Source organism: Flavobacterium alvei, assembly GCF_002920895.1.
GTDB lineage: Bacteria > Bacteroidota > Bacteroidia > Flavobacteriales > Flavobacteriaceae > Flavobacterium > Flavobacterium alvei.
In genome coordinates, this window is record NZ_PQVG01000005.1 from 57,672 (window position 1) to 115,342 (window position 57,671).

Here is a 57,671-nt window from a genome sequence, read left to right on the forward strand (position 1 = left end):
GCTCGTTCCTTGATCAATAGCCAGAATTAGAGAATTTTCCATAGTCGTTATTCTGCTTTTGAATTTGCTTTGTCAATCATCACCGCCAATAGAATCACCATTCCTTTTACGACCTGCTGCCAAAAAGGGGAAACGTCCAATAACACCAATCCGTTATTTAAAACGCCAATAATTATCGCTCCCAAAACAGTTCCAATAATAGTTCCTCTTCCGCCCGAAAGCGAAGTTCCACCAATTACAACCGCTGCAATAGCATCCAATTCATAACTCATTCCCGCATTAGGCTGTGCCGAATCCAGTCTGGAAGTGACCATAATTCCACCAATGGCAGCCAAAGCTCCCGCAAGCGTATAAACGATAATTTTTACTTTGTCAATGTTGATTCCAGATAATTTGGCTGCATTTTCGTTGCCTCCAATGGCATAAATGTAGCGTCCCAAAGCGGTTTTATTCGAGATAATCATCGCTGCAATGACAACGACAACCGCAATCCAAACCAAAATGGGAATGCCCAAAAACCAACCCGTTCCGATGTAAGCGAAGTTGGTTCCCAAACTTGAAATCGGATAGCCTTTCGTCCAAAGCATCGTGAATCCTCTTGCCACGGTAAGCATTGCAAGGGTTGCCACGAAAGGCGGCACCTTGAATTTGGTGATAACCCAGCCGTTAAAAAATCCCAGAAAAGAGCCTGTTGCAATTCCCGCTAAAACAGTTCCCAACAAGGTAAATCCAATAAATAAATCATTCCCGGGAAAAGAGATTCCCGATTTTAAAAGTCCTGCAGCAACTGCACCGCTAAAAGCTAAAATAGAACCTACCGATAAATCAATTCCTGCGGTCAAAACCACTAATGTCATCCCAACGGAAATGCAAATATTAACAGAGATTTGTCTCAATACATTCCAGCCGTTATCGACAGTCAGGAATTTATCTGAAAGTATCGTTAATCCAATGCACAAAATTAATAAGGCAATTGTGGATTGAAATTTTGCAAGTTTTGAACGATCTAAAGCTATGTTCATATCTATTTAAATTAAATTGTTTGTGGAATTGCCGCTTTCAAAATGGCATCTTCATTGGCATCAGCCGAATTAAACTCGGCGGTTATTTTGCCTTCTGCCATTACCAAAACGCGGTCTGAAACGGTTAGAATTTCGGGCAGTTCAGAAGAAACCACTATAATGCCAAGTCCCGCTTCGGAAAGTTCCATAATAAGTTTGTAAATCTCGTTTTTTGCTCCGGCATCGACTCCTCTTGTGGGTTCGTCGAGCATCAAAACTTTGGGTTGGGTTGCCAAGCATCTTGCCAAAACGACTTTTTGCTGGTTTCCTCCGCTTAAATTTTTCACTGCCAAATGAGGTGACGAAGTTTTTATTTTTAGTGAATCTATGTATTTCTGGGTGAGTTCGAGTTCTTTTTTGGCAGATAAAAATCCTGTTTGCTGAATGTCTTTCAAAGTACTCAAAGTAATGTTGGTCTTTACATCCAAACCTAAAACCAATCCGTCTCTTTTGCGGTCTTCGGGAACCAAAACGATTCCGGATTGTATGGCTTCACGAGGCGACTTCAGTTTTACTTTCTGGTTTTCGATGCTAATAGAATCCGAAGTATCGGAAGGGTGAATTCCTAGAATACATTCCAATAATTCAGTCCGACCGGCTCCCATCAATCCAAAAATTCCGAGAATTTCTCCACTTTTTAAATTGAAATTCAAATTGTCGAGCAGTATTCGTTTCGAACTATCTTTTTTTAATAAAGTCAGGTTTTCTACTTTAAGAAGGTCTTCATTTTTAGTGATGCGATGTCCTTTTTCGATGATTTTAATATCACGACCCACCATTTTTTTGATGATTGAATCGTGGTTCACGCCATCCATTGTGCCCGTTTCGGTCACTTTTCCGTCACGCAAAACGATGTAACTGTCGGCAATTTTGAATAATTCGTCCAGTTTATGCGAAATGTAAACAATGGCTTTGTTCTCTTTTCGCAAGTTTTCGATGATGCCAAAAAGAATCTCCACTTCGTGATCGCTAATCGCCGAAGTGGGTTCGTCCATAATAATCACTTCGGAATCAGTCAACAACGCTTTGGCGATTTCTACCACTTGTTGTTGTCCTAATTTCAAGTCTCGAATAAGCGTTTTTGGATTGACGTCCAACTTTAGTCGTGCCAAAAGTTCCTGCGTTTTTTGGTGCATTCCGTTTTTGTCCAAAAAGCCCCAAGCATTGACCAATTCTCTTCCTAAAAAGATGTTTTCAGCGATGCTTAAATCGGGAATCAAGTTCAGTTCCTGATGAATAATGGCGATGCCGCAAGCTTGTGCTTCTCTTGGATTTTCGAAACGGACTTCTTCGCCTTTGTAGATGATTTTCCCTTCGTATTCCGGATAAACGCCGGACAAAATTTTCATCAAAGTGGATTTTCCAGCTCCATTTTCGCCAATGATGGCCGTGACTTTTCCCGGCAATAATTCCATCGAAACATCGCACAATGCCGTGATACCCGAAAATTTCTTTCCTATTTTTTCTGCTGTTAACATTCGCTATTTGGAATTAATTTCGAGTTGCAACGGAACGATTTCCATCTTGTCCGTCTTTGGATTAGACTGGCTCAATTCTATTCCACCCAAAAAAGTAATGCTGTCTCCTTTTTGAACTTTCGCAGTAAATGGAGCCACGATTTCGGCTTTTATCAGTTTGTTGATTTCCTCAGAAACGTTGTTCAAATCCATCGTGTTGCTGAAATCATCAATGGAAATCAAGCCCGAACAATCTCTCGACGTGTTGCCAAAAATGTATTGGATAGCCAGTTTTATTTCTTCTCCCGAAGCTGTTTTAAGAGTAACAAATTCCTCGTCGATGGCCGTTACTTTGCCTTCTCCTTTGACGAAGAAATATTTCATATCTCCCTCATTTTGAAAATGGCTGAAAGCTGTAAATGCCTTTTTGGAGTCTTTTTTCATCGCCGAAAGCAAATCCGAAACAGCAACCGCTTCTTTTTTGGCAGCCGGGATTTTCTCCAAAAGATAGGTTTTGGCGTAGGCTTTCGCATCAAAAACAGTTGCTATTTTTGACACCTGCATTTCGCTTATCTTTTTGAAGTAAACCGCATTGTACAACAGCAACCCAAAAAAGAGCAGTATTAAAAAATACTTTATGATTTTTTGTAACATACCTCGTTATTTTTTACCGTAAGCAATGTACTTGTCAATGTTTTCTTTGGTCACCACCTCAACGGCAATAGGCAATTTTTTAGGAAAATCTTTTTGGCCCTTGAAATAGTCGTCGGCATAAGTGGCGGCAGTTTCGGCGATAATTTTAGGAAATTGCATCGCTGTGGCCGTCAATTTTCCTTCCTTGATGGAGTTAATGGCATCTTCGGCACCGTCAAAACCAAAAACTTTTACTTTGTCGGCTTTGTTGGCGGCAACCAAGGCTTGGTAAGCACCCATCGCCATAGCATCGTTTCCGCAAAAAACACCGTCAATATCGGGATGCGCCTGCAAAATAGACTCCATTACTTCCATTGCTTTGTTGCGGTCGAAATCGGCACTTTGTTGGGCCACCATTTTTAAACCTGGGTAATTGTCCACTGAACTATGAAAACCTTTCGAGCGATTCCAAGTGTTGTTGTCGGAAACAATTCCCAATAATTCCACATAATTCCCTTTTTTCCCTAGTTTGTCCACGAACAATTTTCCCAATTGCACGCAAGCGGAATAGCTGTCGGAAAGGATTTGCGAAGTCGCCGCATCGGTGGAATTGATTTCCCTGTCCATACAAAAAACAGGGATTCCGGCTTCTTTGGCTTTCGTCGCATTGGCAACAGAACCCGCTGCATCTGTCGGATTGAATAAAATAGCGTCATAGCCCGAAGAAATGGCGTTTTCGAAATGATCGCTTTCCAATGCCGTGTTGTTTTGGGAATCAAAAATCTTGGATTCGTATCCGAGTTCTTTTGCTTTTTTGGCCGCAGTTTCGGCTAAAAATACAAACCAAGGATTGTTTAAAGTAGAAACCACAATGGCTATTTTCTTTGGTTCTTCGGCCTTCTCGGATTTTTTACAGCTGGTCAAACTGGCAAAAAGCACTAAGGCTAAAATTAATTTTTTCATAAAAATGGGTTGTTTTTTGGTTTATTAATAGCTGTTTTTTATTTCAAATAATGATTATAATTTTTTGATTAATTGAAGTGCAGTTTCGGTCAAACCGTCTTCGGAAATTCCGTAATGATTTAATATTTCGGTTTGCGAACCCGTAACGGTATATTCGTCGGGAATGCCCACAATTTTGAAAGGTTTATGAAATTGGTTTTCCAATAAAAAAGAGGCACAAGCTTCGCCTAAACCGCCGTAAACGCTGTGTTCTTCGACCGTTATAATAGCACCAACTTCATTCGAAAGTGACTTCAACAAATTATAATCCAATGGTTTTATGGTGTGCATACTAACCACCGTGGCTTCAATATTATGCTCTTCTTTTAACTTTTTGGCGGCTTGCAAAGCAGGATATACCGTTTCGCCAGTCGCAATTATGGCCAAATCTTTTCCTTTGGCAATGACCCTGCCTTTTCCAAATTCGAAGGTGTTTTCTTTGTCTTCGGTCAAAAGCGGCATTGGTTTTTTTCCAAAACGAAGGTAAAAAGGCTTGTTGATTTGGCTCGCTTGTCGAATGGCTTGTTCGGTTTCGAAATTGTCCGCAGGTGCCACAATTATCAAATTGTTGATGGCTCGCAAAGCGGCATAATCGTGCAAACTGTGATGCGTTGAACCCAAGGCACCATAACTTACTCCAGCACTAATACCAATCAATTTCACGGGATTATCGGAATAGGCCACGTCATTCTTGATTTGCTCGAACGATCGGGCAGCCAAAAAACAGGCTGGCGAAACGGCAAAAGTTTTTTTGCCTGTCGAAGCCAATCCTGCGGCAACTCCAACCAATACTTGCTCTGCGATTCCTACTTCAATGATTTGTTTTGGATATTTTTTTGCAAAAGGAACCAATTTTCCCGATCCTCTGGAATCGCTGGTAACGGCCAAAATATCTCGGTCATTTTCCGCCAATTCTTGCAAGGTCGAAGAAAAAACTTCGAGATTCGCTTTGGCATTATCTGCCGTAATTTCTATATGATTTCCCATTATTCTACTTGTTTGCTGCTGCCGTTAATTCTTCAATAGCTTGTGCATATTGTTCCTTGTTGGGAACGCCGTGATGCCAGTTCAATTGATTTTCCATAAAACTCACGCCTTTGCCTTTGACCGTGTGGGCAATAATCAAATTGGGTTTCCCTTTTTCGAATGGAAGACTGGCGAAGGCTTCTTGCAGTGCTTTTACATCATTCCCGTTTACGTGTTTCACTGCCCAACCAAAACTTTCGAACTTGGTATCAACAGGATCCGTATTGCACACATCAGCCGTTGGACCTGAAATTTGCAAGGTGTTTTTGTCGATGATGGCGCATAAATTGTCGAGTTTGTAATGCGCTCCCGTCAAAGCGGCTTCCCAATTCGAACCTTCGGGCAATTCGCCATCACCCAACAAGGTAAAAACGCGATAGTCTTTGTCGTCCAATTTTGCGGCAATCGCTGTTCCCACGGCAAGTGGCAAACCGTGTCCCAAAGCTCCCGTGTTTTGTTCGACACCTTTTATTTTGCGGGTTGGATGCCCGATATAATGGGATTTGTATTTACATAAAGAATTCAAATCGTCCTCCGGAAAAAATCCAACATCTGCCAAAACCACAAAAAGGGCTTCCACGCAATGACCTTTACTTTGAATGTAACGGTCTCTGTCTGGAGAAGCAAAAGTTTCCGGACTCACATTGAGAACTTCATTGTACAAAACATTGATGATGTCAATACTGGAAAGGCTTCCGCCGGTATGTCCGGCATTTGCCCCGACAATATATTTCAATATTTTTTGGCGGTATTGGTTCGATTTTTCTATCAATAAATTTTGATTCATAATCGTTTATTTTGATTTTGAATGGTTGTAAACTTCCCAACCCATATAATTTCCAAGCGCTTCCTCAAGGATGGCTGCCGTTTTGGAAGCATTCATCACCACGTGATGCTCGAAACCGTTTTTGCACACATATTGCATCAAGTCTTGCAAGCCATCGATTTGAGCAACGGCCCTGTTTCCAAAAGTATTCAATGGATCATCGGTCAATTCGCCTTCACCCAAATATACTTTGATGACCCCTTTCGGATCGTCGGTGCTGATTCTTCCATAAGTCAATGGCGAAGCTGGCGTGCGACCGTCCAATGCGCCATACGTATTTTCCACTCCAACCGTTGTTCCTAAAATAGGTGCGTTGCTGATTTGAATGTCCGGCAAGAATGATTTTGCCCAGTTACCGCAGTGGAAAAGCACGCATTTTTCATCATCATCGGCGTAGTTGTTGTTCCAATCCACCAAAGCACTCGGCGAACCCGAAGCTAATTGCATTGCATACATTGTCAAAGTTCCCGTAACGTCAACCTCACAAGCACTTGGCAGCATATTTTCGCTCATCATACTCATACTGGTACACACGTTGCAACCGTAATTTTGTTGCAAGGAAGTCCAACATTGAATGGCCGTGGCATCCAAGAAATTGTCGTCCATAAAGTGTTTCAAGACCACGTCCAATTTGGCAATTTGAATCATTGCTTCGTCTGGCGTTTTTCCTTTTGGAGCATACGCCAAAATTTTGTCTAAATGTTCTTTTACTTCGGGATGGTCTTTGGTTAATTTGTTGGCGTTGCCCAAGATTTCGGATAAATCCACGGTGGTTACCGAAATCCCGTTGCGTTGCAATATTTTCTCGCTATATCTTACGGTATTGAATCCGCCCGGTCTGGCGCCAACGGCTCCGATTCTTACTTTTCGCAAACCTCTCACCACGCGACAAACCGCCACGAAATCGGTTAGTTCTTTGGCAAAAGCCGGGTCTTTTGGATGCAAAACGTGATTATCGGTAAGCGTATATTTTATTCCAAATTGGTACAAATTGTTGCAAACCGAAATTTTGCCACACCAAGAATCTCTTCTTCGGGCAACGTCCAATTTGGTCAATTCATCTGGATAAGCTTGAATCAAAACCGGTACATTCAAATCGGCTAGTTTCAAGGTTTCGGCTACACCGCGTTCGTCACCGAAATTCGGAAGAATTACCAATACTCCGTTAATTTCGTCGGCGTGTTTCTTGAATAAATTGGCACATTTTTGGGCATCTTTGAAGGTTTCCACTCCGCCTAATTTGGTATCTTCTTCTCCAAGAATTACGTAGTTCAGTTTCAGTTTTTCGAATTGTTCGATAACGTCCAACCGGGCTTCTGCCACTAATTTATCCGGAAAAAAATCCCTGTTCCCTATAATGATTCCTATGCTTGCTTTCTGTTTCATTTTTGTAAATTTTTATTTGTAGGTAATTGTGTGTTGTCGTTTTATTTTGCTACTATTATTTCTATTTCGTTGTCTTTGAACACTTGTTTGTCTCGTTCTTTGATTCCAGAATCGGTAATCACGTAATCAATGAGTGACAAGGCACCAAGACTGGCCAAGGAACTTTTGCCAATTTTGGTAGAATCGGCGACTAAAAAAGTGGTTTCTGCCGCATCAATCATCGCTTTTTTCACCACGATGTCGCTGATGCTTGGATAAGTCAAACCAGCTTTAAGGGACAATCCTGCCGTGGCCAAAAAAAGTTTGTTGACATTCAATCCCTTGAAAAAATCGGCTGCTTTTTGACCTGTCAAGGATAAAGTGGGTGGTTTGAATTCACCGCCTGTTACAATCAATTCAATGCCGGGTTCAGTACCTAGCATCAAGGCGATGTTCAACGCATTGGTAATTACCGTCAGGTTTTTGAATCCTTTTAGTTTCTTGGCAATTTCCGTCGTGGTCGAACCGGAATCCAGTATAATACTGTCGCCACTTTCGATATATTCGAGACATTTATCGGCGATAGTTTCTTTTTTATCCAAATTCTCTTGATTCGAAAGCGAAAAACTGCGCACTTGATCTTCGATATTTTTCAGATAAGCGCCACCGTGTTCTCGCAAGAGCAAACCTTCTTTTTCCAATTTTTCCAAATCCTGCCTGATGGTCACTTCGGTCACCTTGAACAGCTTGGCCAGGTTGATTACTTTGGCAGAACCATCTTCGGCCAAAAGTTCCAGTATTTTGTCTTTTCTCTGTTGAGGAAGCATATTAATTTTCTATAAAGAGTTTGTTTAAACCAAAAACAACCTTTCGTTTGTTTTCGATTTTCAAATATAACAACAAAAATGTAAAGCAAACGAAAATTATAGTTAATTTTTTTATTAAAAAAGAAAAAAAAACTGATTGTAACTAAAACATCTATTGTGATAAAGCAAAAAAGAGCTGCAACAAAATACTACAACTGAAATAGTATCCTTATCATTTCCTTCTTTAGGAAGAAAAGATATAATTGACAACCTCAGGATAACCATCGGGACAAACATAACTCCACAAAAAAACTCCACTATCACTAGCAGAGTTCTCAATACAATTATTTTCTAAAACACTTATTCCACTTTTACATCAATCGTTGATGGCGCAATTCTATTCCCAGTACTTGCTTTTAACTGAATGTTTTGTTTCTTTCCGTTCGACTGGATGATGGCGATGCATTTTCCGTTATAGACTTTGCAGGAATTCGCTTTAAACGAATCCAAACCTGCCTGATAACCGTTGTCAACACCCACTAATTTTCCACCTCCTGTGACTTCAAATTGGATTAGGTCATTGGCGTTTGGAGAAAGGTTCCCGTCTTTATCTACAACAGAAACTGTTACGTAAACTAAATCGTAAGTATCATTTTTGATGGTATTTTTATCGGCTTTCAAATCGATTTTAGAAGCAGTTCCAGCAGTGTGAATTTCTTTTTCCAAAACCACTTTTCCATCTTTTCTAGAAATGGCTTTCAGTGTTCCTGGTTCGAATTTCACTCTCCAAGAAATATGCAAATCGTCGTTTTGTTTGGCTTTTTTGCCCAACGATTCTCCGTTGAGAAACAATTCTACCTCATCGGCATTGTTGTAATACGCCCAAACATCAACTTCTTGTCCTGCGGTCCAGTTCCAATGCGGGAAAATATGCAAAACCGGTTTGGTCGTCCATTCGCTTTGGTACATATAATAGACATCTTTTGGAAGTCCCGCCAAATCGATAATCCCGAAATAAGAACTTCTTGCCGGATACGGATATGGATCGGGTTCGCCAATGTAATCAAAGCCTGTCCAGATAAAAGTCCCCGCCATAAAATCCTGCTTTTTGATGGTTTTCCAGTTTTCTTCGTGCGTTGCACCCCAATAAGACTTCACCTGATCGTAAGCCGAAACTGTCCAATCTTTGTTTCCGTCAAATGAAGCGCCATACTTGGTCGGCCACGCTTTAATGCCATCCGGAAAATCATAGTGTCCACGTGTTTCCAAAGCCGAAACACTTTCGGATGCCAGTATTTTTTGTCCTTTGAAACGTTCCGGAAAATCTTTGTAGTCTTCGTGTTTGTAATTGAATCCCAACAAATCCAAAGCACCCGACTGGTAAATGAAATTTTTCTCGATTACATTCTCTGTCAAAGCCGAAGTTACCGGGCGGGTCGTGTCCAGCGATTTTACGATTTTGGCCAATTCTCTCGTAATCGCGATTCCGGTACTGTCGAATTGCTCACGGATTTCGTTACCGATACTCCACATTATTACCGATGGATGGTTGCGGTCACGTTTAATAAAATCTTCCAAATCCTGTTTGTGCCACGCATCCCAATCTTTGTGGTAATCGTTGGTTACTTTTTTCTTTTTCCAAACATCAAAAGCTTCGTCCTGAACAATAAAACCCATTTCGTCGCACAGTTGCATCATTTCCAGCGAATGCGGATTATGCGACATTCGAATGGCGTTGCAACCCATTTCTTTCAGCAACTTCAGTTTTCTTCGAACGGCGTGAATATTTTCTACCGCTCCCAAAGCACCGTTGTCGTGATGCAGGCAAACCCCTAATATTTTGGTTGGTTTTCCGTTTAATGAAAATCCTTTTTCGCTATCAAAATTAAAATATCTAAAACCAAGCGGAGTTTCGTAATTGTCGATTAATTTCGAGTTTTCATAAATTTTGGTCACCACTTTGTACAGATTCGGGTTTTCGGTATCCCACAATTTTGGTTGGTTTACCGTTAAGTTGTGAATCTTTTTTGCTGAAGTTTTGGCTCCTATTTTTTCTGTTGAAGTGGTATTCGCAACCTCAACATTGTCTGCATTGAGGATAGAAGTCACGAGTTTGAATTCTTTTGCGGAAGCGTTTTCATTGTCAATGCTAACCTCTAAACGAACAGTTGCTTTTGCTGCCGAAACTTCGGGCGCGGTTACATAAGTTCCCCATTTTGCCACGTGCAATTTCTCCGAAGCAACCAATCGCACGTTTCTGTAAATTCCCGAACCGGTGTACCATCTAGAATTGGGTTGCGCATCGTTATCGACTTTTACCGCGATGATATTCTGTTTTCCAAAATGCAAATATTGTGACAATTCGTAACTAAATGAAATATATCCGTTCGGGCGGATTCCCAACGAATGTCCATTAATAAAAACTTCGCTGTTCTTGAAAACACCGTCAAATTCAACCGAAACGGCTTTGTTTTTCCAATTCGCGGGAACGGTAAAAATTTTGCGATACCAGCCTTTTCCTGCCGGCAAAAATCCCTGAGCCTGTTTGGTTGGATTGTCTTTATTGAATGCCCCTTCGATACTCCAATCGTGAGGCAATTGCAATGCTCTCCAATCGGCAGTGCTGAAATTCGCATTGATAGCCTTTGGATAATCTCCTAGTTTGAAGTTCCAGTTTTTATTGAAATCTTCAACAATTCTGGCTTTTTTGGCTTGGGCGAAACAGGCCGTCGAAAGCAGTAATACCAATACAATTCCTATTTTTTGTAAAATGTTTTTATATGACTTCATAATTTTTGAATCTAATAAGACAATCTTTGCTGATTTTTTATTTCCCATTAACTAAAACAGTAGGTTTTTTTATAAATTTTTCATTCCCTCCATTTACATATTTTAAGAGTTCAATTAATTTAAAATTATCATTTTTAGAATAAACTTCATCATTTGCAAATAAATATTGATAGCAATTATACTCATTCTTTGATTTACTATTTATTATATTAAATTTATTATCCTGAAAAATTTTGTCTTCAAAATGCTTCTTATCCCAAAGAGTTAATAAAACGGAGCTACTTATTGGAAAAATTATCTCAACACCCTCATCGTAAAAAGAAGATTGTTCTCCTATATGCGGTTTTAAGATAATAGGATTATCAGAAGTATAAAAATCATCTTCATTACTTACATAAAAAATCCAAATTTTATCTAGAATACAATCTTGTAATTTGTATATTAAATTTTCGTTCGCAAAAGTTTTAGCGTGAAGAACTAATTTATATTCTTCATCAATTTCTAAATTAATAGTTTCCATAAAACTTTTATTCTCAGGGAATTCAGCACTCAAAATTGACTTTACTATATCCAATCGCTCATTATTACTTTTTGTATAAAAAGACCAGTTCAGATCTCTAATATTCGGAAGTCTTAAATATTGAACAGCAATCAATCCTGCAAACACTTCTTTATCAGACTTTTGAAGCACTTCGTTTTCTATCTTATTAGTTTTCCAATTTTCTACGGCACAATCTATAGTTTTTAATATTGGCCCAAGTAATTTCTCAATGTTATCGTCAAAAAATTCTTTTTCAAAGAAATTTGGATGAAAAATTTGGTTATCTAGGTTTGCTATAAACTTTTCAGGTATTCTGTAAAAATAGTCTTCACAAGCTGTTTTTGAAATTGCTTGAATGGGACTACTTCTATTCCTTTTCTTGCTATAAATATTGATAGATTTACGATTATTAGAAAAATATCTCAAGTAACATTGAGGTATAAAATGATGTTTTTTATTTTTTTCTCCTTTCATTTTGACTTAATTTTTAAATTAATCTAACCAATCCTTTTTTGTAGTATTTTATATTTTTAACATTTCATTTTTGAAAAATTGAATACAACTAACATATATACAAATCTATTTTCAAATCATTAAATTGCCTCCAGCTTTAGCTGGGGGATTACTAGCATAATCGGAAATGGGGCTTTAGCCAAAACAAAATTCTTTTTGGCTAAAGCCTATTTGAAACTCATTCATTTCCCCTCCAGCTAAAGCTGGAGGCAATTTAAAACAATCTATGCTTTTCGGCTTCATACCCTGTTGCAACTGGAATGAAAACTTCTACTGAAACTCAAAAGAATCCAACAACAATCCTTTTATATCGTCTGATTCTATCGTGATTTTGTACGTTCCTGCGTTGATGTAACCGCCGGAAGTCGTATTCAACACTTTCCATTTTTCTGTTGCCGAAGGAAATTCGATGTTGTCATTTCGCATCAGGATTCCGTAGGCATCTTCCATTTTGAATTTGACTTTTACAGGCGTTTCGTTTTTGTTCATAAAACGGAAGCGCATCAGATAGATTCCTGCAACGCCCGGTTTCACCTCAAACTGGATGCTGTTTTTTGTTTTTTCCTTGAATTCGATGTAATCGGCTTTTTTGAAATTGCCTTTTTCGATTCCGGTTCCGGTGGTTTTGGCAGTTTCTGCTTCCAAAAGCACAACCGGTCGTGAATCGTCTTTTTCGCCCATATCGTAGGTTGGAACAACAGCGATGGTATTGTTTTCAAAAGGCACTTTTTCTCCTTTTTTTACTTTTTTATGGAAAACCGAAAATTCTACTCTATCTGAGTTTTTCGCTGTTTCATCCATTTTTTTGTAACCCGAAATAGAATCTTTGGATGTGCTAAATTGATAAATTTCAGAATCCTCTTTGGTTGTGAATGAACCAGAAACTTTAGAACGATTGGATAATTTCAAATAATCAGCTCCAAAAACTTCAGAAGGCAATTGGGTAAAAACAACCTCCGAATCTGAATATTGTTTAGAATTGATATCCAGCCAAGAGCTTACTCCATTAGCTGTTTTATCATAAGAATCTCTGACAAAATTTTGAATATTTCTCGCCGATTCTTTTGCTGGTTGAACGTTTTTATTTTTAGTCGCAATGGCAATTGCCGAAATTATGGCTTCGCCTGCTTTTACATTTGGAAATGAAATAACGATTTTTCCGTTTACGCTTTTAACTATGAAGGTTTTCTTTAAAGCAGCATCGTGTCCGACTTCACTCCAAATATCCAAATCTTTCAACACCACATTGCCATTGATGGCTACGTCAAACAAACGCCAGCCTTTGCAATCCAGTCCTCCACCGGTTCCGTACCAAGGTTCCGTGAAATACAATTCGACCAAATATTCGCCGTCCGGTGCAGAGAATTCGTAACGCAATTTATCAACTCCGTATCTAAAACTTTGAAATAATTCTTGTTCGTTTGTGCCAGCAATTAGGTCGAATGTTCTTCTTTGACTCGCATAAAAATCAGGCAATTGTTTGAAATTATCCGTCCACGACAAAGAACCCCAAGTATTTTTTCCACTTTTATGAACATCTGCATCCCAAGTATTCCATAACGAATCTGTAATAGCTGCACCACCACAATTTACTCTATAAATATAATTATAGCCTTTTTGAGGTTGCAGCAACGTTTCTTTTTGGGTTTCCAATGCTTTAAAATTAGGTGCTTTTGGCAAACTGTTCAATACGATATAATCTTTGGCAACCGCTTTACCGTTAACATAACCCACCGCATACAAAACATTGTATTGGATATTGACATTATTCCATTGAAAATGTTGTCCCAAACCCGGATTTTTTAATTTCCCGAGCGATGATTTATTCACGTCATTGAACAGTTCCACTTCATCACAATTGGAATACACATCGATGCCGTTTTTGATTCCCGGTGCATCCCAGCGATTCGGCCAAGTGTGCGAAACGATATACACCATCGGGTTGGTTTTGTTCGAAACATAATTGGCGCGGTACATATAATAGGCGTCCAAAGGTTCGCCCCAAATGCTGAAAAGTCCTTTGTAATTCACGGGTCCAACCTTGTCGATATCTCGGAAACCTTCACCGTTTTGGGTACGTCCCGGATTTTCGTGAGAGGCAAAAATCCAATTGAATTGCCCTGCGATTTTATCTTTTACCGATTCAGCTTCGCGGACTTTGATTTCCATTAATTGCGAAAAACGATTCTCGCTCAAAGCTCCTTTTTGGTCAAATTCCCCTTCTGTGTGAAGGTCGTGTGAACGCCAGGCGCCGTATTCCCCGTTTAGCAATTGCTTGCTCATTTCGACATCGTAATTGAACGGATCACCACCGTAGGTTCCCGACCAGTTTTGCACGACATTCCAGTCGGTTCCTTCTCCTCCGTTGCAGGTCGTAACGATGCGTTGCGAAGCGGACATTGGATCCATTTCGCGAATGATTTGGGTACATTCTTCTGCAAATTCCTTCGGAATGGTGCTTTCGTTTTGCAATCCCCACATCACGACTGAGGCATTGTTTCGGCGTTCCTTAATCCATTCTCTCAACAAGGTTTTGAAGTTCTCCTTGAATTCGGGTGTGTCGTACCAAATGTGCGCCGAAAACTGACTCCAAAACAGGATTCCGTTTTCATCCAATTCTTTTTGGTATTCCAAATTATGGGGTTGGTGCGCTTCGCGAAAAGCATTGAAACCGCCTGCTTTTATTTGCTCGATTCTCGAATGAATTTGTTCTTTTGAAAACGAATGGCTGTTCCCAATTAAATGTTCGTATTCGCAGGTTCCGTTGATGAACAAAGGCTCGTCATTGATAAAAAAACGATTGTCTTTTCCGTCACGACTAACTGGCCAAGAAACCCAACGAATCCCGTAAGGCGTTTTTAATTCGTCAATTTTTTTCCCGTTTTCAGAAATCGTGGTGACCAATTGATACAAATACGGATGGGCAGGCGACCATAATTTTGGATTTGCAATTTCGGGAAGTGTCTGTGCAATTTCTTTAGTTTCTCCTGAAGTGTTTTTGACATCCTTTTTTACGCTAACAACTTTTTTTCCGTTTTCATCTAAAAGGGTATTTTCGATTGTTAGGTTTCTGATAGCATTTCCGTAATTTTTGATTTCGGTGGTAACATTCAGAATCGCTTTCTCTATGGAAGTGGTTTTGTCATTCCAAATGTGAACGCCGAAAGGTTGTATTCTAACTTCATCGGTAACGACTAAAGTCACGGGTCTGAAAATCCCCATTGGCTGAGAGCCTTCGGAAAATCCCCATTCGCCGGAACAACCGCCACAAACCCAAGGCAAGTCAGCAATGAATGCTGGATGCGATGCTTTAACGATTATATCATTTGCTTTTTCGAAAGAAACGGCATTTGTAATATCGGCTGTAAAAGTTGTTCTTCCGCCTTTGTGTTCGCCTACTTTTTTGCCGTTAACCCAAACCGTGGCATAGGAACTAACACCCTCAAAATAAAGGAAAAGCCTTTTCCCCGAATCTGATTTATCCAGTTGCAAAGTTTTGTGATACCAAGCAGTACCGTGTAAATTGCCGTGTTTGGTTCTTCGGAAACCATAATATTGATCCCAATTGTGCGGTACGTTAACTTTTTGCCATTGAGCATCCACTTTTGGATTTTGCACAAAGACTTCTTCTTGTTGCGAATTATTCTCCAAAACAATGGTTTCCCAAGAGGAGTTCAACGAGACTTCTTTACGAAAGGATGCTGCTTTTCCTTGGGTTTGTGACCAAGAAAAAGCAGTTATAAAAAATAATATGTAAATTAATTTCTTCATTTTAATAAAATAACCAATCGATAGCCCCTTTTTCGCCAGCATCAATATAACCGACATCGCGAGTTGTAATGGTTTGGTTCGCATCAATAAATCCTAAAATCAATACTTTCCCTTTGCCTAAATCCAGTTTATTTTCGCCGGGTTGAAAGGTGTACGTGTGAATATTTACCCTTGGTAATTCTTTCAAATTCATCGCGCTTGCCAAAATCACTTCGGCTTGACCGTAGGCATTTCCGGCCGCGTCTGTCTCCAAACTTGGTGGCAACAAGAATCTTTTTTGGTCGGAATTGAAATAACCCACAACCAATTTTACGGCTTTGGTATTTTTGAATTTCAGGTGAGTTCCATTTTCATTTTGAGCGGTTTCATCGAAAGTAATTCCTTTTAGATTTTGCAATTCAGGAGCTATTTTTACCAGTTCCGAGATTGGAGTTCCATAAACTTGAGTTCCGTTTTTTACAGCATAAGTTCCTTTACTCTCGCTCAATAAAGTGACTTCGGCGGTTTGCCAAGGTTTGCCTTCCTTGGTTGCAATTTTCCCATCTTTCGACAATTTCAATAAAGCCAAATTTCGTTTGAAATTGGCCATTTCTCTTTCGTAATGCGGTAACAATTCTGCCCAGGTCTTGTTGTTTCCATCGTCTCCGCCAATCGGGATTCTACGTTGTGCAGTTTGCATACTGTTGGCATACCAATAACTATCTTTGGTCAAATTGACCAATAATTGGTAATGCTCCAGACTTTTTTCAAGATGTGGCAAGGCTTGATCCAAATCGGAAATGTCGTTGGAATAGCTGTAACGCAAGACCAACATCGCGGCTTTTACTTTCTCCGAAAAGAAATCGGCGAAGGCTTTGTAAGCGTGCATATCGTTTTTAAGGCGCAAAAATTCTTCTTTGTCCTTGGTTACGCTTGCTTCGGCTTTGTCAATGGCTTCAACGGCTAATTTTCCGTGTTGGGTAATTTCGCTTATGATTTGAGGCGGTGTTTCTCCAGCGTGTGCTTTGTGATTCCATTCTTTTTTGGCATAATCCAAAAGCAATTCAGTAATTGGTCCACAAGATTCGTGGAATCCAGGATAGACACGCCATTTTGCCGGGTTTACCAATTGACTTTCGAACATTCCCAACAGTAATGTTTGGCGATTTCCTTCGGTAATTCCAAATTGTCTTAATGTTTTTGGGGCTATTTCTCCGGCTTCTTCATAAGCTTTCAAAATATTGTTTCCGGCTTCATCATCGGTTCCGTATTTTGCAGCCAAATCTTTGTCCCAGAATTTAACCTCTTCCTTTCGGTCTCTTTTACTGTCCCAAGCATATCTCGACCAGGCTTTGTACCAAATCCAATCGCGATCCATTTCTAACAATCGCTCACCCGTTTTCGTTTTATCAGCCGAATAGGGCCAATCCCAATACGATGCCTGCGGATACAAATGCAGCGCATTGGCACCGTGAATATTGTGCATTGCCTGAACGGTTTTTTGGATAAAATCTGGCGAACCATATCGGAAAGGCTCCAAGTTTGCCAAAATATGCACGTTTTCGATGTGAATGGATTTTAAAGCACTTAGTTGTCTGTGCGTTTCTCCCCAAGGGCCACCAGGTGCATAAGTTGTCAAAGATTCTCCCGTGTATTTGCTCTCCGTGTACAAGTTTTTATACAACGGAAGCGATTTTTCCATTACCAAAGGCGCATCGGTATCGTGGGAACGCAAAATAATTGGCGGTTCGTCTGTTCTTCCCAATGCTTTCAATCCGTCCTGCACTCCCGGAATAATGGTTTTTGTAAACCATTCCACGTCATCATCAACTGTGTTGATGGCTTCTCCCAAACAAACCAACAATCCCACATTGGGGTATTTTTCGATAAAAGCCGCGATTGATTTTCGAGTATAATCGGAAAGCAAAGGCGTAATTGGACGCGAACGATCTTGGGTTTTGATGTTGTAATGCTCCGCAAAAGGCTTGGAAACGATGATATTGTAAAACATTTGAATTACCCAAATTCCTCGTTTGTTGGCTTCTACGGTAAGGTATTTATAGATTTCTTCATTTTTCTTGAAATCCTCTTCGCTGACTTCCATTGCAAACGGATAGTCTTTTAATTTCACCAAGGAGGCAAAAGGATGTCCGTTCCACAAATACAAGGAATTCATTCTATTATCCACCATCATATCCAAGTACTTTGTCCACAATTTTTTGTCGTAAAACCAAGGAAAAGTTTCGGGAGTGTATGGATATTCGTAAACGTCTCTTCCGGGAAGATAAACCGGTTTTTGCATTCCGATACAGGCACCTCTCAACACCATTTCCGGACTGTCGTCGATATTGATTTCTGAGGGAATTTCGCCAGAGGTCTTGATGCGATCAACTAATTCCATTGTGCCATACAAAGCTCCCGTTGCATCGGTTCCTTCAATGTAAATGATGTTTTTCTGCGTACAAATTTGAAAACCTTCCTTTTTGGTTAATTGGCTGTCATCGATTTTAGCGTTTTTTGAATTTTGTTTCCAAAAGTCGGTTCCTTTTTCACCAATGACGATTACTTTGTCTTTTGATTTTTTAGGAACTTTATCCGTAAAAACTACCTTGAATCCTTTGGTAGTTGCTATTTCTGATAATTTTTCAGCTCCGAAGGTTGCTCTAGGTGCATTGGCATCACGAACAATGGTGATGTTTTGCGCTGATGAAACAGACACGTAAAAACATAAAAAAAGTAAACTTAAATATTTCATTTGTATTGTTATTTTTTGACCACAAATTGCACAAATTAGCACAAATTATAATCTTGATTTTTTCGCCACAGATTACACAGATTTCCACAGATTTCCACAGATTTCCACAGATTTAAAAAATGCTTTTAACCTTTAAATCTGTGGTTAAATATTTTTAATTCTTGAAAATGCTTTTTAAATATTCCACATTGGCACCATAATTCGCTTTCACATCGTGAACTTGATTTACATCTCTGGAACGTTCGATAATCAACCAGCCACCCCATTGCATTTTGTCTAAAGTTTTTTTGATTTCCGGCAAATTCACTGCTTTGTTGTTTTGCAACCAAACACCATCTGTAGTCGAAGCGTGAATTTGGGCAATATTGTCCCTTCCCAATGTTTTTAACTCTTTTGAAATATCTCTTCCGTTATCAACAGCATTGGCAAAATTGAATGAAATTTTGATGTTTCTATTGCCAATTTCTTCCAATAATTTTTTGTCTCCTGCAGCATCCAATGACGTTTCTACAGCAATAACACCTCCTATTTTGTTGACTTGTTCGCCAGCCCATCTTAATCTTTCGATAACCTTGGGACGCAATTCAGGATGTTTGGCTAAATCGCATTGTGTTCCTAATGGCAAATAAGCAATTTGAACATTCGTATTTTTCATCGTTTCGATACAATCGTTCACCATTTTCTCTACCGTTTCTCGCTCTGCGAAAGATTGGGCATAAAAACCAGACATTGCAATAGAACTAATTTCAACTCCAGTTTCTTTCGATTTGTCCAAAAACTTTTGCCTTTCAACAGGATCGCCTAATTTACTATCGAAAGTTTCTCTATTTCCCAACCCGCCCATATCCAATTCGATTCCGTCAGAATTAATGGTTTTGGCCAATTCGAAAGCACCTAATTTTTGTCTTTTTAGAATCATCCAATCACAAACTGCAACTTGGTATATTTTTTTTGTTGGCCCCGGCCAAACTCCATTCACTATAGGAAATGAAACTAATTTTGACGGATCGATTTTCACATATTTAATGCGTTGTCTTCTCCAAGTATAAACACAATGCAACATCCCGTCAGAGCCTTGAATTATGGCTGGATAAGAATACTGACCAATTCTTGAATCTTCCAAAACCAAGGAAGCATTCCAATTAATACCGTCTTTTGAAACGGCAATATTTAGTGGCGTTCTAACCCCTTTTGGGTCATCTCCATAAGGCAAAACGTGGTTGTAAATCAAAGCGTGTTCCCCGTTTTTCATTGTTACCGCATCGGTTCCTGAATTGTTGTTTGGCAGATTCAAAAGTTCTAAAGCCGACCAAGTTTTCCCATTATCATTCGAAAAAGTGCTAAACAAATGTCGGTTTCGTGTTCGTCCAATGGCTTGTATTTTGCCTTTTTTATGAAAAAGAATACTCGGTTGGATGGCACTAATAGCGTTAATTGTATCTTGTTTTTTACCGATAGTATCGCCCATAATCCAAGTTTTTCCAAAATCGGGAGTCGATTCCATACGCAAATGCCAACCTCCTTTTCCTTCGATGCTTGAAGGACTCAACAAAGTACCATTGGCCAACAAAACAGGCTTGTTTTTGATAGGACCCAAAAAGTCATTCGGCAATTTTTCGGGTTTCGACCAAGTTTCACCTCCATCAGAAGAGCGCAATAACATTCCCCACCAAGTTGATGGACTTGGACCAATTTTATAAAAAAGCAACAAATCTCCTTTTGGAATTTGGTACAAAACAGGATTCCAAGTAGGTAATCTTGGTCCTTCTTTCATAATTCCATTGGCAACTTCAATTCCTTCTGTCCATTTTCCGTTTTTGCGTTTGCTTACCCAAATCCCAACATCAGGATCTCTTTCGTTGGTACCACCAAACCAAGAAGCTATTAAATCGCCATTGGTCGTTTCGGCAATAGTTGCTGCGTGACAAGATGGATAAGGAGCGGTCTCAAATATAAATTCTTCGGACACAATTCCTTCTTTCCAAGTTTTGTCTTTTAAAGCTATTTTGTTTTCAACTGCCGATTTGCAACTTCCTAAAAGTAGTATGGTTAAAAGGACAACCGAGATTTGTAACGTTTTCATTATTTTATATTATTTGCATTAATTTCATAAGTCCCCGAAGGCAATTCAAGAACCACTTTGTTGTTTTCGATTTGATACGATTTGGATACTTTTACATTATTCACTTTCACGTCCGAAGCATTTGTTGTTGGCAAATAAACGAGTGCTGTGGTGTTTGCTGGAATGGTAATTTTCCAAACTAAATTACTTTTACCTTTCTTCCAATCGCTTTTTATCAAACCGTGAATGGACTCGTAGGAAGCATTTACAAAAGTCAATCCGGCATTGAAATCTGGTTTCATAATGATTTGTTCAAAGCCCGGTTTTTCTGGATTGCTCTTGATTCCCGCCATATTTTCGTAGTACCAAATCATCAAATCACCCAAAAGCATTACGTGATTTTGCGAATTCATCGTAGGATCGGCGGTATTTCCATTCCACAATTCCCAAATAGTGGTAGCCCCATTTTCGACCATATAACCCCAACTTGGATAGGTTTTGTTGGAAGCCAATTTAAAAGCCAAATCACCTCTACCAAAATTGGTCAAAGTACGCATCAAAAATTGCGTTCCAATAACTCCCGTGCTGATATGCCCTTGTTTGGTCACTTCAATTTCGTGAACCATATTTTGGAATACTTTCTCTTTTACATTTTCAGGAACCATCCCGAAAGCCAAAGGCAAGACGTTTGCGGTTACCGTATTATTGGCGTAGCTATTGGTCGAAGTATTCAAATATTTGGCATTGAATGCTTTTTTAATTCTTACCGCCAAATCATCATAATGCGCAATATCATTTTCCTCATTTGCAATAGTTGCAAACTTTTTCATTATCCCCAACAATTGATAATAAAAAGCACTTGACAAAACTTCACCATCTGTCATTCGAGCAGGATCTTTGGAACGAATCAATTCCAGCGATTCTGGCGGAACACACCAATCACCGTATTTGTCCTTGTCCATCAAATCATTTCGCAGGTAATTTTCTTCCATATACACCATCCATTTTTTCATAGTTGGATACTGCTTTTTAATTACTTCTTTGTCGGAAAATTGCGTGTACAACATATCGGCAACGGTAATATACGTTCCCGGCCAAGTCACATTATCGCCATAATAACGCCAAAAAGCCGGTGCTACATCGGGTAATCCTCCATCTTGTGTTTGGGAATATTTAATATCATCGAGCCATTTGGCATACAAGGTTTGGTTATCGAATAAAAAACTTTCGCCATAAGCACCCGTTGTTCTATCGCCTAACCAAGGCTGACGCTCGTTACGTTGCGGACAATCAATTGGCATTCCTTTGTAATTTCCGCTGATTCCCCACCACGCATTTTTAAAAATCTGGTTCATCGTGGCATCCGAAGATTCGAAAGTTCCGGTGGTTTTGATATCGTCATACACCACTTTTCCAACGAAATTGTCCAAGGTTGGCTTGGTCAGAAAACCTGAAATTTCTACAAATCGGAAACCGTGAAATATAAAACGGGGTTCCCAGATTTCTTCGCCTTCGCCTTTCAATGTATAAACATCAGTCGTTTTGGCATCACGCAAATTGGCAATGTATAACGAACCATCTTTTTGCAAAGACTCGGCAAATTTCATCGTTATTTGGTCGCCGCTTTTCCCTTTAACTTTCAATTGCAACCAGCCCACCATATTCTGGCCCATATCCAAAATGTAAGTTTCTTTGGCAGTTGCTTTAATCGAAATTGGTTTTACTTCGCCCATAATTTTCATATTCGGCGACATTTGGGCTTCAAAAAAACCGCCCGGTTCTTGCACATAACGAGCATTTACCCAAGATTTATCATCAAAATTGGTGGTGTTCCAACCTTTCATTTCCTTGCGGGCATCGTATTCTTCACCGTCGTATTCGTTGTTGGACAAAATCGGTCCATCGGTGGTTAGTTTCCAACTATCATCGGTTCGAATAACTTCATTGCTTCCATCGGTATATTCCACGAATAACTGCAAAGCCATTTTTGGCATTCCAAACGACTTAATTTTATACGGTTTATAATCCTGACGCATTGCAAAAAATCGTCCGTTTCCTAAAATCGTTCCCAACATATTTTTGCCTTCTTTCAATTGGGCAGTCACATCAAAAACATTGTATTTTACGTTTTTGGTATAATCTGTTGGAACAGGTGCCAAAACCTGGTCTCCAATTTTATTTCCGTTGATGTACAACTCATACAAGCCCATACCCATAATATAGACCTTGGCACTTTTAACTTGTTTTTTCAAATCAATTTCTTTTCGCAAATAACGGGCTGACAATCTCGAATACTGGGAAACGCTATCATCTTTCGACAATTTTTCATAGCCAATCCAGCGTGTCGATTTCCAGTCGGCATAAGTTAAAATTCCTATGCTAAAATGGGCAGTTGTAGCCGATTTTATTTCGCCTTTATTGGTAAAAACGGTTACTTTCCAAAACGCATTTTGTCGGTCTCCCAATTTTTTTCCATTGTAAATAATATTGACCGATTCGTTACTAGTTACTTTTCCACTATCCCATAAATCCGCTTTGTTGGCATTCAGGTTTTCCAATGTTGAAGCCACCATAATTTGATAGGCTGTTTGTTTTACATCGTTTCCTTCTGCATTAATTTGCCAACTTAATCTTGGTTGCAAAACATCAATTCCTTCTGGATTGTCCAGCATTTCGGTTTGCAAATTGCTTACACCATTTTTTTGGGCTTGCGCCAAAGAAAAACTTAGCGATGCAATGAGGATGAAGGTGTATAAAAATGTTTTTTTCATAAGTTTTATTATTTGACAATCAATTTTTTAACAATTTCAGTATCTTTCAATTGTATTTTTAAAAAATAAATTCCTTTATTTATTTTAGAGACATCATATGTATTGTCTTTTATTGAAAAAGAGACTAATTTTCCATCCGTCGAAAATAATTCTACCTTTTTTATTTCAAAATTTGTCTCAATAGTAAAAGTATTTTCAGTTGGATTTGGATAAACAACCAAATTGACTTCCTTTTCAAATTTTTTAGTATTCAAAGTAATATTTTGACTGTTTGAAGGATTTGACACATTATAAGATCTGTCGTCAGCAACCACATAATAAGAATAGTTATTCCCTGTTGTGGTCGTTGCATCTAAATAATTACTAACATTAACATTTGTTGCAATTACAGAATAAGCCCCTCCGTTTGTTGCTCTAAAAATTTTATACGAATTAAAATCGGAATCTAGATTATCATTCCAATCTAAACTAACTTGATTTGATAACGTTGTGACTACTAAATTTGCTGGACTAGCAGGCGGATTTGAGTCTAAAACGGTATAAAAATAATCATTGGCAATGGTAAAAGTTCCTGTATAAACCTCGTATCCTGCATTGATGTTTTTGATATACAAATTTGAATTACCTACTTTTTCTTGAGCCAAAGCACGTTCAGAATTGGTTAAATTTACATTTTGCAAATAGTCAACTGAAGTATCAATAAATTTCTTTAATGAATGATCTAAAAATGGTGCAACATTTGAATTGAACAAAGGTGTAAACTTTACGTGAACCTTATTATTGTCGGCATAATTGGAATGTCCAACAGGATAGTTGACAAATTTATATCGAACTACCCAGCTATAAATTATTCCGTTGTAATTGAAATCCAAAGTCTTCAAAGTTTTATCTGTATTTCTAGCATAATACCAATAAACTTGATTTGTAGCACTAGGAACATCTACAAAATCTTCTTGCTCGTATCTATTGAGTTCAATAACTAAATCATAATCTCTATCGTCGCCAATGGGTTCCAAATTTGGGGCAGTCGAATCGAATATTACATTGATACTCGCCCACCACTTATCGTCTGGATCAGTTGCATTGAGTTGCGAAACCTTCCACTTCATTCTTAAATCATAATTCAAATCTTTAATTTGAATTGGCAATCCGCAAGCAGCTTTAATTCCTTGACTATAATTACCTCCTCCTTTGAAAGCACCAATCGAACCGTTTGGATATCCTTTATAACCTGGTGCTCCACTTTGATTGATAAAATTTAGCGAAAAAGCTCCTCCATTAGCATTTACCTGACCAGCATCATAAGTCATTAAACACCCTTCATTCCATACCGGATTGATTAAAGATATGTTATGATTTGATTTTATCAAGGTGCTAAATTGATTGATATTAACAGTCTGTGCGTAACAAAACACACAACTGAAAATAAAAAATACTGATATAATTTTATAGCTAATCTTCATCTTTTTTAGTTTTATTCCCCCACTAATTTCTCCAATTTTTCTGAAACTGCAATTTGTTTTCCATTTTTAAAGATTCTGAAACCTTTTCCTTTATGGTATTTCTCTCCTGTTTTATCCCAAAGAATCGTGATGATATTGCCGTGATACAAAACATTATCCAGACAAAACCAATCCCATTTTTCCTGTGGAATCAACGGATTCACCTCAATCTTTTCATCTGCTCTCGGGCGTAAACCAACCAATCCCGTAATTATTAAATCGTTAAAAGTCGAGTGATTGTAATAACGGCTTCTTTCCTTGTCGCCCATCAGCCAATACCCTGTTGTTTCATCCAGATATTCTCCAATGTATGGCTTTCCTCGGTAATATTGTGATTGCACATACAAATCCATTTGCTTGAAATAATCGGTTTTGGCAACGAAAGTCTGATTGTAATTATTCAGAACATTGGCCAAAGCCGTCAATGTCTGTGAACTCGCAAAAGGCCAAATCGCTCCGTCCCATTCGCAGGTTCCGGTTCCGTGGGTTCTAAAACGCGGACTTCTGCGCTCGGCTGTTGTCAAACCAAAAGGTGCCGAAAACCCTTTATCATCCTTAATCTGTTCCCAGGCTTTTTCAAAACCTTTGCCTTTTTGTGGCAGATTAAAATACCACGGAATAAATCCAATTGCTTCTCTAACCTGTGCCAAAGTATCTTTTTCAGTGAACGTTTCAAAGAATTCACTTTTAGGATTCCATAATTTGGTTTCCACCAATTGTTGCAAAACTTCGGCTTTGGCTTTAAATTTAGCCTCCACTTCTTTGTCGCCTTTCATCGATGCCATTTTCGAAATCGCCACAGCATTTCCATACATATAACTGTTAATCGTCGGTCTTGCATTTTGTACTTTTCGCCCGCCACTCAACGATTCTTCCATTCCGTCTTTTACATCGTGTTGCCAAAACAAACCATCTTTGCGCTGGCGGTCTTTTTCCCAAACCGCATAATCCGTCACCATATCCGGGTACATATCCAACAAGAATTTTTCATCCTTATTCACCAAATACCGATTGTACAACGCATCAGCCGTCCAACTGCTGAATTTATACAACTTGTTCATCGGTTTTCCTTCATTGCCACGGTACCAAATTTTGACATCCTGCTCAATATACTGCGGATCGTGCACCCAACGAAATTCATTGATATGATGTCCCACCGCACAAGCAATCAAATTGTATTTATCGGCATACGAACGATCCACTAAAAACTCTGTAATTCCGAAACCAAGAGGCGTTTTCTTGATGTGTTTTCGAGCCGTCCACCAACGATAATAATAAATCTCCTCAAAATTCTGCTGTGGACATTCAAACAACGGAACATTCTTTTCCATCCACCTCCACGCACTGTCATTCGGAATCGCAAATTTCAGATTCTCGTCTTCCATCGTGTTGAAATAATCCACATAATGTTTGAAATTATTGGCTTTCAAAATAACGGCCGTTCCTTTTTTGGATGACGACGATGTTGACTTGCAATTAATGCTCAAAGCAGAAACGACAATTGCCAATGCTATAATCTTGTATTTGATGTATGGAAACATACTACTAAGTTAAGTTTTATTTTTCGTTAATTTACTGAAAAAGAATAGGTTTGCCCTGCTTTCATTTCCACATCGTATTCGTTGTATTTTGGTAATTTTACTGTTTTGATAACCGCTTTTTCCGAAATGATTGGTTTCTTGATAGTCACGTCATAAAACAATGGATTTGGGTTTTTGCCTTTTGCTTTTTTAAGTTGGATTCCTTTCTCGGCTGTCAAAGTATTCTCCAATCGCAATCGGCAGTTTCCTCCAATTTTTGAATAAATTTTTAAAGTTGAAACTTTATTGTTTTTCCAAGTCATATCAATTACAAAACCACCTCTTGTTACTAACCCTTTGATGCTTCCAGCTGCCCAAACGCTTGGCAAAGCTGGCAATAATTGAATCGCATCGTCATAACTTTGCATCAACATTTCGGCGATTCCGGCGGTGCAACCAAAGTTCCCGTCAATCTGAAACGGTTGGTGTGCATCGAGCATATTTGGATAGGTTCCACCACCCTTTTTTTGTTCGGCAGTAACCAAATGCATTTGGTCTTGCAACAATTTGTAAGCGTGATTTCCGTCCAACAATCTTGCCCAATAATTCACTTTCCAACCCATCGACCATCCCGTCGATTCATCGCCTCTTTGCTTCAAAGTGGTTTTGGCGGCTTCTATCAATTCCGGAGTTTTGAAAGGCGAAATTTGGTTGCTTGGAAACAATCCGTACAAATGCGAAATGTGTCGGTGAATATCTTCAGGGTTGTCCCAATCTTCTTGCCATTCCTGCAATTGGCTGTGTTTTCCGATTTTCATTGGAGCCATTTTGGCCAAAGCTGCATTTACTTTTTTGGCATAATCTGCATCAGGAGCAACCAATTTTGAGGCTTCGATAACGTGGGTAAACAAATCAAAAACCAATTGATTATCCATCGTGGTTCCCGAAGCAATGGTTGATTTTCCTTTGCTGCCAGCGTGTACATTTTCAGGAGAAACGGATGGAACCACCACCAAATAACCTGTGTTTGGATCCATAATCATAAAATCCAGAAAGAAATCGGCAGCGCCTTTCATAATTGGATAAATTTCTTTTAGGTAATTTTTATCTCCAGTGTACAAATATCTTTCCCATAAATCCTGGCTAATCCAAGCGCCACCCGTAGGCCACATTCCCGAAGCAGCAGAATCGACTGGGGCAGTTGTACGCCAAATATCGGTGTTGTGGTGCAAGACCCAACCATTGGCATTGTACATCATCTTGGCAGTTGCTGCTCCCGTAACGCTCAATTCTTTTGCCATTTGGATAAAAGGCTCGTGCATTTCCGAAAGATTGGTCACCTCAGCCGGCCAATAATTCATCTCGGCATTGATGTTTGTCGTGTATTTACTGTCCCAAGGAGGCGTTATCATATCATTCCAAATTCCTTGCAGATTGGCTGGTTGACCTCCAGGCTGTGAACACGAAATCAGCAAATAACGTCCAAATTGGAAGTACAAACTCGCCAGTTGCGGATCAAATTGTTTGGAGAAATCCCGAATTCTTTCGTTCGTTGGTTTTGAAACCAAATCATTTTTTCCTAAATCGAATGAAACCCTGTTGAAGAATTTTTGGTAATAAGCTACGTGCGCTTTTTTTATGGTTTCGAAATCCTTTGTAATGGCTTGTTCCAAATACAATTTGCTTTTCGCTACTTCGTCTTCGGTAATATCTTGATAATTTTTAAAATTAGTGGCTATCGAAATGTAAAGCGTTACCTCATCGGCTTTGTTGATGCTAAGAATTCCGTTGCTTGCCGAAACTTCGCCTCCTTTATTTTTGGCTTCAATTCTTCCCTGAAATTCCACTTTCCCTTTTACGCCTTCGAAATTAGTCCCAATTCCCGAAAGAATAATTTGATTGCCTTCAGTCGAAGGAACCGTTTTGTCAATCGGACTGTTCATAAAAACATTGCAGGTAATTTGCCCTGGCTGACTCGCAGAAAGTTTTACCACAATCACCTGATCTGAAAACGAGCTCAATATTTCTCTGGTAAATTCTACTCCATTTACGGTGTATTTTACTTTTGCCGTAGCATTGCCAATATTCAAATCACGGTAATAATTGGTATATTTTTGATGTCCCGGAAACGAAATATAGGCACTCCCAAAAGTTTGGTACGGCATTCCGTCATTGGTTTGCGACATAATATCCTGTGTTGCCAAAGCCTGTGCTTCGTCAAATTTACCTTCGAAAACCAGCTGTCGTACTTTTGGCAAAGCTTCGATTGACTTTGTGTGAGCATTCGTGTTTGGCGAACCCGCCCAAATCGTTTCCTCGTTTAATTGCAAACGTTCCACGGATGGATCTCCAAAAACCATAACACCCAAACGGCCATTTCCCAAAGGCAAAGCTTCGTTCCAAATGGCAGCCGGTTTGTCATACCAAAGTTTTAACTCAGTTGTGGTTTGCGCAGTTGTGGCGAATGAAACAAGTCCGAAACAGATTGCCGTAATTTTACTTTTTAACTTCATATTTTATTTTTTTTTGGTAAAGACCCGAGTTATTTTTTTAACCACAAATTGCACAAATTAGCACAAATTCATTTTTTACCTCAATAATCTACTAAATCTGCGAGAGTATTTTTTTTTCACGCAGATTTTTAAGATTTTTTAATCTGTGAGAATCATTTTAATCTGTGGCAGAAAAAAATAATTCGTGAATTCGTGGCTATTTTTTAACCTCGTAAACTTTCAGATTTTTTTCTCCAAACATTTCATATAATTTATTGATATCTTTCAATGCATTTTTCGGCAGATTTTCAACTTTATTGCCAAAAACGTATAACTTATCGTAAGGTTCAATCACACAAGTTGATTCGTCAATTTCGCCTTTATCATTTTGCACTTTCTTCAAATCCAAACCTAAATATTTCGCCATAAACGGATACAACGCCATACGTTTTGAAACCCCGAAATCGTGTCCTTCATTCGCAAAATGGGCATTTTCGACCAAATCCTTTTTGCCGTACATTTCATAAGTGCGTTGGATAAAAGGGAATTCCAATTCGGGAACCGCCAGTGTCCAGTCTTTTCCGTCAGAAACTATTAGTTGTGGTTTTGGTGCCATCATTGCCGAGATTTCAGCATTATTGGTTCCGTTTCCGCAAAGGTGAATTCCGCGACCACTCTCGCACGGACATCCTCCCGAAAAATGCGAAGACACCATAACAACAGGAGCAGAAACCTTAATCCTGTCGTCCAAAGCTGCCAAAAACATCGTGTGCGAACCGCCACCAGAACCTCCGGTAACGCCAACTCTTGTAACATCGGCATTTTTGATGGTGGCCAGATAATCCAACAATCGGATTCCGCTCAACACCTGAACGGTTGATGCGATGCTGTTTCTATGTGTTTCTTCCGGGAATTGCAATAAGGATTCTCCCCAGGCAAATAAATCGTAACTCACTACGATTGCTCCCATTTTGGCCATTATGGCACAACGGTATTGCTCATCTTTTCTATATCTTCCGTCGCCAAAATGTCCGTCTGGCGTCAAGATAATTGGGGCTTTTTTATTTAAAGGATACGGTTTATAAATCGAACCCGTTGCATAAACTCCGGGAAGAATTTCCAATCCAATATTTTCAACGCTGTAATCTTTATAAATTCTTTTCGGAGTTAAAATTGGTTTTGATTTGGGCATTAGCGGAGCTTTGTCCAAACCAAAAGACGTGATCATACAGGCTTTGATTTCCTTTTTTCTGGCTTCCCATTCTGTTGTATTGGAATACAAAGTGGTTAAATAATTTAAACGTTCTTTGCCTTTATCGACCGAAACTTTATGGTTTTCATATTTTCTGATGATGTAGGTTCCGTCGGGCTGTTTAAAATACATCAATTCGAACGGCGCCAGAATATTGGTCAATGAAACAGCGAGATTTCCGGGTTCGATTCTCCAATCGGCATAATCGAGTTCTTTTCCTTTCAGTAAACCACGGTCGTCATTTATGGCAACATTAAAAATGGTTCCTATTTTTTGAATCGTTTCCGAAACGGGTTTTCTGAAATTCGTATCCGATGTGCATTGTGCGTTTGCAAGTGTCAATGTGAAGATTGAGACTAGTAAAGTAAATGTTATGTTTTTTAAATTTTTCATTTTAGTTTTATTGAGATTGGTTCGCGGATGACACGGATTTACTTCGTAAAAACGCGGATAAAAACGGATTTTTTTTAATTTTAAATATTAAAAATCCGTGACAACCTGCGTCTTCGCTTTAGCGAATCTGTTTCATCCGCGTTCCATTTTTATCGTTCTATATTTTGCATTCAATTGTATATTTCCCTGATCCTAATTTCAAATTTTTAGTCAATTTTCCATTCACTTTTATTTCAGAATTTTTCGTCGAAACCGGCAATTTTACTGTTGCTGATGTATTCGCAGGAATCTCCACTTTCAGGATTAACTTTCCATCTTTCTTTTCCCAAGCCGAAGCAATAGTTCCGTAAATGGATTGGTACGTGGCTTTTACAAAAGTCATATCGCCCACGATTTCAGGCTGAATAAAGAAATGCTTGAATCCCGGATTTTCTGCATCAGGCACAATTCCGGCTAAACTTTGATAGAACCATTCTTCGATTTGTCCCATCATAAAGTGATTCCACGAATTTCCTTTACGCGGATCCCATTGCTCGGTTAAGGTGGTCAAACCAAATTTAATCTGGAAACCATATCCCGGTGCATCATAATGATTGTTCATTTTGTACATCGTTTCGTTTTCGCCGTTTCGTGCCAATGCCTGAAACAAATAACGGTTTCCAACATCGCCAGTCGTCAATCGATCGCCTTTTGCTTTGATGTCGTTTAACAGATTTTGCATCACCGCCGCTTTGTACTGCGGTTCCACGATGTCCATAAAAATCGGAACGGCGTTGCTAAACTGGCTGCTGGTTCCGTATTGTTTGGTTTCGGTATTGAAAAATTCCTTGTTGAAAGCCGTTTTTATATCCGAAGTCAAGGTTTCGTATTTCGCAATGTCTTCGGTTTTGTTCAATAATTTAGCGGCTTTTGCCACCAAACTGGCTCCATAAAAATAATGGGAAGTTGCCGAAAGTGCAATCGGACTGTTTTTCGAATATCCCGCTGCGTGTGTTCCGTAATCGTACCAATCGCCCAATCCGTGCGAAACGATATGATTGGTGGCTTTTGTACCTAAATAATCCACATACCTTTTCATTACGGGGTAATACTTTTCGATTAACGAAGCGTCGCCGTAATATTCGTAATACATCCAAGGCAGAATTACGCCTGTCACGCCCCATTCCGGAGAGTCGGTAAAGTCTCCTCCGAAAACTACATATTCGGGAACAATCGTTGGAATCAAACCATTGTCACGTTGCGAATCCGAAATGTTTTGCATTGTGGCAGGAATGTAACTCTCCAGATTGTAATTGAACATCAAGCCTGGGCCGTTCAGATGGATTTCTTCTATCCAACCCAATTTTTCGCGCTGCGGACAATCGGTAAAAACACTCTGAAAATTACTTTTGATGGCGTTGTTTATCAACCAATGCGTTTTGTTGAAAATATCATTCGAACATTCAAAAGTTCCTGCTTCTCCAGCCGAATTGTAAATAAAATTCGATTTCAAATCAACCAATGTCGGGAGATTTTTATTCTTGACCTCTTTATAATTGATGTTCTCTATCTGAACATATTGAAAACCATAATAACTGAATTTCGGTTGCCATTCTTCAACTCCGTCACCTTTCAAAGTATAGTCGTAATAATAGGGTTTCCCTGTTTTTCCTTGCCCAACCGTTCCGTCTTCATTCAGGCTTTCACCCACCCAAACGCGAACGGTTTGTCCTTTTTTTCCTTTGACTTTTATGGTGGTAAATCCCGAAAGATTCTGTCCCATATTGAAAATATAGAAATTAGGTTTCAGTTTTTTTGCTTCCTTAACTTCAAATTGTTTTTGCACGATAATTGGCGTTGTAGTCTGTGCTCTCAAAACACCTTTTGGCGCTTCCTGAACGACTACTTTTTTCCAATTGGCATCGTTGAATCCTTTTTCGTTCCAGCCTTTTTGTTCCAAATTGGCATTGTAATCTTCGCCACCAAAGATACTGTTGTAGGTAATTGGGCTTTTGCTGTATTTCCAACTTTCGTCTGATTTGATGATTTCCTCCGAACCGTCTTTATAAATCACTTTCATTTTGAAAAATAAAGTCGGCGGACCAAAACTCACATAGAATTTCGAATAGCGTTCGGCAAGCGTGTTGTACATTCCGTTGCCCAACAAAACTCCGATTACATTTTCACCTTTTTCAAGTTCATTAGCGGTTAATTCGTACGTATTGTAATTGACGGTTTTGTCGTAATCTGTCCATAAAGGCGCAAACTCGCTGTTGCCGATTTTCTCGCCGTTAATAACCAACTCATAATGCCCCAAACCAGAAATATAGACTACGGCTTCCTTAATTTCTTTGTTAACCGAAAATGGTTTGCGAAGCATGATACTTCTGCGGGACAACGAATCGGAAGCGTTGATTAATGAGGCTTTTTTCTCTTTGTTGAAAGTGGCCGTGTGGTAATTTCGGCCTTCCGGCAAATGACTGTCGGCTTTGGTAATGGCACCAATCCATATTGGATTCAAGTCGGATTCTGAAGGTGCTGTCCTGAAAAAGGCTGGCTTGCTCCAATGGGAAGCTTTGCTGTTTTGATTCCAAACTTTAACTTTCCAGAAGTATTTAGTTTCACTTTTTAAAGATTTTCCGTCATAAGATAGTTGCAGATTTTTATTGGAAACCACTTTTCCGCTATCCCAAACATCAGCTTCGTCATTGTGTAATTTTTTCTCGGAAGAAGCTACCATTATTTGATAAGCTGTTTGCAAGACATTAGACGTTCCCGAAACCAATTGCCAACTTAATCTTGGCTGGTTTTGACTAACGGCTAATGGATTTTCAGCCATTTCACATCTTAAATGGGCAACGGAAATCTGTCCATTAGAAATGAACGATATCAGAAGACAAAAAAGGATTACTATGTTTTTTAAAAACTTCACGCTTTCTTTTTTTTTACCACAAATTGCACAAATTTTCACAAATTATTCTTTTTATTTCAGCTAAAAGATTTGCGGGAATTTGTGCAATTTGTGGCGATATATATTTTTATAACTTTTCCGTAATCAATGATTTAACATTAAATACTGCCTCCGGAATCAATTTTCCTGTATCTGGTAAATCAACAAAATCCGGTGTATCTGGTTCTGTATCGGCATTTGGTGTATAACGCTGATTGCCTGTACGGAACATTATTCTTGAAATACCATCAACGGGAGAATAGAATATTTTGTTCGTTTCCTTTCCATCATTCACTTTTACGGTGTAGGAACGGGAAGTAACGTCTAATTTTACGGTAACAGTGTACTCCTTTCCTGCCTCATATTTCGTGATTCCACCAAAACGGGCACCATTTTTAGCTTTTAATTCTCCATCCGAATCGAACACCAATCGAATGGCGGGAAGTCCTTGTTTATTTTGAAATTCGATTTGTAACAAGCCGTGATTATTTTGCTCTGGCGTTACGATAAAAGTCGCTTCCATTTTTTGTGCAAACGGAATCACGCGTTCGGCACGGGAATAATCAAAAGCATCTTGGTCTCTCAAAGTTAGGCTTTTTTTGCCATCGGTTTTCTTTTCGATTTTGGCGGAAGCCCAAGCCAAATCGTAGGTATTCCATAATTTTAATTCTTCACCGTTTGGCAAATCATTAAACACATCGTTGGCATTTTCTTTCACTTCACTTGTCACCGGAACCGGAATCGAAGCCACCCAAATATCTTCCTTGTTCATACTGTAACTCACCCAAAGTTTTCCGTCTGGCGGTGTTCCATCGGTTTCGGGAATCCCGCGAACGTATTGTGGGCCGGCTGATTTGTAATTTCCTCCGTAACGCATCGGAGAAATTTCACCGTGAACCAACAATAAATCTTTATAATTCAGTCCGTCGTCACTGGTTGAAATTGCCAATGGCCAACGGTATTCTGACGGATTATAAACCGTTGCATAACGATTATCGGAGGTTTTTTGACCCCAAATTTTGGCATTGCTGTTTACGAATCCTGGCGCCCTTGTCGGAATGTATTGCCAAGTTTTCCCTTCGTCTTTACTGATAGAGGTCAGGGCAAATTTCCATAAACCTACTACGTTTCCGTTTGGTAAATGGTAATAATTGAAGGCTTTGTATTGTTTTTTTAACGGAATCAATTTATCATCACGATCGGCTTCTTCTACCCATTGTTGCATTAACAATGGTTTGGAAAGTAGCTCATCGCAGGCTTTGATAAACTTTTTGTCTTTGCTTTTGGTATAAAATGAAAAGGTTGTTGGCAACGGATTCCCATTTTTATTGTATCTGATAAAATAAATAGGGCCAAACGTTCCGTCTTTGTAAATTTCACGAACCACGCGACCAATTCCTTTTCCGTCATTTGGGTCGTCTTTTTTGTCCATTGCGACTCCATAATAACCCAAAGCAAGCAATCTTTTATCGGACGTAACATAAAAACCCATTCGTTGGTGCATCACGGCATCGAGATTTTTGGCAACGCCTTCCACTCCCTCTTTTTTGAATCCGTCAGGAATGCGATAAATTGGGAAAAGCACCGTCGGTTTTGTCCAAGTTACCCCATCTTTGGAAGTCATCAAAAAAGTTTGTCCCGGCGGAATGTGTTCGCCTGTTGGGTCACTCAAATAATGCAAATAAAAGGTATTATTCCAATAGGCCATCATCGACTGGTGGTTGTAGGTCCAACCAAAACCATCGGCTTTTTCAGGATGTTCACGACTGGCTCGCATAATTTGCGTAGCGTGAACTCCAACTGCCGGACTCAATTGCCCGTGATGGTAATCGACATTGGAAAGTGTTTTACCTGTATATCGTATCGTGTCTTGTTGGGCTTGCGCCGAATTAACCGCGACACAGCTCAACAAAATGGTTGTTGCCGTTACGATATTGTTTTTTATGTTTTGAAATGCAATCATTGTTTTTATTTTTTTGCCACAGATTTCACAGATTTTGCTTCGCCTGTTCGTCTTACAGACTCGAGTCACAGATTTTTTCTTGAATTTGCTTGTTTAATTTTTCACGCAGATTCAGCAGATTTTCGCAGATTATCTTTTTTATTTTAATCCGTGTTAATCTTTAAAATCTGTGGCATTATATTTTTACTTCTTTTCAATTAATCCTTTTAAAACGGCTGACGAAATTGTTGTTATGGTTCCGTGTTTGTGTCCTTCAGGAAGACTTATTTTGGATGAAACATCTTCGAAATGAACAAAATCGGAAGTGCTTAAGGCTTTATAATTTTTTGACCCGTAATTGTCATAATACAATAACCAATTTTTACCGACTTTCACGACAGTTGGCCCTTCCGATAAATAAGCAGTCAAGGGTTCTGAAATTTTTTCGAATGGTCCCAAAGGCGATTTTCCGAAAGCGACTTCTATGTTTCGCATCGGTCTGGTATTGTCTTTTAAAACCAAGACATAATCCTTTTTGCCTTTTTTGACAATCACGCAATCAATGACACTGAAACCGGGTTCATAATACAATTTCGTATCCGAGAAGGTTTTGAAATCCTTGGTCGTTACGTAATACATTCGATGATTGTTTTTCTCCTCTTCAACTCCTTTTGCAAATCGGAACGGAATTGTCGATGCCCAAATAACTATGTATTCTTTTTTGACATCGTCATAAAAAATCTCGGGTGCCCAAACGTTTACCACATCCGGCTCGTTTTTCATCACGGGAATATATTGTTGTTCTGACCAATGAATCAAATCTTTGGAACTGGCATATCCAAAACCATTTCCGCCTTTCCAATCGGTTGTCCAAACCATATGATAGGTGCCGTCAGCGCCTTTGGTTATGGACGGATCACGCATAATTTTAGTTTCACCTGCGCCTATTTCTGGTTTTAGAAATGAACCCTCCAAACCTTTCCAATGATAGCCGTCTTCGCTGTATGCTAGATATAAACCTTCCGTAGCCGGTTCCCTGAAAGAAGTGAAAAGAAAAATTTCTTTCTTTTTCTGGGAATAGCTTAGAGCGCAAATGGCTATGCAAATGATTAAGAATATTTTTTTCATATGTGTGAATTGTTATTCTACAATTGCTTTTTTATCCAAGTCTTTTCCTTTTTTCACAACGGTACTTACGTTATTAAACACATTGTTTTTAAGGAAAATATTTTTCGTTTCTTTTCCGTCTGCTTCAAGAAATACATCTGTTGCATTGAATGGGAAATTATTGTTAATCATAATATTCGATGCGTTATCGATTTTGATAACCGGAATTCCTTTTATCGGTGTTGAAGAACCTGCGTTGTCCAAAATAAGGTTTTTGGCATCCGATATTTTAAACGAAGAACCTATGCTAGCATTTACTTTTACATCGTGAAATTCAACGTCTGTTGCGGTAATTACCGTGAAGCCTTCTTTGGCATCCATATTAATGTTCGAAAAAGAAATGTTTTGAATTGGCATTTCAGAAATTCCGCGAACGAATCCCGCTTTGTTTACATTTCCTCCCGTAACATTGCTAACGTGAATGTTTCTGAAAATTGGCGTGCGCTCTGTAACCGGCTCCACCGCATTGTCTTTGTCGTAGAACAAATCCAGGATAATGGCTTCTTCCTTGATGTTTTTCATCACGATATTATCCACGCGAATGTCTTCGACAACACCACCTCTACCACGTGCCGATTTGATGCGGATTCCTCTGTCTGTTCCATCAAAAACACAGTTCGAAATCGTGACTTTTTTGATTCCGCCCGACATTTCGCTTCCGATAACGACACCACCGTGACCGCTTAACATCGTGCAATTGGTGATGGTAACATTTTCGGTTGCTTTCCCGTATTTGCGACCGTCTGCATCCCTGCCCGATTTAATGGTGATACAATCGTCGCCCACGCTGATGTGACAATTCGAAATGTGAACGTTGGTACAAGATGAAGGGTTGATTCCGTCCGTGTTTGGAGAATGCGGATTATTAATCGTGATACCCGTTACGGTTAGATTGTCGCAAAATTCAGGATTTATTGTCCAGAAAGGGGAGTTTTTGAACGTAACGCCTTCGATTAAAATATTTTTGCAATTGTAAGCCTGAAAAAAAGAAGGTCTGAAAAAATGTTTGTCAATCGTTCTTTTATAGTAAGGTTCATAGACAATTGCTTTGTTTTGCTCGGTCCACATTTTTTGGTATTTGGTTTCGGGAATTGGCCCTTTGGCAGTTTCGATTCGGTACACTTCATTCCACCACGCTTTTCCTTGTCCGTCGATGACACCTCTTCCTTTGATGGTGATGTTTTCGACATCTTTGGCATAAAATAATGGGGAGAAAGATTGCATCACGATTCCTTCATAACGCATTTCGACATACGGAAGGTAATCATCAAAATTGTCCGAAAATTTCAAAAGCGCACCTGAATCCAAATAAATGGTGATGTTGCTTTTTAGTTTTAAAGCACCCGTTAAATATTCTCCGGCAGGGAAAAAAATCGTTCCGCCACCGTTTACAGCCACTTTGTCAATGGCTTTTTGAATGGCTTCGGTGCATTTTATGCCTTTGTTGTTTCCACCTTCGTTCAGGATATTCAACCAACCATCATTTGCGAAAGCGGTGTTCAATCCAGTTATGAAGAAAAGTATGATTATGATATTTTTGATTTTCATAGTGTGTTTTTTGGCACGCAGATTACTTCGCCTGTTCGCTTTTGCTCGGGTCCGCGGATTTTTGCAGATTTATTTGTTTGACGTTAGAATAAGCACCCAGTCGTTTCCGTCTTCTTTTTTGCCAGTAGGCTGAAATTCCTGAACTCCTTTATTAGCAACAATTCCGATTTTAGTTTTTTGTCCATTGCTTGGATTGTACCAAGTTGCCGTTACTTTATCTCCAGCGATTTTACCCATATTTATGGCAATTTTTCGACCTGTATAAGTGTAAATCAAGGCATAATTCTTTCCTTTGGTGGCAACCAAATAGTCGTATTTTTCTCCTTGATTCGCAATCAATGATTGATCTGGAACTCTTTCGAAATATGGAAATTCTAACATTAATTTTTTAAGATAAACCATTTGTCCGGCTCCCGGCGCCTTGATGGCATCGTACCAAAATACTTTGTTTCCGTAGGCTGGTTTGTCTCCTTTTCTGAACATCTGCATCACGGCATTATGACCGTACGTATAACCTGCAGCTCCAGCAAAAACAGACCAATAGCCATATCTTCTCACATCGCTTGCTTTCCATAATGGTTGCAAGGTATCGTGCAAACCGTGAGGAATTCCTTCGTAAGAGGGTTCTCCGTCAAGTGTTGGTTTGATAGGTTTTAAAGTCAAATCTCTTTGAACGAATTTGTAATTGTCTTCTTTAAAAGAACCCGGCAAGGTATCTTGATCATATCTTCTGTGTCCTGATTGAAACATATTGAAATCCAACCAAGTCGCAGTATGATAATCATCCGAAGAATCTGTTCTCCCGAAAGGGTGGAAAGTCACCAATTGATTTGGATTATTGGTTTTTAACGTACTTCCGATGCCATTCCAAATGTCTTTGAATTCGTTACCGTGCGTATCGCCACCATTCATCCAAATAACATTCGTTCTGTTTTTATAGCGATTCGCCAAAAACTGGGCATATTTTATAACTTGTTCTTTGCTGACTTTACTGTTTTTACTACTAATATTGGTCCCCCAAACCGGAACCATCCCAACGTAAATTCCGTTTTTCTGCGCCACGTCCAAAACATAATCTACGTGATCCCAATAATCGTATTCTGCTGCGTTATTGAAATTATTACCCGGAGTGGTTATCGGTTTCGAAATGTCTTCATTTACCAAAGCTGCGTCACCATACACATTCACCGCATTGATGTTATGCAAAACCATAATTTGAACCACGTTGAATCCTTTTGCTTTTCGATCTTGAAAATATTTATTTACACCTTCCCTGTCCAATTTTCCAAAAGTCAGCCAACCGGTATCACCCAACCAGAAAAAAGGTTTGCCGTCTTCGGTAACAAAATAATATTGGTTCTTGGAAACTTTGAGTTTTGGTAAATTTTTGGATTGCGAAAATCCGCTTTGTGCAGTAAACATAAAGCTTATGCAAAGAGCGTATAAATATTTAATTTTCAGATTCATTTTTTATCTTTTTTGGCCACGGATGGCACGGATTAAACGGATTTTACACCGAGATATTTATTGTTTTTTACATTGATTCATTTATTACCCACGGTTGAAACCGTGGGCTATAAAGATAACACAACCATAACCAACGGTTTCAACCGTTGGAAACACGGCTATAATGACTAATTTTTCTTCACTACAAAAAGTACTTTTTCCTTAACATCAGAAGAAGCAATTGTAACTTTTTTTCCTCCTCCAATGCTAGCTACTTTGGTTACACTTCCTTTTTCAGCATTTATCGCATAGACTTCGAAATTCCCTTTAGAATTAGTCAAGTCTATCGAAATATCTTGTGCTTTTTTTGCATAAAAAAGATAGGCTTTCCCTTTATTTTCTAATATCCAAAGATTGTCTGAAAAAGTATTTCCACTAACCAATTTCATTTCGCCAACTTCTGAATAAAATGCAGGGAGTTCAATTTTTGGAATTGCAGTTAAGGAAGCTCCTCCCATTAATGCTGCCCAACCAAATCGTGGTGCTCCCATCGTAGAATACAACACTGCTTTATTGGGGTATTTTTCACGGTATTCACGAACAGCCCTATAGACTTGGTCATCGGTTTCTTTACCCACTTTCAACTGACGAGCGTGTTGACGTGGGGCCAAATTTACGCCTCCCAGTGGTGCATAAAGCGTTCCATCTTCTTTATAATACCAATATCGAATGTCAATAACATCTACTGTTTTTGCTCTTGCTTCGTCATTCAAAATAGCATCCTGAACATCTTTTGTAGCGCTCAAAGCTATTTTGGATTCATTTGGATGCGACTTTTCATAGTTGGCTACAACATCAATCCAGAATTGCATAAAAGATAAAGGTCCAGTATATTCGGCACTTGTCATTTGCAATACGTTGGCGTTATCTTTGAAATTCTCTAAATTTTTCTCGACAAATGCGGTATGCAATTTACGGATGTTTGTATTTTTTACATCATAAAATTGTTCAGCGAGAAAAATCCTTTTATCACCAGCGTAAGGCGGTGGTTCGGGCAAACCAGTCGTATTGATATTATTTTCTGGACGCCAAGCAGAACTTGCCCAATGTGCTCCAGCTTCTATAATATTATGCTGAAAATAGTTTTCGTTTATTAAAATTTTATTCTCTGCCGCCGCTAATTCTGCAAAGGTTTTCAATCGATTCCAATACCAAGCATTGTATCTTGTCAAATCGTATTTACTTAAATGATCCCAAGCAATTCCCTGGCCACTTCTGTCAAATGGCTGTTCATAGAACGGTGCCCAAACATCGGCATCGATTCTTCGGATGCGTTCGTGATCCGCCATTCTTTGTTCATACCAAAGTCCGTAATTATGATCTATTGCCCCTTTATTGTTTTCAACTAAAAAGCTTACCGTTTCGTCCAAATTATCGGTGTAACCCACACCATAATGACCTGGAACAAATCGAGTAATATGAGGTCTTGATTTTGAAATATCAGACTCACGCAAACTTCCTCTCCACCAAGGCACATCTATAATTTCTCCGGTAAGGACTCCTTTTGATGATGTTAAAAATCCATTCGTAATTTTAATTTCAACAGGTTTTGCGTTAATAACTACTTCAGTATTTATTCCGTCAATTCGTTTTGCTTTGGCAAAATCAATTGCAATTGGATTTCTTGTTGCCGCTTTGGTGATGTACTCTTTTAAAGTTTCATTTAAAGTATAGGCTGCTGCGGTCAAAACTTTAGCTTGTTCTATCGTGGGACTCGAGGAAGGCTCATTGCCCAAGTCCATAATTTGCGGTTTCATCGGTAATTTACCCAAACGTTGTTCGAGCAAAGCATAAAATAAACTTCTTGGATTGATGTGATTGTTCACGTCTTTCCAATGTCCGTTTCCTGCCCATTGCGCCCAAACTCCAAACGCCCAGTTATTAGCCGTTGGCGGACTGTAATTTTCTATTTTGGATGCCGAGGTTTCCCAAATGACGCTATTGGCCACATTCCAGCCCAAACCTCTACCATCTTGTTCTTTGTTTTTGAAACTGATTGCGTTTCCGTCAATTAGCGACACATCGAAAAGAATTCCGGTTGCCCAGCTTCCAACAGATCCGCTAAAACTAAACGGCTGATGCGATTCGCATTGCAAGAAAACATTTGGTCCCGCAGTTGCATATCCTCCAACCACAAAATCATTATAACCCAATTCTGAATTACAACGTTGAAACAAAGTTTGTGTTCCTTCTGTATAAAAGGTATTTCTTCTAAAAGCTGCGATTTCCGAAATAGGATTCAATGCCAAACAATCTTCAACAGTAATCCTTTTGGCCGTTTTTAAAATAGAAACTGCTCCGCCGGCAAACTGTTCAAAATTGACTTGTCGCACCCAACTATCTTCCGCATTTGTGATAGAAATTCCATACCAACGGTGTTGTTCGTCTTTTAGATTTGTCGAATCATAATCCGATTTCAAACTTAGATTTTCGACCCCAACATTATTGATTCTGCCTGACCAGATATAACTTACCACAGTTGATTTTGACAATTCTTCATCCAAAGCATTAGTCAAAGGTGCGTCGATTGTAATTTTATTGCCTTGAACTGCAGTAATTTCTCTATCAGCACGAATGACAAAATCATCAGATTTCCAACCAATCCAGCCACTTTCTCCGCCAAAATCATTCATTGATAAAAGATCAATCCAATTTTTGGTGATGGGTGTATTGATTAGGATGTGATCTCCTTTTTTTAGGGAAGTTCCATTTTTTACCGCTAAAACTGTCGCTCCTAATGGCGTGTAATTGGCCTCTAATTCAAACTTATCTTTAAAAACGAGATTGTTGATTCCGCTGATGTTGACAATCGCTTCTCTATTGATTGATGTCCCTAAAAGTGTTGTTTTATCAATGCCACTTCCTCTTAGAACAATTCCGCTTTCCTTGATATTGATAACTCCCGAAACTTTGAAGATTCCTTTGTCTAAAAGGACTGTTCCTTTAAAACCAGCTGCATCGGGTTTGATTTTAGCCACATAATCTATTGCCGATTGAATAGTTTGGGTTGCGTCTCCATCGATATGAGGAACAAAAACTTTGATTTCTACAGATGGAATTGCTACCGAAGAAGCTTTATATCCTGCAAATGAAAAATCAGGAATTTGGTTTCCTTTTGCATCAACAGTACGTTCCAGTTTTCCTTCTTTGGTTTTAACAATATCGGGAAATGTGTTTTGTGCCAAACTAATATTGGCACTAAAGAAAATAGCAAGACAGGATAAAACTAGTAAATCCTTTTTTGCTACTCTATTTTTAAGTTGGATAAAATTCACTTCAATTTTATTTTTGATTTTTTAGAATATGGAAAATAGAATAAAGATTATAGATTTCTAATGAACTCTCTCTTTCTATTTTCAACAATCTATTTTCTCTGCTCTTTACTGTACTAATGCTTTTAACTGTGCCAGCGTATCGGTGTTATTTTCAATTTTCGTCCAATCCGTTTTTTTGGTTGGGTCGATTCCGTTAATATATTTCTCGATATTGGTATAACCGTCGCCATTCAAATCTTTGTTGGCATCGGAGGCATCTTTTGGATTCAACCCATATTTAGTTTCCCAAGCATCAGGAATTCCGTCATTATCCGAATCTTTATAAGCTTTCCCTTTGTATTCTGGATAACCGCCCACTTGATTTGGATTGGTTATAATTCCTCTTTTATACGAATCGGCAGGCAATCTTCTTTTGATGAATTCTTTGCCAATTGAATTTTCCAATCCGTCTTTAACTTCAATTTTTCCAGTACGAACCTGTTTAACGATTCTTTCATCTACTGCATCACGTTTTGGTAAAGTCGCTCCTGCATTTTCTAATACAAAATCGTAAGCTTGTTCCGCTTTCATAATAGCAATTGGCGGCATTCTAAAAGCTTTATTTTGTTTAATTTGTGCCAAAAAGTCTTTGGTAATTTCAGGCGACAAATCTTCTAATTGCACTCCACCATTCCAGTTATCGGCTGTTACTTCTGGCGAACCCACAATAAAGTTTCCGTCAACAAAGGCTTTTCCGTACTGTTTTGGACTAATATAACCTGATTCGGGTTTGATGATTCGATAACGAATCGGCTGATCGGTTGGCGTGATTGGTCCCGGTTTGAAATAATTATTGATAATGTTGTATTGCGAACGATAGTCTCCACCATCAAGGGTACGATTCCACCAATTGAAAACGACATTATTTACAAAGTTAAAGCTTCCATACATTCCAACCGAGGCATTTCTCGAAATATTATCGGCCCATAAATTGCGGATAAACATACTATTCAAACCACCGATAGTACTTCCGAAAGCGTGATTGTAAGTATCCAGACCTTCTGACGAAATGGTATTCTGAATGGTCACATTAACAGCCGGGAGTTTTTCTAACTTTGATTTTTCGTTAGCCTGAAACTGGTGGCGGTATAACGAAATATTTTCGTCTAATCCCCAACTCATCGAGCAGTGATCAATAATTACGTTTCCAATCACGTTTCCTCCCAAAGCATCGTCACGACGGGTCACTTCGGTTTCTCCACGGCGAAAACGCATATAACGGATGATAATATCGTGAGTGTCTAATAAAACCGATTCTCCTGCAACGCAAATTCCGTCGCCCGGTGCTGTTTGTCCCGCGATTGTGATGTAAGGCGCACGAACAGTAATTGGTTTTTTAAGACGAATAATTCCCGAAACATTAAACACTACGGCACGAGCTCCAACGGCTTCAAGCGCTTCACGGAAAGTTCCTTTTCCGCTGTCTTCCAAACTTGTGACAACAAATATTTTACCTCCACGACCACCTGGAGTCTGAGCTCCGCCTCCCATTGCGCCGGGAAAAGCTGGGATATCAGCATGAACCAAATCGGTTGGCAATGACGCCCAAGGCACATAAGGGCGGCCCTGTAAGGCTTCGGCTTTAATGATATGTTCATTTTCTTTCCAAACCTGATCCAGACGATCACTTTCAGCTTTCATCATAGCATCGGTTTTTTCTTGAAGCGGTTTTGGAATATCTGGATATTGGGCAAATACAGACGAAAAAGACAAGCAGCAAACAACTGCCGTAAAAACTTTATTCATGCTTTTATTTTGAAAAGTGCTACGCATTGGAATCTTTGTTAAAATTAAATTTATAAATGATTACTTGGTTGCTTCCGCTTTTTTGCGTTCTGCAATGCGTTTGTTCCAACCTTCACGTTCTTTGGTCAAATCATATCCTCGTTTGGACAGGTAATTGTTGATTCTCCCTTTGTATTTTCCAAACCAAGCATGTTTTTCATCAGCAGAGCCACCATCCATTGCATGTTCTCTGGCTTCCACCAATGTATTGTAAATATACTCTTTTTCCTCCTTGGTCAAAGTAGGTATCATATCGTTGTAGGCTGTTACCGTAACTGGAAGCACTCCATAAGTCATTCCATCCTTCACCTCGGTGATTTTGGCTTCGTTCAAGTGTTTGCCCAATTTTTTCAAATAATTTGCGTGCAATTTGTCGATTGTCTTGTCTACATCGGCTTTCAATTTATCGATTTTCTCGTTTTGCTTTTCTTTAGGCAAGGTTGCGTCTTCCTTTACTTTTTTGATTTCGGCATCTCTTTCTCCTTGAATTTTGCTTAAATCACGAAACTGCTGTGCAATTACATTGGCTACGACTGCTTCTTTTTCTTTGTTACCCAAGGCTAATTTATCTACAATTTTGGCCGCTCTTTCATTGGTAACCTTGATGTATTCTGGGTCTGCATATTGTTGTGCGCTTAATTTGCAAAAAGCAAATAGCAAGAACAACACAGTTAATTTCTTCATTGAGGTCATCTTTACATTATTTTAGTAATTGAAAACACTCTCATCCCATAAAGGTATTTATAGAACAAGAATGTTTCAAAATATTTCTTAATTCAAATCCAATAAAGGTCTAACCAAAGTTTCTTTGTTATTGGCTAAATCTGTCCAATCTACTTTTATAGCTGGATTTACACCATTGATGTAATCTTCGATGTTTGAATAACCATCACCGTTTAAATCGCCTTTGGCATCGGATGAGTCTTTTGGATTTAGACCGTATTTTTTCTCCCAAGCGTCCGGCATTCCATCTTTATCTGTATCTACATAAGGTTTTCCTTTGTATTCTGGATAACCACCCACTTGCGAAATATCGGTGATGATACCTTGTTTATAAGAATCCATAGGCAAACGACGGTGCTCAAATTGGTAGAATGTTTTTCCTTCAACTTTTTTATCATATTCAGGAACTCCTGTTTTTACGGTTCTTACGATTCTTTCGTCAACTTTGTCCCTGATTGGCAATGTTGCACCCACATTTTTCAAAACAAATTCATAAGCCTCTTCCGCTTTCATCAAAGGACGGAACCAAGGCATCGGGAAAGGTTTGTCACTTTTCATTTTATCGAAATAGGTTTTAGCTTCATCATAACCCATCAACTCTCCTTTTTTGTTTTCGATTTGAACGCCACCATCCCAGTTGTTTTTGGTTACTTTTTCGTTATTGTTAATAACGTTTCCGTTAACATAAGCTCTACCATAAACCATATAAGGCAATTTGCTTCTTCCTGATTCTGGTTTCAAGATTCTGTAGCTGATTGGTTCTGCTAAATTCGTAACAGGTCCTGGCTTGTAAAAGTTATTGATGATGTTGTAATTGGCAGTATAATCACCTCCATCTGTAGACCGGTTGTACCAATTGTAAACTACGTTATTTACAAAATTGAAAATTCCATTCCACCCGATTGATGGATTTCTACCTGCATTGCTCGCCCACATATTACGCATAAAAGAGCAATTTTCTCCTCCTAAAGTACTACCGAAAGCGTGGTTGTAAGTATCCAATGCTTCTCCGAATAAACTGTTTTGAATCGTAATATTTACAGTCGGTTTCTTTTCGTCTGGATAACCCGCACCTGGACTGTACATATGGCGGTACATTGACATATTTTCGTCTAATCCCCAAGTGGCCGATACGTGATCGATCATAATGTTTCCAACTGGATTTCCTCCAATAGAATCATCTCTTCGGCCTACGAAAGTTTCACCTCTGCGAAAACGCATATGACGAATAATTACATCGTGAGTATTGATCCAAATGGATTCTCCTGCCACACAAATACCATCGCCTGGAGCAGTTTGACCTGCAATTGTGATATAAGGCGCACGAATAATTAATGGACTTTTGATTTTGATAATTCCAGAAATATTGAAAACGACAATTCTAGCTCCACCTTGCTCACAAGCTTCGCGCAAAGTTCCTGGTCCTCTGTCTTCTAGACTTGTAACGGTATAAACATTTCCACCACGACCTCCATATGTGTACATCCCTCCTCCTTCAGCTCCTGGAAAAGCAGGAATAGTTGCTTGTGGCAAATCGTTTGGTCTTGATGCCCAAGGAATAAATGGTTTGCCTTGTTTTGCTTCTTGCTCGATAATTACTAGTGCTTTTTGCCAAGCTTCGTCAGAACGTTTATCTGCTTCATCTATAAAAGCTTTGGATTCTGCTGCAACTTCCGGGCTAATTTTTGGGTATTGCGCAAATGATTTTGCATTCCCCAAAAACAGAAGTGGTAAAATAAATAAAATGTTTTTTTTCATCTTAATTTTAGTGTTTGTATTGTGTCATAACTAAAATCACCTGTATCTTTTTACGAATACAGGTGATTTATTATAACTAATTATTAATTATTAATCGGATTAATGAACCCTTGTCTTCGATAGGTTAAATTCAAAAATGATGCCATAATGATTAATAATTGTAAAATTAACATTTATTATTTTTATCAAGATTAATCTTGATAATTAAAGGTTCCTTCAGCACCTGAAGTGTCTTTCCATCCTATGGTTTGTTTCAACCAAGAGTTTTGAGATAAAACAGTAGTACTAAGTCCATTAATATAATAATTAGATCTCCAAAGTATATTCTTTCCTGCTCCTGCACCAGAACTACCATTATTATCCATAGGAGTATCCAAAGGTTCCTCTACAAAATTAGCTGTATAAAAAGCCGCTAAATTTGTTATCTGAGTATCAAAAGTTGCTTTGGCTGCATCTGGATCTACTAAAGCAGCAAATGTAGCAGCATTACGAAGAGCAAGTAACGGATCTGCGGTAGCTATTGTTTTGCATTTTAAGTAATATCCTGTACGTTGTGTACCATTTAGCGGTGCTACTCCTAATTTTGCACAAGTGTTGTTGTTAGCAAATGTATCATCGTTGTAAAGCATCCAACGTTGCATATCCCAAAAACGTTTTCCTTCATAAGCTAATTCTATTCTGCGTTCTGTAAGACAAGCTCTTAATGCAGCATATTTATCAGCTAAAGTACCTAATCCATAATTATTTGCCGAAGGAATACCTACACGGTTTCTAACTTTACCAATATATGCAATTGCATTAGTTACATCTCCTTTAGCTGCATAACATTCAGCAATATTTAACAATAGCTCTGCATAACGGTATTCAAAAATATCAGTAGGTGGAACATAACCACCTGCACTACTGGCTTGAGGATTTGACATTTTACGAACATATACTGGACTTCCTTCTTGATTATTGTCACTGTAGCCACCAACAGCTCCTGCGGCATCTTTTTTCCAACGGTAACCCCAAATAGCATTAGTTGCAGTAGTACCTTCTTTATAAGTCCATTTACTTCCTGTAAAAGCAAATGTTCTATAAAAACGAGGATCGCGGTTTTTAAAGAATAGAAATGAATCATAACCGTTTGCAACTGTTGGGCTAGAACCATCAGCCATAGGAAACAAATCAATCATTTGTCTTGGAGCTTCAATCGCACTTGAACCAGTTTGACTTTTTGGACGTATTCCTTTTTCCCAAGCATTACTAACTGTTAAAGTAGTTACTGCTGAAGAATTACCTAAAAGTTGTACCGTAATGGCTTCTTTACAAAAAACATTATCAATTAAAAACATATTTTCCCAATCTTTAGCCGTTGTACCATACAAGCCATAACCATCGGCGGTAAGTTGTGTTTCTGCAGCTAAACCAGCTTTCAATGCTGCATCCCAATGATCATCATTTGCATTATCCCAATTTTTATTAAATAATGGACTTGCAGCTGTTAATAATACTCTAGCTTTTTGTGCTAAAGCAGCACCTTTAGTAAATCGACCATAGTTAGCCGCATTCCATTTCCCTGGCAACAAACTAGCTGCCATGTCTAAATCCTTTACTATCTGAGCAACAACTTCTGTAACAGACGCTCTAGGCAATTGTATGGATGGATCCGTAGATGTTGCATTTTGAACAGTAGTAACAATCGGTACACCACCATACATACGCATTAAATCAAAATATTGAATGGCACGCAAATAATACATTTGTCCTTTTGCCTGATCACGGTAGGTTTTGTCTAAACTAGCTCCTTTTACATCTATATTTTCTAAAAATGAATTTATATCTCGAATACGAGTATAAGGTACATTAGTAACCTTGTCGTTTAATGTTGTTCCATAATATGTTGATCCATTAGCCGATTCGGTATAATTAATCGCAGGATCAATAAGAGGCTGTATTCCTCCCGTTTCCTCTGTTAATTTAGAATAGTCTGTAGTAAACAAACCTACCACTGTTGCAGAAGGAGAAGTGTATCCGAAGAAAAAATTATAAGATAGTTTAGCTATATACCAATCTACAGCAGAAGGAGACTGATAAAATGAATCATCAATTTGAGCGTAGTTTTTCTTTTCTTGCAAGAACTCATCACTACAAGAAACACCCAAAACTACTAAAAGTGCTAAGGTTAAATATTTAAAAATCTTTGTTTTCATAATTAACTTTTTAATTGAATTAGAATGTAATATTTATATTAAGCGACCAAGTTCTAAGTGTAGGATATCCAGCAGTAGAACTATCATACATATTACGATAATGATCTGGAAACGGATTATTAAAATACCAAAGATTATACCCTGTTACTCCAAATGTTGCTCGTGATATTCCCAATTGAGAGGTAAATAATTCTGGAAACTCATAGCCTAATGTTAGGTTTCTAACTGAACAACTAAATGTGCTAATTTGCCAAAAATCAGATGGATTAGACACATTATCTCTAAAAGCAACATTAGGATATTTTCCGTTCACATTGTCATACCCATACATGTCTTTCCAAAAAGTCTCACGAGCCCAATAGGCATCATTCGTACTAGTCCTTTGCTCTACGTTATCTATATTACGGATACCACCCCATGAGGTACCTATTTGTGTATTTAAGTAAACTGAGCTGTATTTAAAACCTAAATTAGTTGTAAAACCATAAGTTCTATTGCTATTTACTAATTTTCCATAATCATCATTCCTAGCAATTTTACCATCAACCCCTGGTTTAAGTCCTGTAGCAGGTACAAAAGTTCCAGCTAAATCTTGGTAGGCAAGCATTCCTTTTTTAACATTTATAACATCTATTATCCCTAAAAAGTTAGGTTTTGCTCCAGCAACTCCTGATGCCGTAGCGTTTGCTGTTAAATAATTCCAGTAATTCGTAATATCCTCATCGGTACGTAAAATACCATCACCAGTAGAGGTTCCTTTCCAAACTTTGAAACCCCAAATTGGATTATAACTTGAAGCTCCTGTTCTTTGCTGATTATTTGAAGGATCTGTCAAAGCTCCATCAGGATAAGCTGTTGTTTCATTCCCTGCAAACAAACCAAAGTTTACTCCTATGTTATAACTAAAGTTATCTTTAATATGATCGCTCCATTTAAGAGAAAATTCTGTTCCCCATGAATTTACTCCTGCTATATTTGCTTCTGCAAAAGCTCCTCCAACAGAAATAGGCACATCAAGAATTCCAGCACCAGAAACCAACATATCTGTTCCTTTATCATAATAGTAATCTGCCGAAACTTGTAATCTGTTATTGAATACATTAAAATCGATTCCCAAATCATGTTTAATGTGTGTATCCCAAGTTGCATTCCTATTTGGATTAGGTCTTGGTGCAATAGCATTTCCTAATGTCCCTCCATTAGGCCCAAACTGCAATCCTTTGTCAGAAATAATGTCATAAAAGGTTGCCCATCTCCAAGCTCCAATGTTGTCATTTCCTGTTTTCCCTAGAGAGTAGCGAAATTTCAAGTAGTCAATAGCTGGCAAGGCTTTTTCAAACCAATCTTCTTTAGAGACAACCCAACCTGCTTGAAGTCCTGGAAAGGTTCCCCAATAATTTTCGGGAGCAAATTTTGTAGAAGCATCTCTTCTAACAATAAATTGTAGCAAATACTTTGATTTATAACTATAATTAACACGTCCTAAATAAGACATAGTCCCCGATTCTGATAAGAAATTATTTGAAAATCCTGGTGTTAAATCACCCGCTGTTAGTGATGTTCCTAAATAAAGATCTTTTGAAGTTTTTGTACCACGGTCAAAATACAAAATAGCAGAATCATAGTTTGTTTCCGAACGTTCGACAGAAAACATAGCGTCAATATCATGATTACCAAAAGTTCTTGCATATGTTGCAAAAAAGTTAGCTTGTGTACTTTTGCTATTTGTATTGTCGTACGTAACTCTGGCTTGTCTCACATTGTCAGCAATACTATAATCAGCATCTGTAGCTGCACTAGCAAGGTGATGACCTGCAGCTGTAAAGTTTGTAATTCTTGCCAAAGGAAACGCCAAAGCTACCTGTGATGTTGAAGAAGAAGTTTGGGTTCTAGCAAAAGACCCTCTCAATGCCAAGCCTTTTATAAAAGGCACTTTGTAGTTTATAGCAGCATTTACATTGTATGAAAAATCAGAACTAACTGATTTAGAACCATTATTTAATAAGGCAAAATAATTCCATCCTGCAATAGAACTATTTGAATTTTGAGTTCCACCTAAATTTCCATCCGCCCTATTAAAAGGAGACATATAATATTCCCGACCATTAACTATAGTCGTAATTGGAACAAATTTTGGCATGTGTAACAAATGTCCATAATCCGCTTGTTCTGCATTGGTAGCTCCATAAGGATTCGCAACCGAACTATTTGATTTTGTAAATGATTTTTCGATATCTCCTGAATTTCCAGAAACCGAAGCAGTAAAATCTAAATCTTTTGTTATTTTAGCATTCATTCCTGTTCTAAAATTCCATTTTTGATAGTCTTGCTCTCCAAGATTAGCTCCTTGAGTAAAATAAGTAAGCCCTGCAAAATAGGTAGCTTTTTCGTCTCCACCACTTATAGTAAGCGAGTGTTTTTGTTGCTCTGCAGGCTTCCAAGCTTTATCTAACCAATTGTAATTCAATGATTTCATCTCCTCCAATTCTGCTGGCGAATAAAATTTACTGCTGGTAGCTGGATCATTACCAAGAGCCTGCATTACCCTATTAGAATAAATACCTGACTCATAAGCATTCATTGTTTTTACGTGACTTACCGCATCATTGATACCAAATTGATTGATATAAGAAAACCTCATTTTTCCTGCTTTACCTCTTTTTGTTTTTACAACAATAGCACCTTGAGAAGCACGAGATCCATAAATGGCAGCAGAACCGTCTTTCAAAACTGTAATACTTTCTATTTCAGAAGGATCTAATCTATTAAAAGCATCTAAAGTTGATAAACCTGTTTGAGGATCTACTTGAATTTGGTCATCAATAACGATTAACGGAATAGTATTAGTAGCACCTGTAAAACCAAAAGTTTGACGAATCTGTAAAGTTGATGTTTCTCCAGGACGTCGTGTACCATTACCTCCAACATTTAAACCAACTATTTGACCTCTTAAAGATTCGGCCAAGTTAGAAACTGGTAGATCTTGAAGTTTTTCAGCATTAATTGTTTCAATTGCACCTGTTAAATTACCTTTCTTCTGTGTACCATATCCCACAACAACAACTTGCTCTAATTGTGTTGCATCATCTTTCATAGTTACATTGATAACAGTAGCAGTATTCCCTACTGTTTTTTCTACCTTATTCATTCCAATAAATGCGAATGAAAGTACAGCACCTTTATTTACCGATATTTTATAATTTCCGTCAATATCAGTAACTGTGCTACTTTTCGCTCCCTTTTCGACGATATTAACCCCTGGCATCCCCAGATTAGTGTTATCGATTACCTTCCCAGTGATAATTATCCTTTCTCCATTAGTTTGCTGAGCATAACTCGATAAACTTAACAGAGTGAATAACAGTAAACCACACACCTGTTTAATTGTTTGTTTCATAAGTGTTTTTAGTTAAATTAATTGTTAGTTTAGTTATTATTAAAATTTTTAAGTACAGCTATAAAATCATTTCAAATAGCTGTGAAATTTGTTCAAAAAAATAAGTGTCGATAAAACATTTAATATTTGGTTCAAATTTAAAATGTAATACCTTTTCAACTATCCTGTACTATCCTGAAATAATAGCAATATTAAATAAAAAAAAGATAAAAAAACCATATTCTCAAAAAAAACAGTAAAAAATTAAATAATTAGCAATAAAAAAAGAAGGTATTAACTTACAAATATAACTTAATTCCTTATTATATAATCGTTCACAGGGTTTTTTTGTAAAAATTTGTGTATTTATATAAAAAACACCTCATTTTTTCCAATTTTAACTCTCCCAAAAGGGCTGTAATCGACTCAAAATTTCATTTTTTTAATATAATTTAATTAGATAAAAGACGAACTTAATTTTTAGGATTCCAACCATTTAAAACTATATTCAAATCGTATTTTTTCAGCTCGGCTTTTTTCAATTGATATGACCAAGAAACTCTTTTGGAAACATCATTTCCTCCTGGACCTTTACTTCCAAATTCTGCATAATAAACTGTTTTTTCTTTGTCTGGAAAATTCTTGTCGCCTTTCCACGGATTCCAGCCATCTGGAACAATATGTGAACCCATTTCGGTATTGATAAAAACCGTTTGGGCATAAGGTCGCCAAGGTCTTCCTAGGAAAACTTTGTTTACAGTTTCGTCTTTTGCGGTAAGTTTGCAATCCACAAATACAAATCCATAGGTATCTTGCTGATAGGTTGAGGCTGCCGTAACATACGAATTGGTCAAACTTTCGATGGTACAGTTATAAAAATAAGCTGTTGCCGCTCCGAAAATAAAATCGGTAGTTCCGTTGATAAAACAGTTTTCGAAATAATTTCTGGTTCCGCCTTTGGCTAAATACAAGGTATCTTGATTGCCTAAAATGGAACAATTTTTAATAGCCACTCTATCGCCTTCGGTATGCAAAGCCACCGCTTGACCTACTTTGCCAGCGGTATTTTCGATAGTCAAGTTTTCTACAGTACAATCATTTCCTTGAACCAATAGCGTATAAGATGTATAAGTACTGTACTTTTCATTACCCGTTACATCAATGCCTCGGAACGGTTTTCCGGAATAATCGTCATAAGAAATAATCGTTTTTTCTCTGTCAGTTCCTCTTAAAGTAATGTTTCTCTTGAAGGATGGAATGACCACTTTTTCGTTGTAAGTTCCCGCCTTAATGGTAATAACCACTCTCATTTCGGCGTGGTCTCTCACTTTATTGATGGCTTCCTGAATCGTTTTGAAATCGCCGGAACCATCTTGGGCAACAGTTAATGCAAATAGATTATCGGTGGTTTGTGCCGTTAAAAAAAACGTGGTCAAAAATAGCAATGTGGTTAAAAAATGTTTCATAAATGATTTGTAGTTAGTTTTAAATTTTAGTTTTTCAGAATATTTATTTCCATCAGCCATTGTTCGCAAATAGCTGTCCAAATATTAGTCGAGCCGGGATTATTTCGCAAAGCAATGGCGTGAGCGCCTTGATTGAAAATATGCAAACTCGAAGGGATTTTGTTTTCTAACAATGCATTATAAAATAGCAAACTGTTTTTTGGAGAAACGGTTTTGTCGTCAAAAGCGTGTGCCATAAAAGTAGGCGGCGTATAACTGCTTACTTGAAACTGTAGGGAATATTTTTTGAGTAATTCCGCAGATGGATTGGGTCCAAGCAAATTTTCCGTGCTTGCCTTATGTCCCAAAACCCCCATATCGATTACCGGAGATATCAAAATCATAAAATTGGGTTGAAAAGAATAGGCATCGAATTCATCACCTACTACAGCAAAATCATCTTTGATTGTTCCCAAACTTGCCGCCAAATGTCCTCCTGCAGAACAACCCATCACGCCAATTTTATTGGTGTCAATTTTCCAAGCAACCGCGTTTTTACGAATAATTCGCATTGCTCTTTCGGCATCTTGCAACGGTGCTTTTTCTCTTTCCTTAAGGTCTGGCGAAATCGGCAATCGATGTGTCAAAACAAATGCATTGATTCCAATGGTGTTGAACCATTTTGCCAATTGAAAGCCACTGATGTTATAAGACAAATGATGGTAACCCCCACCCGGAATTATCAAAACCGCCGCTCCTTTGTTTTCTTGATTGGAAGTAAAAAAAGCGTGAATACCCGGCATTCCCACCTGCATTACACGCTCATTATTGATGCTGTCTTTTATAACCAGTCCTTTTGAATTGGGCATCTTGCCTTTTGTCCAAAGGGGTATAAATTCCTGTGCTTGAATTTGAACTATTGCCAATAGCAACAGAAATGTTATTGTTTTTTTCATTTTTGGTTGGTGGTTAGTTTTAAAATACTTTTTAATAACCTGAATTCGGTTAATAATCCTATTTTTTACCAAAAGTATTTTATTAAAGCAATAACTCCTTTCAAATTTTAGTCATTTACTTCCATTTTTTTACTGCCAAATCTATTTTATCGCTATTCCTGTTTGAAAATATTGCAAACAGAACTAAATACATTTCAACTTTGTACTTACGTGACAAAACATTAATGCGACAACCAAACCGACATTTCGCCTTTGCCTTGATTTCCCCACGCAAAATACGGAATTAATTTTATGGAATAGGTTTTACCTTCTTCTTTAGGAATCGGTTGGTACAACTTTTGGTTCCAGGAATTATCTGGAGTTACGGATGAACTGGCGGTAATGCTGAGTAAATTTCTATTGTCGATTTTAATGAAATCGGTGGTGAATTTAGAATTTAGATTCAAAATCACATCATTCACTTTGGTATTTGCTGGAAGCTCGTTTGATTCCAAACAATACACAATAGGCCCTCTTTTTACGGCAACCTGATTCTTGATTTCTTCCACCAATGGATTGGCTTGCATCAATTCAACCGGCATTGGAATATTCAATTCGATAACATCTCCTTTTTTCCATTTTTGGGTAATTTTGAAATAAGAACCCGAAACCATTTTATCATTGATTGTATTTCCGTTTACGGCAATTGTAGTACCTTGACTCCAGCCCGGAATTCTCAAGAAAAAAGCTTGGTCCCCTTTTGGGGCTTTCACAATTTTCAAGGTTATTTTTTCATCCCAAGGATAATTGGTTTGTTGTTCCACTTCCAGTTTTTCGCCGTTTAACAGAACCGTATTCAAATGATTGCTGCCGTATAAATTGACATAAACTCCTTCTTTCGAAAGATTATAGGCGTAATTGCTGACCTCGGCTATGGTTCTGGTCACGTTTGGCGCACAACAATTGGATAAAGCGATATAACCTTCACGCTCTTTGCTCCATCTTTGTTTAAAAGGCAAATCCTTGGAAACATTCAACGGATTGTTATAGAAAAATTCTTTTCCTTCCAAACTGATTCCCGACAACACGCTATTATACAATGCCAACTCCACAATATCGGCGTATTTTGCATCGGCGGTAATTTGAAGCATTCTCCAATTCCACAACACATTCCCGATATTGGCGCAAGTTTCCGTGTGAGCAGTCGCATTTGGCAATTGAAAAGGTCTTCCATACGCCTGATGAATTTTTTGCACATCGGCAGGATTATACGAAGTTCCGTCTGGCGAAACACCGTCATACAATGAACCACAAGCTCCCGTAATGTACATTTTTCGATAAGCAACGTCATCCCAAATGGATTCCAGATTATCCAGTAATTTTTTCTCTCCCGTTTCCGCATATAAATCGGCTACTCCGGCGTACAAGTAATTCGCTCTTACGGCGTGCCCCATTGCGGTGGTTTGTTGCCTGAACGGAATTCGGTCTTGATTGTCGTCTGTTCCATCATTAGTGGTTCCTCGAATGTCAATTAAATTATTTGCCAATTCCAAATATTTTGGATTTTTGGTTGTGCGATACATTTCGACAATTCCCATATAATGCGAAGGACAAATGGCATTTCTGGCCAATTCCGGCGAGGCTTTTTTGTAGAAATCATACAGGAAATCGGCAACACCTTTGGCTATATCCAAAAAATTGGTTTTTCCGGTCGCACGATAATGAATACAGGCGGCAGTCATCAAATGTCCCATATTGTATTTCTCGAAACCCAATTGTTTTTTCACTTCTTCCGGCCCCAAAGTTCCCCAGCGTTCATCGATTAAAACCGGAGTGTGCAAATAGCCGTCTTTGCGTTGTGTTTTGGCAAATAATGCAATGGCTTTGTCCATTTCTACATCTAATTTCTTGTCTTTGGTTACGGCATAAGTGGCCGCCATTCCTTCAAAAATCTTGTAAAAATCACCGTCGTGAAAAGAAGGTCCTTTGAAAGTTCCTTTGCTTTCACCCGCAGCAATTTCGAAGTTTTTGTAAGCGTGTGATACTTCATCGTTATGATACAAATCCCACATATACGGCAAAGTATTTTTGGTTTCCACATCAAATTGTTCTTTCCAAAAACCGTTAGTCCATTTTACATCTTGCAAACCTACGCTCTGTAATTTAGAATACGGACTTTCAGAATTGGCTACCAAGCCTTTATTCTGCGCCATAAAAGCTGTCGAAAAAAGTACCGCCGATAATAGAATGATTTTCTTTCTCATATTAATATTTTTTATATTTTTTGAATCTGCGAAAATCTGCTAAATCTGCGTAAAAAATAATGGCACGCAGATTTAGCAGATTTTCGCAGATGAAAACTTCTTTATTTTACGAAGAAATTAATTGTACGGCTCATTGAATCTCCATCAGCGTCTTTAACGGCAATAACAAAAGAACCGAAGCCTTTACTGCCTGCCGTAAATTGAATTTCTTTTCCTTTTAAAACGACTTTTCCATTTTTCACTTCCGAAAAAGTATATACTGGTTTT

34 protein-coding genes (2 of these 34 cut by a window edge) are annotated in these 57,671 nt (G+C 38.4%); all 34 read right to left on the bottom strand.

What is annotated here, in order from left to right; all coding sequences use genetic code 11:
* Window positions 1–42, bottom strand: the 5' end (the start) of a protein-coding gene (locus C3L50_RS09740) for an FGGY family carbohydrate kinase (protein ID WP_103805994.1). 1,440 nt of this gene lie to the left of the window's left edge; the window shows 42 of its 1,482 coding nt (coding positions 1–42); the start codon lies at window positions 40–42; the stop codon falls past the left edge of the window.
* A 5-nt stretch (window positions 43–47) separates the two neighbouring features.
* A complete protein-coding gene (locus tag C3L50_RS09745; RefSeq protein ID WP_103805995.1) occupies window positions 48–1,022 on the bottom strand; it encodes an ABC transporter permease in 975 nt (324 codons plus the stop codon).
* A gap of 11 nt (window positions 1,023–1,033) precedes the next feature.
* The gene (locus C3L50_RS09750) at window positions 1,034–2,539 is read right to left on the bottom strand and encodes a sugar ABC transporter ATP-binding protein (protein ID WP_103805996.1); all 1,506 of its coding nucleotides are present in this window, start codon (window positions 2,537–2,539) and stop codon (window positions 1,034–1,036) included.
* 3 nt (window positions 2,540–2,542) lie between these two features.
* Window positions 2,543–3,172, bottom strand: coding sequence for a DUF2291 domain-containing protein (locus tag C3L50_RS09755; protein WP_103805997.1), 630 nt, complete (start codon window positions 3,170–3,172; stop codon window positions 2,543–2,545).
* Window positions 3,173–3,178: 6 nt separating this feature from the next.
* Complete coding sequence (locus C3L50_RS09760; protein WP_103805998.1) at window positions 3,179–4,114, bottom strand: D-ribose ABC transporter substrate-binding protein; 936 nt, start codon at window positions 4,112–4,114, stop codon at window positions 3,179–3,181.
* Window positions 4,115–4,168: 54 nt separating this feature from the next.
* A complete protein-coding gene (locus C3L50_RS09765; protein ID WP_103805999.1) occupies window positions 4,169–5,140 on the bottom strand; it encodes a transketolase family protein in 972 nt (323 codons plus the stop codon).
* Between the two features lie 4 nt (window positions 5,141–5,144).
* Window positions 5,145–5,966: a transketolase gene (locus tag C3L50_RS09770; RefSeq protein ID WP_103806000.1), complete on the bottom strand. Its 822-nt coding sequence runs from the start codon at window positions 5,964–5,966 to the stop codon at window positions 5,145–5,147.
* Window positions 5,967–5,972: 6 nt separating this feature from the next.
* Window positions 5,973–7,391, bottom strand: coding sequence for an L-fucose/L-arabinose isomerase family protein (locus C3L50_RS09775; protein ID WP_103806001.1), 1,419 nt, complete (start codon window positions 7,389–7,391; stop codon window positions 5,973–5,975).
* 41 nt (window positions 7,392–7,432) lie between these two features.
* Complete coding sequence (locus C3L50_RS09780; RefSeq protein ID WP_103806002.1) at window positions 7,433–8,197, bottom strand: DeoR/GlpR family DNA-binding transcription regulator; 765 nt, start codon at window positions 8,195–8,197, stop codon at window positions 7,433–7,435.
* Window positions 8,198–8,536: 339 nt separating this feature from the next.
* Complete coding sequence (locus C3L50_RS09785; RefSeq protein WP_103806200.1) at window positions 8,537–10,966, bottom strand: sugar-binding domain-containing protein; 2,430 nt, start codon at window positions 10,964–10,966, stop codon at window positions 8,537–8,539.
* Window positions 10,967–11,003: 37 nt separating this feature from the next.
* Window positions 11,004–11,981 carry a DUF4238 domain-containing protein gene (locus tag C3L50_RS09790; RefSeq protein WP_103806003.1) on the bottom strand — a complete coding sequence of 326 codons (978 nt, stop codon included), beginning with the start codon at window positions 11,979–11,981 and terminating at the stop codon, window positions 11,004–11,006.
* 309 nt (window positions 11,982–12,290) lie between these two features.
* On the bottom strand, window positions 12,291–15,791 hold the full coding sequence (locus C3L50_RS09795) for a malectin domain-containing carbohydrate-binding protein (protein WP_103806004.1): 3,501 nt from the start codon (window positions 15,789–15,791) through the stop codon (window positions 12,291–12,293).
* A gap of 1 nt (window position 15,792) precedes the next feature.
* Window positions 15,793–18,525, bottom strand: a complete 2,733-nt coding sequence (locus C3L50_RS09800) for an alpha-d-galacturonidase (protein WP_103806005.1) — start codon at window positions 18,523–18,525, stop codon at window positions 15,793–15,795.
* A 154-nt stretch (window positions 18,526–18,679) separates the two neighbouring features.
* Window positions 18,680–20,608, bottom strand: a complete 1,929-nt coding sequence (locus C3L50_RS16485) for an exo-alpha-sialidase (protein ID WP_243400362.1) — start codon at window positions 20,606–20,608, stop codon at window positions 18,680–18,682.
* Complete coding sequence (locus tag C3L50_RS09810; protein ID WP_103806006.1) at window positions 20,608–23,358, bottom strand: glycoside hydrolase family 78 protein; 2,751 nt, start codon at window positions 23,356–23,358, stop codon at window positions 20,608–20,610. The genes C3L50_RS16485 and C3L50_RS09810 overlap by 1 nt, the downstream gene beginning before the upstream one ends.
* A gap of 8 nt (window positions 23,359–23,366) precedes the next feature.
* On the bottom strand, window positions 23,367–24,728 hold the full coding sequence (locus C3L50_RS09815; protein WP_165783998.1) for a T9SS type A sorting domain-containing protein: 1,362 nt from the start codon (window positions 24,726–24,728) through the stop codon (window positions 23,367–23,369).
* 104 nt (window positions 24,729–24,832) lie between these two features.
* Window positions 24,833–26,401 carry an MGH1-like glycoside hydrolase domain-containing protein gene (locus tag C3L50_RS09820; protein ID WP_103806008.1) on the bottom strand — a complete coding sequence of 523 codons (1,569 nt, stop codon included), beginning with the start codon at window positions 26,399–26,401 and terminating at the stop codon, window positions 24,833–24,835.
* Window positions 26,402–26,427: 26 nt separating this feature from the next.
* Window positions 26,428–28,893 carry a glycoside hydrolase family 95 protein gene (locus C3L50_RS09825; protein ID WP_103806009.1) on the bottom strand — a complete coding sequence of 822 codons (2,466 nt, stop codon included), beginning with the start codon at window positions 28,891–28,893 and terminating at the stop codon, window positions 26,428–26,430.
* 196 nt (window positions 28,894–29,089) lie between these two features.
* The gene (locus tag C3L50_RS09830; RefSeq protein WP_103806010.1) at window positions 29,090–30,517 is read right to left on the bottom strand and encodes an alpha/beta hydrolase family protein; all 1,428 of its coding nucleotides are present in this window, start codon (window positions 30,515–30,517) and stop codon (window positions 29,090–29,092) included.
* Window positions 30,518–30,674: 157 nt separating this feature from the next.
* Complete coding sequence (locus C3L50_RS09835; protein ID WP_449528502.1) at window positions 30,675–33,467, bottom strand: glycoside hydrolase family 78 protein; 2,793 nt, start codon at window positions 33,465–33,467, stop codon at window positions 30,675–30,677.
* A 67-nt stretch (window positions 33,468–33,534) separates the two neighbouring features.
* Entirely contained in the window at window positions 33,535–35,409 is a 1,875-nt protein-coding gene (locus C3L50_RS09840) for a six-hairpin glycosidase (RefSeq protein ID WP_103806011.1), read from the bottom strand.
* Window positions 35,410–35,592: 183 nt separating this feature from the next.
* Window positions 35,593–36,516, bottom strand: coding sequence for a glycoside hydrolase family 43 protein (locus C3L50_RS09845; protein ID WP_103806012.1), 924 nt, complete (start codon window positions 36,514–36,516; stop codon window positions 35,593–35,595).
* Between the two features lie 12 nt (window positions 36,517–36,528).
* Window positions 36,529–38,103 (bottom strand): glycoside hydrolase family 28 protein, encoded by a 1,575-nt coding sequence (locus C3L50_RS09850; protein ID WP_103806013.1) that lies wholly within the window; start codon window positions 38,101–38,103, stop codon window positions 36,529–36,531.
* 69 nt (window positions 38,104–38,172) lie between these two features.
* Complete coding sequence (locus C3L50_RS09855; RefSeq protein ID WP_103806014.1) at window positions 38,173–39,570, bottom strand: glycoside hydrolase family 140 protein; 1,398 nt, start codon at window positions 39,568–39,570, stop codon at window positions 38,173–38,175.
* A gap of 167 nt (window positions 39,571–39,737) precedes the next feature.
* Complete coding sequence (locus C3L50_RS09860) at window positions 39,738–42,884, bottom strand: DUF6298 domain-containing protein (RefSeq protein WP_103806015.1); 3,147 nt, start codon at window positions 42,882–42,884, stop codon at window positions 39,738–39,740.
* Between the two features lie 105 nt (window positions 42,885–42,989).
* Window positions 42,990–44,669, bottom strand: a complete 1,680-nt coding sequence (locus C3L50_RS09865) for a polysaccharide lyase (RefSeq protein ID WP_165783999.1) — start codon at window positions 44,667–44,669, stop codon at window positions 42,990–42,992.
* A 60-nt stretch (window positions 44,670–44,729) separates the two neighbouring features.
* A complete protein-coding gene (locus C3L50_RS09870; RefSeq protein WP_103806202.1) occupies window positions 44,730–45,392 on the bottom strand; it encodes a DUF3826 domain-containing protein in 663 nt (220 codons plus the stop codon).
* Window positions 45,393–45,479: 87 nt separating this feature from the next.
* Window positions 45,480–47,189, bottom strand: a complete 1,710-nt coding sequence (locus tag C3L50_RS09875) for a pectate lyase family protein (RefSeq protein ID WP_103806017.1) — start codon at window positions 47,187–47,189, stop codon at window positions 45,480–45,482.
* Window positions 47,190–47,380: 191 nt separating this feature from the next.
* Window positions 47,381–49,384 carry a RagB/SusD family nutrient uptake outer membrane protein gene (locus C3L50_RS09880; protein ID WP_103806018.1) on the bottom strand — a complete coding sequence of 668 codons (2,004 nt, stop codon included), beginning with the start codon at window positions 49,382–49,384 and terminating at the stop codon, window positions 47,381–47,383.
* Between the two features lie 19 nt (window positions 49,385–49,403).
* Window positions 49,404–52,781 (bottom strand): SusC/RagA family TonB-linked outer membrane protein, encoded by a 3,378-nt coding sequence (locus C3L50_RS09885; RefSeq protein WP_103806019.1) that lies wholly within the window; start codon window positions 52,779–52,781, stop codon window positions 49,404–49,406.
* A gap of 452 nt (window positions 52,782–53,233) precedes the next feature.
* Entirely contained in the window at window positions 53,234–54,226 is a 993-nt protein-coding gene (locus tag C3L50_RS09890; RefSeq protein ID WP_103806203.1) for a pectinesterase family protein, read from the bottom strand.
* Between the two features lie 26 nt (window positions 54,227–54,252).
* The gene (locus C3L50_RS09895) at window positions 54,253–55,161 is read right to left on the bottom strand and encodes an alpha/beta hydrolase (RefSeq protein ID WP_103806020.1); all 909 of its coding nucleotides are present in this window, start codon (window positions 55,159–55,161) and stop codon (window positions 54,253–54,255) included.
* A 221-nt stretch (window positions 55,162–55,382) separates the two neighbouring features.
* The gene (locus tag C3L50_RS09900; RefSeq protein ID WP_103806021.1) at window positions 55,383–57,404 is read right to left on the bottom strand and encodes an aceric acid hydrolase; all 2,022 of its coding nucleotides are present in this window, start codon (window positions 57,402–57,404) and stop codon (window positions 55,383–55,385) included.
* Window positions 57,405–57,505: 101 nt separating this feature from the next.
* Window positions 57,506–57,671 carry the final stretch of a pectate lyase family protein gene (locus C3L50_RS09905; protein ID WP_103806022.1) on the bottom strand. 2,276 nt of this gene lie beyond the right edge of the window, so the window shows 166 of its 2,442 coding nt (coding positions 2,277–2,442); the start codon falls outside the window, past its right edge; it ends in the stop codon at window positions 57,506–57,508.

Coding starts and splice junctions, on each gene's coding strand:
- C3L50_RS09745 (WP_103805995.1), bottom strand. CDS start 1,022: ATGAACATAGCTTTAGATCGTTCAAAACTTGCAAAATTTCAATCCACA.
- C3L50_RS09750 (WP_103805996.1), bottom strand. CDS start 2,539: ATGTTAACAGCAGAAAAAATAGGAAAGAAATTTTCGGGTATCACGGCA.
- C3L50_RS09755 (WP_103805997.1), bottom strand. CDS start 3,172: ATGTTACAAAAAATCATAAAGTATTTTTTAATACTGCTCTTTTTTGGG.
- C3L50_RS09760 (WP_103805998.1), bottom strand. CDS start 4,114: ATGAAAAAATTAATTTTAGCCTTAGTGCTTTTTGCCAGTTTGACCAGC.
- C3L50_RS09765 (WP_103805999.1), bottom strand. CDS start 5,140: ATGGGAAATCATATAGAAATTACGGCAGATAATGCCAAAGCGAATCTC.
- C3L50_RS09770 (WP_103806000.1), bottom strand. CDS start 5,966: ATGAATCAAAATTTATTGATAGAAAAATCGAACCAATACCGCCAAAAA.
- C3L50_RS09775 (WP_103806001.1), bottom strand. CDS start 7,391: ATGAAACAGAAAGCAAGCATAGGAATCATTATAGGGAACAGGGATTTT.
- C3L50_RS09780 (WP_103806002.1), bottom strand. CDS start 8,197: ATGCTTCCTCAACAGAGAAAAGACAAAATACTGGAACTTTTGGCCGAA.
- C3L50_RS09785 (WP_103806200.1), bottom strand. CDS start 10,966: ATGAAGTCATATAAAAACATTTTACAAAAAATAGGAATTGTATTGGTA.
- C3L50_RS09790 (WP_103806003.1), bottom strand. CDS start 11,981: ATGAAAGGAGAAAAAAATAAAAAACATCATTTTATACCTCAATGTTAC.
- C3L50_RS09795 (WP_103806004.1), bottom strand. CDS start 15,791: ATGAAGAAATTAATTTACATATTATTTTTTATAACTGCTTTTTCTTGG.
- C3L50_RS09800 (WP_103806005.1), bottom strand. CDS start 18,525: ATGAAATATTTAAGTTTACTTTTTTTATGTTTTTACGTGTCTGTTTCA.
- C3L50_RS16485 (WP_243400362.1), bottom strand. CDS start 20,608: ATGAAAACGTTACAAATCTCGGTTGTCCTTTTAACCATACTACTTTTA.
- C3L50_RS09810 (WP_103806006.1), bottom strand. CDS start 23,358: ATGAAAAAAACATTTTTATACACCTTCATCCTCATTGCATCGCTAAGT.
- C3L50_RS09820 (WP_103806008.1), bottom strand. CDS start 26,401: ATGTTTCCATACATCAAATACAAGATTATAGCATTGGCAATTGTCGTT.
- C3L50_RS09825 (WP_103806009.1), bottom strand. CDS start 28,893: ATGAAGTTAAAAAGTAAAATTACGGCAATCTGTTTCGGACTTGTTTCA.
- C3L50_RS09830 (WP_103806010.1), bottom strand. CDS start 30,517: ATGAAAAATTTAAAAAACATAACATTTACTTTACTAGTCTCAATCTTC.
- C3L50_RS09840 (WP_103806011.1), bottom strand. CDS start 35,409: ATGATTGCATTTCAAAACATAAAAAACAATATCGTAACGGCAACAACC.
- C3L50_RS09845 (WP_103806012.1), bottom strand. CDS start 36,516: ATGAAAAAAATATTCTTAATCATTTGCATAGCCATTTGCGCTCTAAGC.
- C3L50_RS09850 (WP_103806013.1), bottom strand. CDS start 38,103: ATGAAAATCAAAAATATCATAATCATACTTTTCTTCATAACTGGATTG.
- C3L50_RS09855 (WP_103806014.1), bottom strand. CDS start 39,570: ATGAATCTGAAAATTAAATATTTATACGCTCTTTGCATAAGCTTTATG.
- C3L50_RS09865 (WP_165783999.1), bottom strand. CDS start 44,669: ATGAATAAAGTTTTTACGGCAGTTGTTTGCTGCTTGTCTTTTTCGTCT.
- C3L50_RS09870 (WP_103806202.1), bottom strand. CDS start 45,392: ATGAAGAAATTAACTGTGTTGTTCTTGCTATTTGCTTTTTGCAAATTA.
- C3L50_RS09875 (WP_103806017.1), bottom strand. CDS start 47,189: ATGAAAAAAAACATTTTATTTATTTTACCACTTCTGTTTTTGGGGAAT.
- C3L50_RS09880 (WP_103806018.1), bottom strand. CDS start 49,384: ATGAAAACAAAGATTTTTAAATATTTAACCTTAGCACTTTTAGTAGTT.
- C3L50_RS09885 (WP_103806019.1), bottom strand. CDS start 52,781: ATGAAACAAACAATTAAACAGGTGTGTGGTTTACTGTTATTCACTCTG.
- C3L50_RS09890 (WP_103806203.1), bottom strand. CDS start 54,226: ATGAAACATTTTTTAACCACATTGCTATTTTTGACCACGTTTTTTTTA.
- C3L50_RS09895 (WP_103806020.1), bottom strand. CDS start 55,161: ATGAAAAAAACAATAACATTTCTGTTGCTATTGGCAATAGTTCAAATT.
- C3L50_RS09900 (WP_103806021.1), bottom strand. CDS start 57,404: ATGAGAAAGAAAATCATTCTATTATCGGCGGTACTTTTTTCGACAGCT.